Source organism: Stenotrophomonas maltophilia R551-3 (assembly GCF_000020665.1).
Taxonomy (GTDB): Bacteria; Pseudomonadota; Gammaproteobacteria; order Xanthomonadales; family Xanthomonadaceae; genus Stenotrophomonas; species Stenotrophomonas maltophilia_L.
Map to the genome: position 1 here is coordinate 4,515,001 of NC_011071.1, position 56,533 is coordinate 4,571,533.

Below are 56,533 nucleotides of genomic sequence, written 5' to 3' on the forward strand. Positions count from 1 at the left end.
CAGGTACCAGCTGTTGCCAAAGATGCCGGTGGTGATGCTGAGCGCGAAGGTGATGACCAGCGACAGGCCATCCGGCACATCCAGCAAGGTCTCCACCACGCTGATCAGCAGCAGCAGGCCAGCCCACATCGCCGCCAGGCGGTACATCTTGCGGTACATCATCCACACCAGGCCGAGCAGGAAGGCAGGCCAGTGCCAGGTGCCAGTGCCCGTGGCGATGCCTTGATCCAGCCGCCAGCGCTGGCGATAGATCGGGAAGTTGCCTCCCACCACGCTGGCGTACAGCGCCAATTCGCCCTCCAGCCCAGCCGCCGCTGCCGTATCCGGTGCAGTGGCCGGCGCACGATACGGATCGGAGGGATCGCCGACGCTCGGCGCGATGCCCTCAACGACAGGGGCCGCGTCGATATCCGGGGCCGGAACCACGTCGATGGGCGTTGAAACCTGATCCAGCTCGGCCAATGGACGCCACGACGGCATCCCTTCGCACCACAGCAGCGTGCGTGCCGTTACCGTCCCGTCCTGCTGCAGCTTGCGAAGGCCGGCCAGGTCGACCGGCCCACTGCTCTGCCTGCCATTGGCATACCACCACTGTGCTTCCTGCATGTTCTCCATCCTTCCTGCGTACATCATCAAACTGGAACTGCTGCCACCACCTATAGCGGGGCACTGGCCAGGGTCTGTGCCAACCGGTGGCGCTCCCCCGGTGCGAGGGTGATCTGCTCGGGGCCGGCATTGGCCACCTCCAGGCAGACATAATCGTGCCAGCCGTCGCCAACGTCCGCCATCTTCGCCGCCGCGTCCGCACCCGGGTTCCATGCCACCAGGGTCTGGCTGCCTTCGCTGCGGATCTCGATCCGCCGCTGCAGTACGGGATCACGCAGCACGTAATGGCCGCCGGCACCGGTATAGATGCGATCGCAGCGGCCGGGATCACGCGGATCACGCAATGACCACGGTCCCTGCTGCAGGCGCGCCTGCGCGTAATCCTCGTACTTGTCGAGATACTGCAGTCCATCGAGGCCATCCACCTCGACGCGACCGGCATCGCCAACGCGGAAATAGCTGTGCAGGGCCTGGGTGAAGGTCACCGGCGAAGCCCCGATGTTTTCGCTGGTCAACTGCTGATGCAGCTGGTGGCCGATGCGCACCTGCATCTGCAGGCGCAGGCCGAGGTCGACGCACGGAGGTGGCGCCAGTTGCAGCGTCACCTCACCGTCATCGCCCTGGAGGGCCTGCAGCAGCTCCCAGCGCGCGGTACGCACCAACCCGTGTGCGGGAACATCAGCGTCCTGGCCCTGGCGGCCGAACCACGGCCAGCACACCGGCACACCGCCACGGATCGGCGTGGGCAGTTCGGCGCGCGTGGGCGACAGCCACAACAGGTCGTGCTGCCCTTCCGGAATGAACGACAGCAGCTGTCCACCGAACACGCTGATGACCGCCGTGGCATTGGCGGTTCGCACCTGCCAGGCCTCCAGCCCGTGATACAGGCCGGTGCTGATGTCCAGATTCGACTGCATGCGATGACGCTCCTTGAAGACCGCGGCGATGATGTCGCGGTCAGCGTGCCGTCGGCAAGGCCTTCTGCCCAGCGGGTGCGATGGCGGCCGCCTCTTCCTGCAGCGCGCGCAGGATGCGTTGGCCGGCACGCCCATCGGCATTGGCCCAGCCGAGGCGCTGCTGCTCGGACTGGATCGCGCGACGGGTGGCGGTACCGATCATGCCGTCGGCACTGCCGATATCGTGGCCACGGGCCAGCAGCAGGGCCTGCAGTTGGCGGCGCTCACCACGACCGATGCCGGGGTCGTCGGTCGGCCAGGCGGTGGCCAGCCCGGAGCCGCCGCGCAGCTGGTCGGCCAGGGTGGCGATCGCCAGCGCATAGCTTTCAGCGGCGTTGTAGCTGTAGATCGCGTCATAGTTGCGGAACACCAGCAGCGCCGGACCCTTGATCCCTGCCGGCAGCAGCAGCGCGGCACGCGCGTCGGCCGGGAGGTTGGCCGGTGCCAGCGCGCTGCCATCCAGCGCAGTCACGCCCTGCGCGCGCCAGTCGGCCAGCGCGCGGCGTTGGGTACGGCCGGCCAGGCCGGCATTGAAGCCGGCCGGGATACGGACCTCCATGCCCCATGGCTCGCCACTGCGCCAGCCGGCACGCTTGAGGTAGTTGGCGGTGGACGCCAGTGCATCGGGAATGCTGCCGACCAGATCGCGGCGGCCATCGCCATCACCGTCCACGGCAATGCGTGCATAGGTGCTGGGCATGAACTGGGTATGGCCGAACGCGCCCGCCCAGGAACCAGTCAGCCCCTGCGCCTGCAGGTCACCCCGGTCGATCAGCTTGAGCAGGGCCAGCAGTTCGCCACGGAAGAAGGCCTGGCGACGGCCCGCACAGGACAGCGTGGCCAGGGACTGCAGCAGCGGGCGCTTGCCGAACACGCGGCCATAGTCGCTCTCCACGCCCCAGACCGCGACGATGGTGGTCGGATCGACGCCGTACTGTGCGGACACGCGATCGAGCAGGTCACGATGCTGCTGCAGCATCGCGCGACCATCATCGACCCGCTGACGATCGACCAGCGCGGCCAGGTAATCCCAGATCGGCGTGGTGAATTCCGGCTGCGCGTCGAGCAGGCCAAGCACGCTGGGGTCCGGGGTGAGGCCGGCGGTGATTTCGTTGAAGCGCTCGGCACTGATGCCCTGGCTGGCGGCCGTTGCCTGCAGGCCCGCCAGGCAACGGCTGAAGGCCGGATCGAGGCCGGCATCGGGCGCCGCCAGCTGTGCCGGCGTCGAGGCGAGGGCGGCGGCCAGGCCGAGCGTGATCAGAATGGGCATGGCGTCCTCCGTGTTGCCGGTGCAGGGCCATCTTAGGGCCAGCGGTGCAGCCGAACCTGAAGCGGCACCGGCGGGTGATCGGTCCTACAGGGCGCGCAGCAGGCGCAGGCCATAGGCCGGGGCGTCGGCATCCCAGCGCTGCACCACCTGCAGCCCGGCCTGCTGCAGCAGCTGTTCGAAGCTGTCATCGGTGTACTTGTGGCTGTACTCGACGCGGATCGGTTCGTCGGCGGCAAAGTGGAAGGTGCGGCCGTCCAGATGCACATCCTGCGCCCAGCGGCTGACCAGATCGGTCTCGATGCGCAGCCGCGCGGTGCTGTAGCAGGCGCGGTGGCGGAAGCCGTCGAGGTCGAAGTCGCTGCCGATCTCGCGGTTGAGCCGGGCCAGCAGGTTGAGAGTGAATGCGGCGGTGACACCCTGCGCATCGTTGTAGGCCGCTTCGATCAGCGCCGGGTCCTTGTGCAGGTCGATGCCGACCAGGGCCAGCCCGTCACGGCCCATGGTCTGGCGCATCGCGCGCAGCAGTGCGGCCGCGTCTTCGCCTTCAAAGTTGCCCAGCGTGGAACCGGGGAAGAACAACAGGCGACGCGCGGGCTCGCGCTCTGGCATGGGCACGGCGACAGGGCGGGTGAAGTCAGCACAGACCGGCAGCATCTCCACCTCCGGCAGCGCCGGGGCCAGATGGTCGATGCTGGATAGCAGTGCGGCCCGCGAGATTTCAATCGGCGTGTAGGCCACCGGGTCGTGCAGGGCGGCCAGCAGCAGCGCGGTCTTGCGGCCGCTGCCGCTGCCCAGTTCCACCACGTGCAGGCGCGGGCCGACGCTGCGGGCGATGTCCGGCAGCACCCGCTTCAGCAGCGCGAGCTCGGTGCGCGTGGGGTAGTACTCGGGGGTCTGGGTGATCTGCTCGAACAGGCGCGAGCCACGTGCGTCGTAGAAGTACTTGGACGGCAGCTGCCGCGGCGTACGTGAGAGCCCGGCCACCACGTCGGAGAGGATCTGCTGGCGGCCGGGAGTGAGATCGGTCAATGCCTGCAGCGCGTCATGCACGGTGCTCATGTGAGGTCCCTGGCCAGGCGCAGCCCGGAGAACTGCCAGCGCGCCGGCGGCATGAAGAAGTTTCGGTAGCTGGCGCGCACATGTCCGCGCGGCGTGGCGCAGCTGCCGCCGCGCAGCACCCACTGCCCGCACATGAACTTGCCGTTGTACTCACCCAGGTTGCCGGCGAACGGGCGGAAACCGGGATAAGCGCCGTAGGCCGATTGGGTCCATTCCCAGACATCGCCGAACAGCTGGCGCAGTCCACTGCCCTGCCCCGCCAACGGGTGCAGGTGGTCATCCTCGGCGAAGTGGCCGCTGACCGGTTGCGACGTCGCAGCCGCTTCCCATTCGAACTCGCTGGGCAGGCGTGCACCGGCCCAGCGGGCGCAGGCGTCAGCCTCGTAGTAGCTGAGATGGCAGACCGGCGCGTGCGGATCCAGCGCACGCCAACCGCCGAGGGTGTACTCGCGCTGCAGGTCGTCATCCCAGTACAGCGGGTGCTGCCAGCCCTCGGCTTCGCGCAGCGCCCAGCCTTCGCTGAGCCACCAGCGCGGCTCCCGGTAACCACCGGCCTCGATGAAGGCGTGGTACTCGGCATTGCTGACGGGACGCTCGGCCAGTGCGTGCGCGGGGAGCACCACGCGGTGCGCTGGCGATTCGTTGTCATAGGCGAACGCGGCCTGCTGCGGCCATGCCGCGGCGCCGACGGTGACGATGCGCTCGGGTGATTCGATCCAGCCCTGAGCGCTGGCGTTGCCTGCGACGGGTTGCAGGTCTTCGCGATATGGCGGCTGCAGCGGATTGCACCAGAACGCATGCTTGATGTCGGTGAGCAGCAGTTCCTGGTGCTGCTGCTCGTGCTGCAGGCCCAGCTGCAGATGCTGCAGTGCCTGTTCATCGAGATCGCCCGCCGCCAACCGCGATTGCACCTGCGCATCGACCTGCTTGCGGTAGTCGCGCACCTGCTGCAGCGAGGGCCGCGACAGCAACCCGCGCTGTGGCCGCGCATGCGCCGGGCCGATGCTCTTGTAGTAGCTGTTGAACAGGTAGTCCCAGGCCGGGTCATGCGCTGGCGCGGTGCCGAAACCCGCCAGCACGAAGCGTTCGAAGAACCAGGTGGTGTGGGCCAGGTGCCATTTGCTCGGGCTGGCGTCAGCCATGCTCTGCAGCATGGCGTCCTCGGCACTGAGCGGCGCGGCCAGCTGCAGGCTGCGCGTCCGTACATGGGCGAACTGGCGGGCGAGATCGTGCTGCGGGGCAGCGACGGCGGCGGGTACGCTGTCCATGTGGGCAGCATCGGCGCTGGACGGTGAGTGCGACGTCATGGTTCGGCGTCACTTCGTTCACATGGATGAGCCTGCCGCATTCAAGAAGCCGCCACGAACGCCGCTAACGGCAATGCTGCGGCCGCGTCGTCACCGCGCTGGAATTCCTGCTTGCCCCTGCATCCGCTCCGCCAGCCTGCGCATTACCTGTTCGTGCTGCCCGCCATGCTGGTTGCCGTGGTGCTGTGCACCGCATTGGATACCGCAGACGTGGCCAGCCCGGCGCAGCGCATCCTGCCCTGGCTGCTGGCCTGCCTCGGCGCGGGGCTGGCCCTGCTCTACCACCAGATACGTTCGCTCTGCCTGCTGCTGGTGGTGGCGGTCATGTTCGCGCTGCTGCACCAGGATGTCGGCGGCTACCTGCGCAGCGGCCATGTCGGCGCGCTGACACCGCTGCGCTTCCATGCCATCTCGGCGTGGCTGCCATTGCTGTTCACCGGCCTGTCGTTGTGGCCGGAGCGCGGGCGCCGACGCCAGGACCTGCTGCTGCGCGGCGTGGTATGCAGCGTGGCGCTGCTGATCTTCCTGCTGCTGGCCACGCAGCAGCCGCGCGGCATGCACGATCTGCTGTCGAACCGTCACTGGGCGTGGATCCCGGCCGACTGGAACGCGCTGGCGCAGCTACCGGCGCTGCTGTTCCTGCTGGCGACCGCCGCGCTGGGCTGGCAGGCCTGGCGGCACCCGCGCCCGTTGCACACGGCAATGCTGCTGGCGCTGCTGTGCCTGTGGTGGATGCTGCCACGGGTGTTCCTGCAGCCGGTGCTGCTGCCGGCGCTGAGCTGCGCCGCCCTGCTGCTGGTGCTGGGTGCGATGCTGCAGGAGTCCTTCCACATGGCCTTCCGCGATGAGCTGACCGGCCTGCCGGGGCGCCGCGCGTTCAACGAGACCCTGCAGCGGGCACGCGGCACCTACAGCATCGCGATGGTGGACGTGGACCACTTCAAGTCATTCAACGATACCCATGGCCACGACACCGGCGATGACGTGCTGCGACTGGTGGCCTCGCGGCTTGCGAAGGTCGGCGACGGTGGTCGGGCATTCCGCTATGGCGGCGAGGAATTCGCGGTGGTGTTCCTGGACCGTCCGGCGGCGGCCTGCGTCGATGCGGTCGAAGCCCTGCGGCAGAGTATCGAGGACACCCGCATGCAGCTGCGCGACCGCAGCACCCGCAGCCGCGACGACGAGGCCGGTCGACAGCAACGCGGACGCGGTGGCAGCGGCCAGGTCGTGCAGGTGACGGTGAGCATCGGCCTGGCCGACAGTCGTGTGGACCAGCGGCCGACGGCGGTGGTCAAGGCCGCCGACCAGGCGCTGTACGCGGCCAAGGACGGGGGCCGCAACCAGGTGCATGCGCAGGCCGGCCAGCGCGTGCTGGCCATGCGTGGCGGCTGAGGCTCAGACCGCGTCGAGGTAGTACCAGCGGCCTTCGATGCGCTGGAAGCGGCTGTGTTCGGTCATCTTCACCGCGCTGCCGCCGCCGATGCGGTAGCGCGCGGTGAAGCGGACGTCGGCGCTGTCGGCACCGGTAATGGTGTGCTCGTGCACGGTCAGGCCCAGCCAATGCGTGCGCTGGCCCGGCGCATCGTCCAGCGTCAGCTCGGCCGGACGCGTGTCCGGGTGCCAGGTCTGGCGCAGGTAGTCGGCCAAACCGCGCACGTAGGCGCTGTAACGCGAACGCATCAGGCGCTCGGCATCAGGCGCCGCGTCGCCAGCATGGAAACGGCCGCAGCAGGCGGCGTAGTCGGCGGGCAGGCCGCAGGGACAGGGATCGGCGGGTTTTCGGCTCATGCCGGCATTGTCGCCGGGTTGCACGGATTGATCCACGCGCGGCACGGGTCAGCTGATGCAGGACAGGCGTATGCTGTCGCGCCCCCCACCTTGATTGATCGCCGTGCTGGAACTGGTTCCCCCTGAGTTGTGGTGGCTGGTGGTGATCGCCTTCATCGCCGGCCTTGTGGATGCCGCCGTCGGTGGCGGTGGCCTGGTGCAGCTGCCCGGCCTGTTCACGGTGCTGCCGCAGCAGACGCCGGCGATGCTGTTCGGTACCAACAAGTTCAGCTCGATGTTCGGCACGGGTGCAGCGGCCTGGCGCTATGCACGCAATGTGCGCTTCCCGTGGAAGCCGGTGCTGTTCGCGGCTGGCACGGCCTTCATCTTCTCCTTCGCCGGGGCCACCGCGGTGAGCCTGCTGCCCAAGGATGCGGTGCGCCCGCTGGTACTGGTGCTGCTGATCGCGATGCTGGCTTACACGCTATGGAAGAAGGATTTCGGTGCACTGCACCGGCCGCAGGAGATCGGCCGCCGCGAGCTGGCCATCGCACTGGCCATTGGTGCGGCGATCGGCTTCTACGATGGCTTCTTCGGGCCAGGTACGGGCAGCTTCCTGATCTTCCTGTTCGTGCGCTTCTTCGGCCTGGATTTCCTGCGCGCATCGGCCGCGTCAAAGGTGGTGAACCTGGCGACCAATGTGGCGGCGATCTCGTTCTTCGTGCCGACCGGCAACATCCTGTGGCTGTTCGCGCTGCCGATGGCGGCGGCCAACATCATTGGATCGGTGGTGGGCACGCGGTTGGCGCTGAAGGGCGGTACGCCGTTCATCCGCAAGCTGTTCGTGGGGCTGGTGGTGGTGCTGATCGCGCGGATGGCGTGGGATACGTTGCGCGGAGCGTGAGTGCGGTTGCCGGCCAGCGGCCGGCACTACCGGGTCATGAACCCCGCCCATGGGTAGTGCCGGCCGCTGGCCGGCATTCCCATTCAATCGGCCGGGTCAGGCCTCCGCTTCTTCCGGTTCGTTGGCCTGCTGGCGGCTGCGCTCGGGCAGCTTCAGGCGCTTGCCTTCTTCGTCGTACTCGATCAGCAGCACACCGGAGTCGTGGCGGCCGCTGATTTCGACGAAGCAGGCGCCACCGATGAACGGTTCCAGCGTCATCACCGACTTCAGCGGGGTGGCGACCACCATCTGGAAGCCGAAGTTGTCGAAGATGTTCATCGCCAGTGCGGTGAACTCGTTGTCGGCTTTGTCGAAGGCTTCGTCGAGCACGACCGCGGCGTAACTGGGCAGCTGGCTGTCGGCGCCACCGAGCTGGTAGCGCAGGGCCGCGGCCAGGCAGGTGGTGGCCAGCTTCTGGCGCTGGCCGCCGGACTTGCCAGCGCCGCTGCGGTAGATCTCGACCTGCTGGCGCGTCTCCGCATCCAGCTCGACGCCGATGAACTCCACGTGCATGCGCACGTCCAGCACCAGCTCGCGCCAGCGCTTGTCTTCGCCTTCCTGTGAGCCCAGGCGGTTGACCAGCTGGCGCAGCACGGTGAACTGCGATTCGGCCAGCTCACGCTGCTCGGTCTGCTGCTGCGACAGCACCTCGCGCAGCTGCAGGTGGAACTCGCCGACTTCCGGCAGGCGGCGATCGTTCAGTTCGATGGTCAGCAGCGTGCCGCGGTTGAACGGCACCTGTTCCAGGCTCGCGTTCACTTCGTCCAGGCGCTGGCCGATCGACTTGCGGGCCTCGGCACTGTGACGCTGCAGCGCCAGCAGGTTGTTCTTGCTCTGGTTCTGCAGCAGGTCGAAGAAGCGCTCTTCGTGCTGCGGCAGGCCATCACGCTCCAGGCGTTCGAGGCGGGCCAGGAAGTCTTCGGCCGAGGCCACCGACACGGTGAAGTCGCCCGATTCCTCCGGCCACTGCTGGATGAAGCGGCGGAAGCAGCCGATCAGCTGGTTCTCGATGCGGTTGAGGTCCTGCTGCGAAGACGACAGCTGCTCGTTCAGTGCGTTGCTGACCTGGCGCATGTGCGCTTCCAGCGTTTCCAGGCTGAGCGGGCCCTGCTCCTGCAGGCGCTCGGCAAGTCCAGCCTCGTGCTCCTGGGCCAGGCTCGGCAGCACCAGTGCACGGCTCTGCTGGCGTGCACGGTCCAAGCGATCTCGTTCCTTGACCAGCTGGCCGCGCTCGACGCGGACGTCCTCATAGGTGCGGCGGGACTGCTCGATGTCGGCGCGCACGGCGTCGATCTGCTTGGCCAGCTTGGCCAGATCGGCATTGCCTTCGCGCAGGTCGCGCAGGGTGGCCTCGATGTCGCTCAGGCGCTGCTGCGGGGCGGCAATGTCGATCTCGTTCCAGCTGATGCTGACCAGTTCGTGGCAGGCCAGGCGACGTTCATTGTCGCGGTCACGCTGGCCGCGCAGCCGCGCGATATCGGTCTCGCAGCTGGCGATGCGCTTGGCCAGTTCCTGTGCTTCGCGCTCGAAGGCGCCCACCTTGTCGTGGTTGTTGAAGCCAAGGATCCAGCGACGGCGGTCACCCACCGCGCTGCGGTCGTCCTTCTCGAAGCGGTCGCCCGGATGCTTGACCTGGCCTTCGCGGGTGATGCCGCGGTCGACGTTGCGCAGCTGCTTGGCATCCACGCACTCGTAGTCGAAGCGCTTGCCGAGCTCACGCCGCAGCCAGCTTTCGAACACGTGGTCGCGCAGTTCCAGCTTGTGCAGCAGCGACTTCGCCGATGGCTCACGGGCGAACGCATCATCGTTGCGGCGCACGCGGTAATAGGTGAAGCGCATGCCCAGGTGGGTACGATTCACCCACTCGGCGACCTCGTTGTAGTGCTTGTCATCGACCAGCAGCGACAACGCGAAACCGCCCAGCACGCGCTCGATGGCACCCTGCCAGCCCTGCTCTTCCGAGCGGACCTGGATCAGCTCACCGACGAACGGCAGCGCCGCTTCGGCGATGCCGGTTTCCTCGGCCAGGCGTGCGCGCAGCTTCTGCATCGGCGCCGGAATGTTGGAGGGGGTGCGCTGCATCGCTTCGAGTTCGCTGCGCACTTCACCGAAGCGGCGCTCGTCGTCGCGCTTGCCGCCGAGGCGATCGCTGATCGCATCGTCCAGTGCCGCCGAGGCACGCTGGCGGTCCTGCAGTTCGTTCTGCGCGCGCTCGACCAGTTCGGCGAAGCCATGGGCGTCATCGGGCAGTTCGGCCTGCAGCTGCTGTGCCGCTTCCTGGGCCTGGTCACGCTTGGCCTTGCGGCGGTCGCGCTCGGCTTCGGCACGGCCCTGCTCACGTTCCAGTTCCTCGATGCGCTCACCGCCCTGCTGACGGCGCTGCAGCTCCAGTTCGGCCAGGCGCTCGGTGTGGTTGTCGAGCGCGGCACGGCGCTGGGCTTCTTCGCCGAGCAGGCCACGGTCACGCACGTCCATCTCGCGCAGGCGTGCTTCGATCAGTGCCTGGCGGCGGCTTTCGCGGAAGCTGTCGACGCCGAGCTTCAGCGCTTCATCGTCGCCACGCTGGCGGTGCATCTGCTTCAGGTCGCCGTAGTAGGCGCGTGCCGGCAGCAGGGTTTCCACCTGGCGGCGAGCGGTGACCACGGCCTGGTGCGCGCCATCGAGTTCGGCGAAGTCGCTGACCAGGCGCTCGGCGGCGTCGAAGGTCTTCGGCGTGTCGAGCATGAAGTCGCGCAGGAAGACATTGAGGTCGCCCAGGTTCTTCGCCGACTGCGTCTTGTGCAGCAGGCGCAGCGCCATCTCGTTGTCGATGCCGAGCAGGTCGCGGAAGCGCTCGGCGTAGCCGGAGAACGTGTCGAAGTGGTGCAGGTCGGCCAGCTTCTGCTTGAGCTTGCGCAGGTCCAGGTCGAAGCCGCCGAGATCCTTGGCGATGTCGAACGGACGCTCGGCGATCATGTAGTGCTTGCGCACGTCGCCGGCCGAGGTGCCGTTGCCGGAGATCCACAGCAGGCGCACCAGGCTGACCACGCGGCCGTCGCCGGCGCGGTATTCCAGCACCAGTGCGGTCCAGGTCGCGCCCTTGCGCAGGTACTGCGTAGCGATTTCGCCGGTACCGCTGTCCTGCTGGTCGGCCCACGCGCCACGCACATAGGACACCAGGTTGCGGTCGCGGCCACTGCGCTCGGCTTCACGCGCGGCAGCGTTGAAGTCGACGATGGCCGGCGGCGTCAGCAGCGCGGACATGGCATCGAGCAGGGTCGACTTGCCCGAGCCGGAACGGCCGACGAACAGGAAGCCGCGCTCGGCGATCGGCACTTCGGTCAGGCCGTTGAAGGTGCCCCAGTTGTGCACCTGCAGGCGGCGCATGCGGAACTGCTGCAGGCGCGGATCCGGCAGGCCTTCGTTGAACAGGGCGGGAGTGTGCTTGGAGATAGCCATGCGATGTTAGGGTCTCTCAGGCCTCGGCGGCCGGGGTTTCGCGCAGCTGGCGGTAGACCGCCGAAAGCTGGGACACGTCTTCGGCGGAGAACAGCAGCTTCAGCGCCGGCGAGACTTCGTGGCGGTCTTCCTGGCCGCTGAGGCGGGTCAGGATGTGGTTGTCCTTCATCTTCTGCACCGCCGAGGCGACGCGGCGGTTGAAGCCGGCGCGGTCGGTGGACAGGTTCTTTTCGTAGATGGCCAGCGCTTCGGCCATCTCGGCGTCGGCCACCACTGCGCGGTTGCCGCGCGCATCGGCCTCGGCCAGCTGCTGGCGCAGGTACAGCAGCAGCACCGAATCGATGAAGGTCAGCGGTGAGGTACGCAGCAGCACCGGCGCATCAACGTCTTCGGTATCGGCCTGGCGTGTGAAGGCCACACCGCTGTCACGGTCGAGCACCAGTTCCAGGAACAGGTCGGCCAGCGACGAACGGATGGCCGCCTCGCTGCGGATCAGCGCCGGCCACAGCTTGGCGTGGCGCAGCTGGTCGATGCTGGGGCCGATCAGCAGCTGGCACAGCGCGCGGCGCGCATCCAGCGGCAGGCGTCCGGTATCGCCCAGGTAGTACACGTCGTTGCCACGGCGGGGCTGTGCCACGGCCGCCACCGGCTCGGCTTCGTAGGCGTCTTCCGCCACGTCGGCCTGCGCTGCGTCGATGGGATCTTCATGCCAGCTCATGGCGTCTCTCCTGGGTGAACCAAACCAGCGGGATGCGGGCGCGACGGATCTGGCCGTCGCCACCACGCCATTCGGCAAGCTCCTGCTCGCCGGCGATCACGTTGCCGAAGCGCGTGCCCAGCGACAGATAGCCGATGACGCTGCCAAGACCCTGCGGCGCCTCGCGCTGCGACAGGGCCTGGGCGATGCTGAGCCGCGGCTGTGCATCGAGCAGGTCGTGCAGGTCGCGGCGCAGGGTGCGGAAGTCGATTTCGGATGAAGCGACCAGATCGCCGACGCTTTCCAGGCTGATCGCGGCGGCGTCGTTGTATTCGACGTTGCCATCGACCTGGGCACTGCGCGGATCATGCAGCTTCCACTGCGACCACGAACGCAGGCGGCTGGTGGTCAGCTGCAGGTCGCGGCCGATGCCACGCTGTGCGGGGAACTCGTCGCGCAGCGCCAGCGCTTCGGACTGCGCCTGTTTCAGCAACTGGTTGAGACGGCGCTGTTCCAGGTAGCCACGGCTCTGCACGAAGCCGCGCAGGCTGCGCGCGAAGTTCTGCAGCACGTCGTGCACCTGGCCGCCACGCTCAAGCATGGTGCTGGTGAAGCCACGCAGGAAGTTGCGTTCGTTGCGGTCCAGGCGGCGCGCAAAGCCACGCGCCAGCACCGCTTCCAGCGCAGCGTCGAGCTGGGCGCTCTGTTCGGCGTCGTTGAGCAGTCGCCAGAACGCCTGGAAGCTGCGGCCGGCATCGCTCTCGCCGATCACGTCCACGCCTTCGAACAGCTGCGACAGCACATCGCCGCGCTCACCCTCGTCGTCGATGATGCGTTCGCGGAAATCGCGGTTGAGCTGCTCGAAGTCGTCGCGTACGCGGCGGAAGTCCTCGGTCAGTTCGTCGGCCAGGCCGATGATCTGGCGCGCACGTTCCAGCGCGCGCTTGCCGTCCAGCGCGATCACGCGGCCGGCGCCGACGCGGGCGATCTCGGCGTCGATGCGGTCACGCTCGTCGCGCAGCGCGGACAGGCGTGCATCCGGATCGGATTCGGTCTGCGCGGCCAGCTGCGAGAGCTGTTCGATGACCAGCGCCAGGCGGCTTTCGGTGGCGGCCACGCGGGCCTGCTCGAGGCCGTCGGCGAAGCGGATTGCCTGCAGCGCCGCGGTCGACAGTTCGTACTGCTCCTGGTCGGCACCTTCGGGCAAACGGCGCTCCAACCAGCCCTGGGCCAGCCAGTGCGCGATGTAGGCCTGCGCGGTGCGCGGCAGGTCGCGCGACAGTTCATCGCCGTTGAGCTGGTCCAGCGCGCGTTGCAGGCGCTCACTGAGCACCGATGAGGGCAGCGTGCGCTCGCCATCCATCAGCAGGCCCTGCAGCAGGCCGATGATTTCCGGGGCATGGTCGGCGGCGAGCAGCTTCCACTGGGGCTGTTCGCGCAGATGGCGGTAACGGGAAATTCGTTCGCGGTGCTTCATGCAGCGAAAGTAATAGAGGGGACTGGCGAGGACGAGCCGCCACGCACGGCCGCCGCAAGGGCAGCCGTGGGCATGCCGGCCACGCAGGGCCGGCGCGGTGCAGGCAAGCGGCTCAGCGCTTGCCGCCCACTTCGATGAAACGCAGGAACTCGGCGCGGGTACGCGCGTCGTCGCGGAAGCTGCCCAGCATCTTGGAGGTAACCATGCTGACGCCGCGCTTGTGGATGCCGCGGGTGGTCATGCATTCGTGGGCGCCTTCGACGACCACGCCGACACCGATCGGCTGCAGCACATCCTGGATGCACTGGGCGATCTGCGCGGTCATCTTCTCCTGCACCTGGAAACGGCGGGCGTAGGCTTCGACGACGCGGGCCAGCTTGCTGATGCCCACCACCTTGCCGGCCGGCAGGTAGCCGACATGCACGCGGCCGATGATCGGCGCCATGTGGTGTTCGCAGTGGCTTTCGTACTCGATGTCGCGCAGGACGATCAGTTCGTCGTAGCCAGCCACTTCCTCGAAGGTCCGCTCCATGTAGGCGCGCGGGTCGTCGCGGTAACCGCTGAACCAGTCGCCATAGGCTTCGGCGACACGGCGGGGGGTATCCAGCAGGCCTTCACGGGACGGGTCCTCACCGGCCCAGCGCAGCAGGGTGCGCACGGCATCCTCGGCCTGGTCCTGGGTCACGTCGCCCTGCGGGGCGGCCTTTTCGTTGTTCTTGCTCATTGCGTACAGCGTCCCGAACGGGGGGCGAGCATCGTACCCGACCGGGGGGTGAGTCGTCCTGTTGGGACGGTTCATCGGGGGGTACTTCCGGCGCGTGCTTGCTATCGGTCTGGAGTGGGAGAGGGGGCTGCGCAGGACACGCCGTAAACCCGTCCCTGGGGGCTCGATGGCGCCATCCATGGCGCCAACGGTCCTGCGCAGCCCCCTCTCCCCCTCCCTGACGGTTTCCTGCGGGCGCGACGAGGCCACCCGAAAGCGGGGGCAAAAGCTGGGGGTCATGGCTTCGGGGGCACTGCGCGCCGCTGCCTTGGTAGGTGCGGACCGTTGGTCCGCACTGCTTCGGCTCCCGCCCTTGCCTTTAAAGAGCCAACCCACCGCGCCCGCCGGGTGATGGGAGGGCAGCGGGGGCCGGGCGGGGCAGGACCGTCCGCGGCATGGATGCCGCGGCCGAGCCTACAGGGACGTACTTGCGGCGTGTCCTGCACCGTCCGGCCCCCGCAGCCCCACCCGACACCAGGCAGGCGCAGCGCTTTCCTCAACACACCCGCCCATTCAGAAAAATCTATTGATAGGAATGAAATTAGTAGTATCCTATCTATCTCTTATGGACCGACCCCTCGACGAGCGCACCGTGCTGCAGATGCAGCTCAGCTCCGGCCTGCTTTACGCAGGGCGGCAGTGGCAGCGCCTGGCCGACAGCCGGCTCGGCAGCTACGGCATCTCCACCGCCTGCACCATGCCCCTGCTGATGATCGGCCGCTCCGGTGGCGGCATCCGCCAGGTGGCGCTGGCCCAGCAGCTGGGCATGGAGGGTCCTTCCCTGGTCCGCCTGCTGGACAAGCTGTGCGCCAGCGACCTGGTCCGCCGCGAGAGCGACGCCAGCGACCGCCGCGCCAACCTGCTGTGGCTGACCGACGCGGGACACGCGCTGGTCAGCGAGCTGGAAGACCAGTTGATCGGACTGCGCCAGGACGTGTTCGGCGAGCTTTCCATGGATGAACTGCACGCCGTGCTGAAGGCATGGCGCCTGCTGGCCGAGGCCGCCGACCGCATCACGTAAGACCGCTGCCCCCGAATACCGCCGCTGCCGTGCACACGCCAGCGGCTTTTACCCGTTGCTGCTGTTTCGTTGTTCCTCCCCTCCCCCACCTCGCCCCCGCCCCTACCGATGCCCGGTGAATTCAGTCTCCACGGAGTGTTCGTCCCGACCCTGCTCGGGTTGATGCTGCTGGCCTATCTGGTCAACAGCGGCCTGCACGCGCTGCTGCAGCGTGCCGGCGCCTATCGCCATGTATGGCACCCGGCGCTGTTCAACCTGGCCCTGTACGGGATCGTGCTTGGCCTGCTGTTCCACCTCCTGCGTTGGATGCAATCGTGAACAAGATCGTGAAGAAGACCCTGCCGGTGCTGCTCACCAGCGCAGCCGTGATCGTCGCCCTGCTGGTGCTGCGCCAGCTGTGGGTCTATTACATGGATGAGCCGTGGACCCGCGATGCCCATGTCGGCGCCGACGTGGTGCAGGTGGCGCCGGACGTGTCCGGGCTGGTGGAAACGGTGCAGGTGGCCGACAACCAGGCGGTGAAGAAGGGTGACCTGCTGTTCGTGGTCGACCGAGCCCGTTACCGCATCGCGCTGGAGCAGGCCAAGGCCAGCCTGGGCGAGCGCCAGGCCTCGGTGGCACAGCTGCGCCGCGAGATCGGCCGTGACCGCAGCCTGCAGGACCTGGTCGCCGCCGAGGACGCCGAAGTGCGCCGCGCCAAGCTGCAGGCCGCACAGGCTGCACTGGCCACCGCACAGGCCGCGGTCGACCTGGCCGAGCTCAACCTGAGCCGCACCGAGGTGCGCGCACCGGCCGATGGCCGGGTCAACGACCGCACCATGCGCGTGGGTGACTACGTGGTGGCCGGCAAGCCAGTGCTGGCGCTGCTGGATACCGGCTCGTTCCGCATCGATGGCTACTTCGAGGAAACCCGACTGCGTGGCGTCGCGCCGGGGCAGCGCGTGGACATCCGCCTGATGGGTGAATCGACCCCGCTGCGCGGCCATGTCGAGAGCATCGCCGCCGGCATCGAGGACCGCTACCGCAGCAATGGCAGCACCCTGCTGCCGAACGTGACCCCGGCCTTCGACTGGGTGCGCCTGGCCCAGCGCATCCCGGTGCGCATCGCCATCGACGAGGTGCCCAAGGGCGTCGAACTGATCGCCGGCCGCACCGCCACGGTGACCGTGGACACCGGCCGCCACCCGCACAACGACAAGGCCGGCACCGCGCCGACACAGGCGGGCCTGTGAACGCCGCCCTGCCCCGTCTCGGCCTGATCGTCGCGCTGGCCAGCCTGGCCGCGTGCAGGACCGTCGGCCCCGACTACGCATTGCCGGAAGGTTCGGCGTTCAAGCGTCCGCAGGCCAATGCCGCCTTCATCGATACGCAGAACCCGCAGATTGCCGCCAACCAGGCGCTGCCCGACCGCTGGTGGTCGCTGTACAACGACCCGGTGCTGGATCGCCTGATCACCCAGGCGCTGCGTGACAACGTGGAACTGAAGGCCGCCGATGCGCACCTGCGCCGTGCCGCGGCGGTGTACGAACAGGCACTGGATGCCGGTGGCTTCGAGTATGAAGCCGAAGCCGGTGCCAGCCGCGCGCAGCTGTCGGCCGAATCGTTCCTGCAGGAGCACGAGCTGCCGGTGATCAACCTGGCCGATGGCAAGTTCGCGGTCAGTTACCAGTTCGATCTGTTCGGCAAGCTCAAGCGCGGCGCCGAAGCGGCCCGTGCCGACGACCAGTCGGTCGCTGCGGCACGCGATCTGGCCCAGGTCAGCGTGGTCGCGCAGGTGGCCGACAGCTATCTGGAAATCTGCCACGCCAACCACGAACTGCACGTGGCCGAGCATTCCCTGCAGCTGCAGCAGCGCAGCCGCAGCGTTACCGAGCGCCTGATCGCGGCCGGCCGCGGCACGCCGCCGGAACTGGCCCGCGCCAATGCCCAGGTGGCGCTGCTGGAAGCTGCACTCCCGCCGCTGCAGGCGCAGCGCTCGGCCGCCGCCTATTCGCTGGCCGCCCTGCTTGGACAGACCCCGGGCCAGCTGCCGGCCGGTGTAATCGACTGTGCACATGCCCCCAGCCTGGCGCAGCCGCTGCCGGTCGGTGATGGCCGTGCACTGCTGCAGCGTCGCCCGGACGTGCGCCAGGCCGAGCGCAAGCTGGCCTCGGCCACCGCGCGGATTGGCGTGGCCACCGCCGAGCTGTATCCGGACATCCGCCTGGGGGCCTCGCTCGGTGCCGCTGGCCTGCTCGAGGACTTCGGCACGCCGATGACCCAGCAGTGGTCGATCGGCCCGCTGATCTCGTGGACGCTGCCGTCGTCCGGCACGCACGCACGCATCCACGCCGCCGAAGCCGGTGCCGATGCGGCCCTGGCCGAGTTCGACCACACCGTGCTGCAGGCGCTGCGCGAGACCCAGACCGCGCTGGACCGCTATGCGCAGGACCTGCGCCGCCTGCAGTCGCTGCGCATCGCGCAGGAGCAGGCCGCACTGGCCGCCGAGCAGAACCGCCGGCTGTACCAGGGCGGCCGCACGCCGTACCTGTCCAGCCTGGATGCCGACCGCAGCCTGGCCACCAGCGATGCCACCCTGGCGGCCGCCGAAGCGCAGGTCTCGCGCGACCAGATCCACCTCTTCCTGGTGCTGGGTGGCGGTTGGCAGGCCAGCGCCGCCGCGCCCAACGCCTCGACCGCAGCGAAGTAAGCCATGAACGCGCTGACCGACCGCCAGGCCTGGCTGTTCTCGATCAAGACCTACCTGGCCGCGGTGGCCGCGCTGTACATCGCCATGGCCGGCAACCTGTCGCGCCCGTACTGGGCGATGGGCACGGTGTACATCGTCAGCCAGCCGCTGCTGGGCCCGACCCGGGCCAAGGGCGTGTACCGCATCGTCGGCACCCTCGTGGCCGGCCTGGCCACCCTGCTGGTGTTGCCGGCGCTGGTGGAAACGCCGCTGGTGCTCAGCGCGGCGATGTCGATCTGGCTGGCCGGCTGCCTGTTCATGGCCCTGCTCAACCGCGGCCCGCGCGGCTACGCGTTCCTGCTGGCCGGCTACACGACGGCCTTCATCGGCTTCCCGGCCGTGACCTCGCCGGAAACCATCTTCGACACGGTGGTGGCACGCAGCGAGGAGATCATCCTCGGCACGGTGGTGGCGGTGCTGTTCGCATCGCTGCTGTTCCCGGCCTCGGTACGCCCGATGCTGCGCGCGCGCATCGGCAACTGGATGGAGGACGCCGCACAGTGGTGCCGGCAGATCCTTGAACGTGGCCGCGCGCATGCGCCGCGCAACCGGCTGGCCGCCGACCTGGTGCAGTTCGAGGCGCTGATCGAGTTCCTGCGCCGCGATGATCCACGCCATGCCGGTTCGGCGGTGTCGATGGAGCGCCTGCGCGAGCGCATGCTGCTGCTGTTGCCGGTGCTGTCCTCGATTGCCGATCGCCTGAGCGCGCTGCGCAGCGACGGCCAGGCCCTGCCCGAAGGGCTGCCGGCACTGGTCGACGATATCCACAACTGGCTGGACGGGCCCACCAACGCCAGCGAGTACGCCCGCCTGCGCGCGCGCATCAGCGCGCTGAAGCCGCAGGTGGACCGCGACCTGCAGCACCTGCAGCTGGCCAGCCTGCTGCTGCGCCTGGAGGAACTGGTGGACCTGTGGCAGGACTGCCGCACGTTGCAGCATGCAATCGACCACGGCACCGCGCCGCTGGACCGCGCGCACTACCGCATCCGCACCGAACGCGTGGCCGCCGACAAGCACGTCGACTACGGCATGGCGCTGTTTTCCGCGCTTAGTGCCGGCGTGGCGCTGATGAGCTACTGCGTGCTGTGGATCGCGCTGGGTTGGGAAGGTGGTGGCAACGGCGCGATGATGGCGGCGGTGACCGCCGCGTTCTTCGCCGCACAGGACGACCCGGCACCGAGCATGGTGTCGTTCCTGGTATGGGCGATGGTCGCGTCGGTGGTGGCCGGCGTGTACCTGTTCGGCGTGTTCCCGGCCGTGCACGACTTCGGCCTGCTGGCGCTGGTATTGGCGGTGGCGTTCCTGCCGCTGGGGCTGATGCTGCACCATCCGAAGAGCGCGCTGTTCGCACTGCCGCTGACGGTGAACCTGGCCGCGCTGCTGAGCCTGCAGAACACCTACAGCGCCAACATCCAGACCTTCCTCAACTCGTCGATCGCGATGTTCATCGGCATTGGCTTTGCCGTGGTGATGACCCGCCTGTTCCGTTCGGTGGGTGCCGAGTGGACCGCACGCCGCCTGGTGCGGCAGGGCTGGACCACGCTGGCCGAGGCCGCCGAAGGCCGTGGCCAGCAGGACCGCCAGCGCTTCGCCGCACGCATGCTCGACCTGCTGGGCCTGCTCGCACCGCGCCTGGCGGCGACGCCAGAGGGCAGCGACATCGCCTCGGTGGACATGCTCAACGAAGCGCGCATCGGCCTGAACATCCTGCAGCTGCGTCGCGCACGGCTGGAACTACCCGAGCGCAGCCGCGAAGCGGTCGAGCACATCCTGGAAGAGATCGCCGTGCATTACCGCCGTCAGATCGCCGCGCGCAAACCGATTGTGGCGGCCGAGGCGCTGCGGGAGCGGCTGGATACCTCGCTGGGCCGGGTCGGCAGCGTGGCTGCCTGCAAGGCCCGCGATGAAGCCCTGATGGGCCTGATCGGCCTGCGCTTCGCGCTGTTCCCGGAGGCCAAGGCATTGGCGCCGGGGCTGGCGGATGCCGGCGCGCCGTCCATGTAATGCGATCCGCCGGGCATGGCCCGGCGCTACCATCGTCATCCGGTAGCGCCGGGCCATGCCCGGCGTCCTTACGCCACGGCAACAGGACGGTTCAATGAGTTACGACATGATGGTGTTCGAGGCCAGTGCGGCCCCGCGCGAGGCTGCGGCTTTCATCGCCTGGTTCGAAAAGCAGACGCAGTGGAACGAGCGCCACGAGTACGACGACCCGGCGGTCAGCAGCCCGGCACTGCAGGCGTGGTTCGCGGAGATGGCACAGGAATTTCCGCCAATGAACGGGCCGCTGAGCAACGACGAGGACGACCGTGCCGAGGTGACCGAGTACAGCATCGGTAGTCAGGTGATCTACGGCGCGTTCGCCTATTCGGTGGCCGAACGTGCGCATGGCCGCGTGCAGGACCTGGCCGAGAAGCACGGCGTGGGCTTCTTCGACGTGAGTGCCGACGAAGCGGCGATCGTGTTCCCGGATGGCCTGGTGTTGATCGCGGAGTAACTGGGGTCGGAGCCCGTTCCCGTTGGGGACGGGATCCGACCCCGCGTCAGAACAGCTGGCCCTGCACGGTGGGCTGTTCGATGCGCGCCGGTGCTTCAGCCACCTCTTCCGCACCCAGCCGCCAGGCCAGACCACCCAATCGGCTGGCGTGGCGCTTCAATGCGGCCTGCAGCACATCGGCGCTGCCGGCCACATGCAGCACCTGGCGGGCGCGGGTCAGGCCGGTGTAGACCAGTTCGCGCGACAGCACGCGGCTGTCCTGGCGTGGGAGCTGCAACCACACTTCGTCGAACTCCGAACCCTGCGCCTTGTGCACGGTCATCGCGAAGGCGCTTTCATGCGCGGGCAGTGCGGCCGGGTGGAAGGCGCGCGGCTGGTCGACGCTGTCGCCGGGGAACCAGGCCACCATCGCGCCGCTGCCATCACGCAGGCAGATGCCGATATCGCCGTTGAACAGGCGATGCCGGTAGCTGTTCTCGGTGACCAGCAGCAGGCGACCCTGGAAGTAGCCGGGGGTGTTGCCGGCCAGCAGCTGTTCGATGCGGCTGTTGAGCCCGCGTGCGCCCTGCGGGCCTTCGCGCAAGGCGGTCAGCACACGCAGGCGCCCGGCCTGCTGCAGGGCAAGCACTGGATCAGCCGCGTCGGCCAGTGCTCGCCAGTGGCCCAGCAGGTGCTCGCGCTGGCCACGCAGCGGATCGGCCTCGCCTTCGTGGAAATGCACGCCGGCCAGTTCACCGCTGCGCAGCAGCTGCAATGCTGTGCTGCTGTCGCCCTCGCGCACGGCGTGGGCCAGCGGTGCCAGATCCAGCGCATCGCTCTGCCGGTAGCCGCGCTGCAGCTGCACGCGGCGCCCGGCGAAGGCGCGTGGTGCGGCCTGCGGCTGCAAGATGGCCGGCGCCAGAAGACCATGCAGTGCCTGCGCGTCATCAGCGCGGGTACCGATGCCATCACCGCTGGCACGCAGGATCGCGCTGAGCACGTCGCCGGCCTCGACCGAGGGCAACTGATCGGGATCGCCGAGCAGGATCAACCGGGTGCCGCTGGCGATCGCGTCGACCAGCTTGGCCATCATCGGCAGATCGATCATCGAGGCTTCGTCGACCACCACCACATCCACCGGCAGCGGATTGTCGGCATGGTGGCGGAAGCGCGGTGAATCGGGAATCACGCCGAGCAGGCGATGCAGGGTGGTGCCGGTACTGGGCAGCGCCGCGCACAACGCCGGGTCCAGTCCTTGTTCCTGCAGCCGTTGCACGGCGACGCGAAGGCTCTCGGCCATGCGCTCGGCGGCACGCCCGGTGGGCGCGGCCAGCGCCACCTCGGGCAGCGGCTGGCCGGCGTGCCGGGCCTGCGCGGCCAGCAGCAGCAACAGGCGCGCGATGGTGGTGGTCTTGCCGGTGCCGGGGCCGCCGGTGACCAGCGCCAGCGGATGGCGCAGGGTCACGCCGGCGGCGCGTGCCTGATGATCTTCGCCGCCCAGTGCCTGCGGGAACAGCTGCGCGAACAAAGGCGCCAACGCTGCCATGTCCGGCGCCGGCAGCGGATGCCGGCCGATGCGCTGCAGCCCAGCCGCCAGCTGACGCTCGTACTCGCGATAGCGGCGCAGGTAGAGCAGGCCGTTCTCCAACACCAGCGGCGCATCCTCGGCGATGGCGTCGGCCTGCTCCGGCGTCGCGACCCACGGCGATGCGCACAGCTGCTCCAGCCAGTCCTGCGCGGCAGGCCACTCGGGTACGCCTTCCAGCAACCGCTGCGGTTGCGCCGGATCGAACGCAGCATGGCCTTGCGATACCGCCAGCGACGCAAGCGCAGCCGCCAGCGCCACGCTCTCGGGCGTGTCGTCGCGCAGCCGCTGCAGGCTGGTCGCTAGTGCATGGTCGAGGGTGCGCAGCAGGCCCTTCTGGTGCAGTTCCTTCAGCAGGCTCATGCACTGGCTCCACGGGCACGCGCAGCCAGTTCGGCCTGGGCCTGTTCGCCACCGGCGAACAACGCATCCAGGGCATCCACCAGCGCCAACGGGAAGCGGTCCACATGCACACCGTTGCCGGCGGCATCCAGGCCGCGGCAGAACAGATAGCGGATGCCGCCCATGTCGCGCTCGTAGTCGTAGGCCGCACCCAGGCGGAAACGCAGCCAGCGATGTAGAGCCACCGTATAGATCAGCGCCTGCAGGTCGTACTCGCTGTGGCGCATGGCAATGGCCAGCAGGTCCGGGCTGTAGCCGGGCAGGCGGTTGGATTTGTAGTCGAGCACATACCAGCGCCCGTCGCGCACGTAGGTCAGGTCGATCATGCCGGTCATCAGCCCTTCCAGGCGGCGGCGCTGCCCGAAGCCGCGACGCGTGCTGGAAACCCCATGTGCATGCAGCACCTGCAACAGCGCCGGCACCGTGGTCGGTTCGATGGCGAAATGGAAGTCGATTTCCGCGCGGCGCTCGCCTTCACCCAGGCTGTGCAGCGCACCGCCCTCGGGCAGCGGCACGGTGAGCGTGTGGCCCACCAGCGGCACCAGCACCGCCACGCCATCGTCCAGGTCGGCATCGGCATAGCCTTCGTCGTGCAGCGCCTTGCGCAGTACCTCGGCCTGTCCCTCAGGGGCTTGCAGACCTGGCTGCCAATCACCCCATGCGGCGAAGTCGACGTTCTCCATCGCCTCGTGCAGCACATTGCCGAAGCGACTGCCCATGAAGCGCGGGTCGATCGGCGCGCTGTCTTCGGCGGCCACGGTGGGTTCGGGCAGCGCCGGTTCCAGCGGCAGTTCCGGGCCGGCCGGTTCGTCGGCCGCCGGTGCCGGCAACTCGGTGGCCGCCGCTTCGATATCGTTGCCAACACCCGCATCTGCGTGGGCCAGCTGGGTGAAGCTGTAGACCCACCAGTCGTGCGGCACGCGCCGGGTCAGAGCACGCACCGCCGGAAGGTCGCCTTCCACTTCGGCCGCCAGCTGCGGCAGCGCGGCCGGTGCCTCACTGTCATCGATGTGCACATCGGCGTGCGCGCGCAGCGCCTGCAGGTCACCCAGCAGCGGCGCCAGCCGCGTCTTGCCGAGCCCGGCCAGATCACCCACGGCGATCCACAGCGCATGCTCGGCACGGGTCAGTCCCACATACAGCAGGCGCGCATCCTCGGCCCGCTGCTCGCGCTCACGTTGGTTGCTGGCCGCTTCCCAGGCCTCGTCCTTGTCCAGTTTCCAATGCAGCTGGCGCTGGCCACCGACGTGCACCGTGCAGTGCGAGGCGGTGTTCGGTGCGCCGCCGTCGATGCCGACGAAGGGCAGGAACACCAGCGGATACTCCAGGCCCTTGCTCTTGTGCAGGGTGATGATCTGTACGCGCCGCGCATCCGATTCCAGGCGCAGCAGCTGCTGCTCGTCATCCTGATCGGCGCTGGCCATCTGCCCCTGCAGCCAATCCAGCAGGCCGTGCATGCCCAGCGCCTGCGCCGAGGCTTCCTGCAGCAGTTCGCCCAGCTGCAGGTAATTGGTCAGGCGGCGCTCGCCATCGATCAGCGCCAGCAGGCGTTCGCCCTGTGCGGCACAGACGTCGGCGATCACTGCGAACGGTCCGCCGCGCTGCCAGCGCTCACGCCAGTGCAGCAGTTGTGCCTGGAACTCGCGTTGCAGGTCGCCCTCGCGTTCCATCGCCGCTATCGCACTGGCCCGCTGGCCAAGCAGCACGGTGGCCAGCACCGCACGCAGGCGGCCTTCGTCGGCGGGTTGCAGCAGCGCCAGCAGCAGCGCGCGCAGATCACGTGCTTCGCTGGTGGCGAACAGGCTCTGCTTGCCGGCCGCCACGGCGGGAATGCCGACCGCTGCCAGCGCGCGCTGCACCAGCGTGGCCTCGCGATGCGAGCGCACCAGCACCGCGATATCACCGGGTTGAACCGGGCGTCCACGCAACACGGCATTGCCTGCACGCGCCTCGACCAGGATCTGGTGAATCGCAGCCACGCAGGCCTGGGTCGCGGCATCACGCGAGGCGTCCGCACTCATCGCCTTGTCACCGCCACTGCGCAGCACGCGCAGGGTGAGTGCCGTGGCGGCATGGCCATCACGCTGGTAGTCCTCGTCGATGCGCACGCCACCGGGGCGCACCGGCTCGAACTGGATGTCGCGTTCGAGGAAGGCGTCTTCGCCACCGTTGTCGTACAGCGCCTGCAGCGCGCGCAGCACCGCCGGGCGTGAGCGGAAGTTCTGGTCCAGCACCGGCGCCTGCTGCGCCACCTGCTTGGCCTTCAGGTAGGTGTGGATATCACCGCCGCGGAAGCCGTAGATCGCCTGCTTGGGGTCGCCGATCAGGAACAGCGCCGGCGCCAGGCCGAGTTCACGCACCTCCGGCGAATCGCCGAACACGGTGTGGAAGATGCCCCACTGGCGATCGTCGGTGTCCTGGAACTCATCGACCAGCGCGATGCGGTACTGCGCACGCAGTTGTTTCACCAGCGTCAACCGTTGCGGGCCTTCCAGTGCCAACGCCACGCCATCGATCAGGTCGTCGTAGGTCTGTACCCGGCGCGTGCGCTTCAGCGCCTGCAGGCGCTGCGTGGCTTCGGCGCGAAGCGCGTGCAGGAAATTCAATGCAGTGGCACGCAACCAGGCATCGCGTTCGGCCAGCAGCGCTACATAGCGCGCCAACGGTTCCTGCAATAGCGACGACGGCGTGCGGTCGAGGAATTTCTTGTTGGTCTTGTCGGCCAGCCCATCCGGCAGCAGCGCCGGCAGGCGCTCGCTGGCCAGCAGCTCGCGCGGGTCGCCGCGCTCAGCCCAGGCCAGCAGCTGTCGGCCCAGCGGGTGCAGCCAGCCCAGCTTGTAGGACACGCCGTTGATCCACTTGTTGTCGACGGCATCGCAGAGGTCGATGAAGAACTGCTCGCCATGTTCGCGCACGCTTGCGGACAGTGCCTCGGCCGCGCTCTGCAGCGCCGGGTGTGGATCAGCCAGCGTCACCGGCTGTGGCAACGGGTGCAGTGGCGGCGTGCCCAGCAGCGCGCGCAGATCGGCCGCCAGCGCGTCCGGGTTGGACCACAGCCAGGTCAGCGGCTCCAGCGTGGCCGGGTCATTGGCATGCACGCGCCACAGATCAGCGGCCAGCTCCTCCAGCAGTTCACGATCGCTGGCCAGCAGTTCCGGCGGATCAAAGGTGTGGCCGCTTTCCAGCGCATGCTCGCGCAGCACGCGGGTGCAGAAGCCGTGGATGGTGAAGATGGATGCCAGGTCGATTTCGTCGGCAGCCACCTGCAGGCGGCGCTTCAATGCAGAGGCGCTCTCGGAGCCGCCCTGCAGATGACGCTGCAGCACGTCGCGGGTCAATCTCGCGTCGGGTGCTTCACCCTCGGCCGGTTCCAGATCGACCAGGCGCGCGGCCAGCGCCAGGCGCTCACGGATGCGCTTGCGCAGTTCCTGGGTGGCCGCATCGGTGAAGGTCACCGCCAGGATCTGGCCGATGCGAAGGCCCTGCTCCACCACAAGGCGGGTGAACAACGTGGCCAGGGTGAAGGTCTTGCCGGTGCCTGCGCTGGCTTCGATGAGGCGGATGCCGTCCAGCGGCAGGGCCAGGTAGGGATCGCCCGCCATGCGCTGGGTTTCCTTGTCTGCGATGGCGGTGTTCATGCGTTGCCCTCCTGGCGTGCTTCGGTGCCGAGAGTGCGGCCTTCGCGCACCGCGCTGAAGACCACCTGGCTGTTGCGCAGCAGCTCGGCATAGCTGGCATCGGTGGCGAACGGGTCGGCACCGCGCAGCAGCAGCTGCCAGGCGTCGCTGCTGGATTCGCCCCAACTGCGGTCGCTGCCATGCCACTGCTTCCAGCCTTCGCTGCGCTGTTTTTCTGCCGGTGCGTTGTACAGCACCCAGCCGGTATACGGGGCAAAGCGCAGCGGCTCACGCAGGCCGCGCTGGCGCAATTGCAGCAGCGCACGCAGCGCGGCGCGTGCAGCGGGGGCGCTCAGTGCTGGCAGCACATGCGGGCCGGGACCGGCGTCACCGCCATCGTGGAACTGCACCAGCGGCAACGCATCGCCGGCGGCGTTGGCCAGCAGCCAGTCCAGGCCCTGGCGGATCACTGCATTGCCATTGAGCGTGCCGGCCCGCAGGCGCACCAGCCCTTCGGGATGCCGATCAGCCACGCGGCCGTGCAGGCGCACGCCGTCGATGTCCACTTCGTAGCGACGGCTTTCCAGCGGTTCGCCCTGCATCCAGCCCAGCAGCGCACTGGCATACGGGCGCGTCTTCAACTGCTCCACCTCGAACTGGCGCTCGCCCAATGGACCCGACGGCAGCAGTCCACGCGCGCGCAGTCGCGGATACAGCGGCTCGGAATCGCCGCTGAGCGTGGCGCGCACCACGGCCGCCTGCACGCTGCGCTTTTCCGGGCCGCGCGATGACAGCACCAGCGGTTCCAGGTCATCGACCTCCTCGACATCGTCGGCCAGGCGCAGGCCCAGCGACTGCGCGAGGAACTGCCCGGCCGGGTCGCACAGGAAACGGCGCAGGGTATCGAGCGCGACCTCGTCTTCCACTGCATCGTCGAGCGGCGGCGGCAACGGTGCGTCGAACCACGGCTGCAGGCCGCCGCGCTGGCCGGTGAGGCGGCCGGCAGCCGGATGCCACTGGCGGCGATAGCTGAAGCGACGCGGGTCGCCATCACCGAATGCGGCGGGCGAGAACGGCTGCAAGGCATGGCGCACGGTGAAGTCGCGGACCGCCGCAGGCGGATCGAGGTGATACGCAGCGGCGGCATCGATCAGTTCACTGACCAGCACCGACGGCTCGCGCACGCTGCCATCGCGCGGATCGGCGCCGAGATAGCTGAGATAGAACACCTCCTGCGCGGCGGCGAACAGCTGCAGGAACAGGAAACGGTCGTCCTCGCGGGTGGAGCGGTCGCCCGGTCGGCGGCGCGGCGTGTCCAGTTCGGCGGTGAGCTGGTTGAGACCGGCCGCCGGGTCACGGCGCGGGAAATCGCCATCATTGAGGCCCAGCACGCAGATCACCCGGAATGGCAGCAGGCGCATCGGCACCATGCGGCCGAAACTGATGCCACCGGTCAGCAGCGGTGCGCGCGTATCGGCCTCGGACAGTGCACCGGCAAAATGCGAACGCACCACCTCCGGCGGCACGCCGTCTTCGAAACCGGCCTTGGCGGCATCGTCGGCAAACTGGTTCAGCAGCTTGCGCAGGCGCTCCAGCGCGCGCTGGCTGTTGGGCGAACTCGGCGCGGTCGGCAGCAGCGCATCGAGCAGCGACAGCAGGCGCTGCCGCCACTGCGCCGGGGTCAGCAGCTCACCGAGGCGACGCTGATAGACCGCCAGCACGCGCAACAGGCGCAGCAGCCGGTCCAGCGCGTCCAGTGCACCACCTTCCAGTTCGATCCACGGCGCGACACCGGCCAGGTCGGCCTCGCTGCCGGTGGCGTGACCGAGCACCAGGCGGTCCAGTGCGAACTGCCAGGTGTAGGCGTCGTCGGCCGGCGCCTGGTGCTGGTGGCGGTGCTTCGCATCCAGGCCCCAGCGTGCACCGGCCTGCTGCAGCCAGCCGTGCAAGCGGTCGAAGTCCACCGCTTCCAGCCCGGCCGCTTCGGCCAGCGGTGCACTGGCCAGCAGGTCCAGCACTTCATTGAGCCCGAATCGCGATACCGGCAGGCCCAGCAGGTGCACGAACACATCGGCCAGCGGTTCACCGGCCAGCGGGCTGCTGTCGGCCAGCGCATAGGGGATGTGCTCCTCCTCGCCACCACGGCCGCCGAACACCGCTTCCAGGTACGGCACGTAGGGATCGATGTCCGGCGCCAGCACCGCGATCTCGCGCGCCTGCAGCGGCGGGTCGAAGCGCGGGTCCTGCAGCAGGCTGCGCAGCTGGTCGTGCAGCACCTGCAGTTCGCGCAGGCGGGTGTGGCAGGCGTGCACCTGCAGGCTGGGGTCGTCGCTGCGCAGGCCGTCGCGCAGCTCACCCGAGGGCAGCGCGCGGCGGTGGAACAGATCGCGTTGCAGGCGATGCAGCAGGCTGTCGGACAGGCCGCCTTCGTCCAGGGTCGGCCGGGTGTCCTCCTCCGGATCGGAATAGGCCGCAATCTCGCCGGCCGGGTGCACCACCTCGTAGCTGCCCAGCACCGCCATGAAGTCGCGGCCCGCCGCGCCCCAGGCTTCCAGCAGGCGGTTCTCGCCGGCCGCTTCACCGAAGGGATCAGGCGCGCCGCTGCGCAGCCGCTCGGCCAGGGTCTGCAGATCGCCCCAGTACGACTGCACCGGGGTGGGCATATAGAAGTGCAGCTCGCCGACCCGTGCCTGGGTGGCCATCACCCGCAGCACATCGGGCGAGATGTTGAGCGTCGCGAACGCGGACATGCGCAGCGGCAAGCCCTGCGGCAACGGCTTACCGGCGCCCTCGAAGCGGTCCAGGTATTCCTGGATGCGGCGCGCGCGATAGTCGTGGCCGTGGGTGATGGTGCGCCACAGGATCGCCTGCGGGTCGGCCGGATCGGCACCGGCGGCCCAGCGCAGCAGCCAGTCACGGCGCCAGGCCTGGTACTTCTCGAACACCGAGGCCAGCTCGCCGGCCAGCGCCCACGGCTTCAACGCGTCGCCACCGGCAAGATAGGACTGCAGCGCGCGCATCGGTGGCTGCGCCAGCAGTGCCGGGTCACGCAGTGCCTGGTACAGCTTCCAGTGCAGGCCGGCTGCATCCAGGTCGTCCTGCTCGCCGCTGATGTTGGCCTTCAGCGCGCGGGCCACGAATTCGCCCGGGGTGAGGAATTCGAGGTTGGCGGCAACGCCGAATTCCGCGGCCAGTGTCGCTTGCAGCCAGCGCCGCATCGCCACCTGCGGGATCAGCACCACCTCCGGCGCCAGCAGCGGCTGGCCAGGTACCGGCGCACGCACGTTGCGTGCCAGCAGCGCGGCCAGCACGTCCAGGGAGTTGGAATGGTAGAGGCGGAAATCGCTGCCCGGGTCACTCATCGTGCACAGTGTGCAGCACGGCACGCAGTATTCAATGATCCGGGCCATCGCCGGTACGGATTGTTCCGGGACCCCTGCCGATTGTCCCGGCCTGCGCGAGGCCTTGCCGTGCAACAATACTGGACCGTCCAGTCTGCTTATGTTCAGCAGACGGGCCCGATCCTTCGATGTCTAAAAAACGTTAATGGTGCCCATGTCGGCTTCCGCCTCCAGTCTGGTGCAGTTATCCAACGTCCGCATCGACCGGAGCGGGCGCACGATCCTGCGCGACGTGTCGCTGCAGGTGCCCAAGGGCAGCATCACGGCGGTGCTCGGTCCGTCGGGCAGTGGCAAGTCGACCCTGCTGGCGGCGCTGACCGGCGAACTGCGCCCGGTCGCCGGCGAGGTCACCCTGTTCGGCAAGCCGATTCCGCACGACAGCGGCGCGCTGCTGGAAATGCGCAAGAGCGTGGGCGTGCTGCTGCAGGGCAATGGCCTGCTGACCGACCTCACCGTGGCCGAGAACGTGGCGCTGCCGCTGCGCACCCACACCCGCCTGCCCACTGCGGTACTGCGCCGGCTGGTGCAGATGAAACTGCATGCGGTGGGCCTGCTGGCCGCCGCCGATGCCTGGCCGCGCGAGCTGTCAGGTGGCATGGCGCGCCGCGTGGCGCTGGCCCGTGCACTGGCGCTGGACCCGCCGCTGATGATCTACGACGAGCCGCTGACCGGGCTGGACCCGATCGCCTCGGGGGTGATCATGAGCCTGATCCAGCGCCTCAACCACAGCCTGGGCCTGACCAGCATCATCGTCAGCCACCACGTGCACGAGACCCTGCCGATCTGCGACCAGGTGATCGCGATCGCCAATGGCGGCATCGTGTTCCAGGGCACGCCCGAGGCACTGCAGTCCAGCCAGGACCCGCTGCTGCGGCAGTTCCTGCACGGCCAGCCCGATGGCCCCATCCCGTTCGATGCCGCGCCGCGCGCGAGGGTCGCCTGATGCCGTTCGTTCAAGCCACCCGCTCGCTGGGTCGTGCCGGCCTGTTCTCGCTGACCGTGCTGCGCGGTTCGCTGCCGACCCGTGATTTCCTGGCCGAGCTGACCCGCGAGATCTACAAGATCGGTGCGCGCTCGCTGCCGATCATCGCCGTCGGCGGTGCCTTCGTCGGCCTGGTACTGACCCTGCAGGGCTACCGCACGCTGACCACGTTCGGTGCGGCCGACGCACTATCGACCCTGCTTGGCCTGTCGCTGTACCGCGAACTGGCACCGGTGCTGACCGCGCTGCTGTTCATCGGCCGCGCCGGAAGCTCGATCGCCGCCGAACTGGGCCTGATGCGCGCCACCGACCAGATCAAGGCGCTGGAGCTGATGGCCATCGACCCGGTGGCCAAGGCCGTCGCGCCACGCTTCTGGGCGGCGGTGCTGACCGTGCCGCTGCTGACCGGCATCTTCTGCTCGCTGGCAATCAGCGCCAGCTACTTCGAAGCCGTGCACGTGCTCGGCCTGGACAATGGCGTGTTCTGGTCGGCGCTGCGTGGCAGCGTGGACTTCTGGGACGACTTCGGCGTGGCGATGCTGAAGTCGGCGATCTTCGGCGGCACTGCCGCGCTGGTGGCCGCCTATGTCGGCTTCCACGCCGAACCGACCATTGAAGGCACCTCGGTCGCCACCACCCGCGCGGTGGTCAACGCCTCGCTGCTGGTGCTGATGTTCAACTTCGTGCTGTCGGCAATGTTGTTCACCTAACCCCTCCATCGGCGGCGCGCATCGGCGCGCGGCCACCACGACTGATCAGGTACTCCACATGGCCATCCGCGGTCCCAGACTTGAATTCTCTGTCGGCGCTTTCCTGCTGCTGGCCCTGGCCTCGCTGATGGTGCTGGCCGTGGCCTCGACCAACCAGCGCTGGAGCTGGGGTGGCGAAGGCTATGAACTCAAGGCCCGTTTCTCCCAGGTCGGCCAGCTGCGCAAGCAGGCGCCGGTGAAGATCGGCGGCGTCACCGTTGGCCAAGTCGCCGCGATCGACCTGGACCCGGTGAAGTTCGAATCGATCGTGACCCTGCGCATGGACAGCAAGGTCAAGGATCTGCCGGCCGACACTTCCGCCGGCATCTTCACCAGTGGTTTGCTGGGCGAGAGCTATATCGGTCTTCAGCCCGGCGGCGATCCGGACGTGCTCAAGCCCGGTGAGGAGATCGTCTTCACCCAGCCGGCGGTGGACCTGATCCAGCTGGTCGGCAAATACATGTTCAGTGGCGGCGCCGGTGGCGGCGCTGCTCCGAAGCCCAACGATGGCGCGCAGGCGCCTGCAACGGAACCGCAACCATGAAGATGAAACTGATCCCGGCCCTGCTCGCCTCGTCGCTGCTGCTGGCCACCCCGTTCCTGGCCCAGGCGCAGGCCAGCGCTCCCGCCGCTGCCGCGACGCAGGGCCAGGCCGGCAAGGTGGTGATCGATGCCAGCAGCCGCATCCTGGCGACGCTGCAGCAGCGCAAGAGCGAGTTCACCAGCAACCCGGCCAGCCTGCGCAGCTACATCGACAGCGAGCTCAACCGCACCTTCGACCGCGACTATGCCGCGCGCCTGGTGCTGGGTACCCACGCACGCGGTGCCGCCGATGCGGACATCAAGCTGTTCGCCAATGCCATGGCCGACAACCTGATGCAGCGCTACGGTTCGACCCTGCTCAACATCCAGGGCAAGCCGAGCTTCCGCTTGAAGAGCGAGAGCCCGCTGCCGGGCAACCGTGGCGTGCGCGTGCTCACCGAGCTGGTGCGCGCCGGCAGCGAACCGACCCCGGTGGAGTACTGGATGCGCAATGAAGGCGGCCAGTGGAAGATCTTCGATGTGAACATCGAAGGCATCTCCTACGTGCAGACCTTCCGCAACCAGTTCGATGCTCCGCTGCGCCAGAAGGGCATCAAGCAGGTGGCCACCGAGCTGCAGAGCGGCAGCATGCAGGCCGGGCCCGCGGGCAATGGCAAGTAACGCGCTGGCGCTGCTGGAAGGCGACACCCTGCGCCTGCGCGGGGTGCTGGACCGTGCCGCGGTGATCGCGCTGTGGCCGCAACTGCAGGCACTGCCGGCGAAACTGGCACGGCTGGAGCTGGGCGAGGTCGAGCGCGTGGACAGCGCCGGCCTGGCCCTGCTGGCCGAGCTGGCCGCGCGTGCACGCACGAGCGGCCATCCGCTGGCGATCTCCGGCGCGCCGGCCGGCTACAACGAATTGAGCGCGGCCTACCGGCTGTCGCCCGACCTGGATTTCAACGCTACTTCTGCTGCGAGCTGACATGAACGTCGTACGCACTCTCCCCCTGATCGTCCTGGTCACCGCCCTCACCGCCTGCGCCGGCAAGCCCGCGCGCAGCGATGCACCGGTTGCCAGCACCGTGGTCCCGGCCAGCACCACCGCCGAGGCGCCAGCCGTCGATACTGCAACGGCCGAAGCCGGCTCGGCCGCGCCCGTTGCCAGCCCGCCGGCTGCGGCCAGTCTGCCTCCGGCCGCGGCCGCTTCCAGCGCCGACACCGACGCTGCGAAGACCGCAGCCGCCACCGCACCGGGCGGTGACGACGACTTCGACGCCCTCTACGGCGGTGCCGGCAACACCGGCAGTGCAGCGGCCTACGACCCGTGGGAACCGTTCAACCGCAAGGTGCACAAGTTCAACAACGCAGTCGACCGCGGCGTCGCCCGTCCGCTGGCCACCGCCTATACCCACGTGGTGCCGCGCTTTGCGCGTACCGGCGTCAGCAACTTCTTCAGCAACCTGCGTGCGCCGGTGACCATCACCAACCAGCTGCTGCAGGGCCGCGGTGGCGATGCCTGGGACAGCCTGGGCCGCTTCCTGATGAACAGCACGCTGGGTATCGGCGGCCTGTTCGATCCGGCCAGCAAGGCGATGGTGCCGCGTCGCAATGAGGACTTCGGGCAGACCCTGGGTGCCTGGGGCTGGCGTCGTTCGCGTTACGTGGAACTGCCGTTCTTCGGCCCGCGCACCGTGCGCGATGTGTTCGGCCTGGCCGGTGACATTCCGCTGTCGCCGATCCGCCGCATCGAAGAGGACAAGCTGCGCATCGGCCTGCAGGGCCTGCAGCTGGTCGATACCCGCGCCCAGCTGCTGGCGATCGACGACCTGCGCGACACCGCCGTGGACGAGTACTCGCTGGTCCGCGACGCGTGGATGCAGCGCCGCAACTACCAGATCGAGAACGATCTGCGCAGCAAGCGCGACCGTGGCCACGACGATGCCAATTCGCCGATCCCGGTCGATGCGATGCCGATGCCGCAGTGGACGCACTGAGTCCTTCCATCGGCGCATGAAAAACCCCGCCTCGGCGGGGTTTTTCTTTTGCGGCCCTGGATGGGGTCGGAGCCCTTTCCCATGGAAAGGGATCCGACCCCGACCGATCAGGCGGCCAGCGCGGCTTCGATCGCCTCGCGCACGCGCGCATCGTCAGCGGCCACGTCCGGGGCGAAACGGGCGATGACCTTGCCATCACGGCCGACCAGGAACTTCTCGAAGTTCCACAGCACCGCCGGTGCCGGATGGATCGGAATCTCCTTGCTGGCCAGGCGCTCGCGCAGCGGGCCTTCACCGATCGACTGCGGCTGGGCGGCGGTCAGCTGCTGGTACAGCGGGTGGGTGTCGTCACCGGCCACGCTGATCTTGGAGAACATGGGGAAGCTGACGTCGTAGGTGAGCTGGCAGAACTGCTGGATTTCCGCCTCGCTGCCCGGCTCCTGGCCGAGGAAGTTGTTGGCGGGGAAGCCCAGCACTTCCAGGCCCTGTGCGTGCTTTTCCGCATACAGCGCCTGCAGGCCTTCGTATTGCGGGGTCAGGCCGCACTTGGAGGCGACGTTGACCAGCAGCAGTACCTTGCCCTGGTAGTCGGCAAGCGAGGACGGCTGGCCGTCGATGGTGGTGAGGGAAATGTCCTGGATCGGGGTGCTCACGCGGGGCTCCGGCAACAGCGGGGAATGGCCCACCAGCATAGCGCCGCGCGATGCCGGTAGTGCCGGCCGCTGGCCGGCAATCATGCGACCGTTCGCAAGGGTTCATGAGGTTGCCGGCCAGCGGCCGGCACTACGATCAATCCACGCAGATCGTGCCCAGCGCCTTTCCATCCTCGATGCGCTGGCGGCAACCGAAGTTCTGGCTGGCGTCGCGCTGGCAGGTACCGGTGGCCGGACTGCCGGCGGCCACTTCGCCCGTGGCCAGGCACTGGCCGGTGCAGTCGCTCTTGCGGCTGCAGGCCTTGCCGGCATCAGCATGGGGAATCACGCATTGCTCGCGCTGCAGCCGGCCGAGCCGCTGCAGGGTGCCACCCGCTGCCTGGCAGTCGACGTCACGCGCTTCGCGGTACGCCTCGGCTGCTTCAGGGCTGGTGGCTGCGGCAGGTGTCGCCGCCGTATCGGCAGCCGGCGGTGCGCTGCTGCAGGCGGCAAGCAACGCGGTCAGGACGAGGCTGGTACAGAGGCACAGACGCATGGCGGTACCTGATCGAGACGGACAGGCCGCCAGCATACGCATCGACGATGCAGGCGGCGTGTCCGCGTGACTCAGGTCTCGTCGGTGTCGCCGTCGCTGCCTTCGTCCTCGCCCGCCGCATCACTCTCGGCCAGATCGCCCAGCAGCGACTGCGCCTGTTCGGATGCCAGCGACTCCACGCCACGCAGGCGCCGTTCGATCGTACGCGTCTTGCGGCTGGCCTCGCCGATGCTGCGACCAACCGTGGTGATCTGCTTCTCGGCCTTTTCCAGGATGCCGGCGAACTTGCCGAACTCGCTCTTCACCGCACCCAGCAGGCTCCACACCTCGCTGGAACGCTGCTCGATGGCCAGCGTGCGGAAGCCCATCTGCAGACTGTTGAGCAGGGCGGTGACCGTGGTTGGCCCGGCCACCACCACGCGGTGCTCGCGCTGAAGCAGATCAACCAGGCCCGGGCGCCGGATCACTTCGGCATACAGGCCTTCGGTGGGCAGGAACATCACCGCGAAGTCGGTGGTGTGCGGCGGCGCGATGTACTTGTCGCAGATCGACTTCGCCTGCACGCGTACCGCGCGCTCCAGCTGGATGCCTTGCAGGCGCACACCCTCGGCGTCGCCCTGCTCCTGCGCGTCCAGCAACCGCTCGTAGTCCTCACGCGGGAACTTGGAGTCGATCGGCAACCACACCGGCGTGTCGTCGCCGCTGCGACCTGGCAGGCGCACCGCGATATCAACCATCTCGCCGCTGTCCGGGCGCACCTTCACCGCACGTGCGTACTGCTCCTGGGTCAGCGTCTGCTCGAGAATGTTCTCCAGCTGCACTTCGCCCCAGCTGCCGCGGTTTTTGACGTTGGTCAGCACGCGCTTGAGGTCGCCGACGCCGGTGGCCAGCTGCTGCATCTCGCCGAGGCCGCGCTGCACCTGCTCCAGGCGTTCGGAGACCAGCTTGAAGGAATTGCCCAGGCGGGTTTCCAACGTCGACTGCAGCTTCTCGTCCACGGTGTGGCGCATCTGCTCCAGCTTCTGCGCATTGTCGTTCTGCAGCGCGCGCAGCTGTTCTTCCAGGGTCGTGCGCATTTCAGCGATGCGTTGCTCGTTGCGCTGGGTCAGTTCCTGCAGGCGCAGGCCCAGGCTTTCGGTCAGGCGCTGCTGCGACTGCGCACCTTCCTCGCGACCCTTGCGCGCATCGTCCACCAGGGTCTGGCGCAGCGCGCCGAGCTGGGTATCGGTGCGCCCGGTGAGTTCCTGCAGCTGCTGGCCGAAGGCATGGATGCGTGCCTCCTGCTGCTGGCCGAACACTTCCAGCTGCGCGCGCAGTTCCTGCAGGCGTTGGCCCATCAGCGCACCACTGCGCTGCTGGCTTTCAGCCGCTTCGGCACGCGCCTTGCGCGCGTCTTCGCCGAGCGCTTCGCGCAGCAGGTCCAGGCGCTGGTCGGTGCGGGTGGACAGATCGGTCAGCGCACGGGCGAAGCCATCGAGCTGTTCGCGCAGTTCACTGCGCCCGGAGCGCGCTTCCTCACGCACGGCCTGTTCCAGGCGGTCGTGCGGCGGGCGGCGCAGCAGGGCGACCAGCTGCAGGATGAGCACGGCCAATAGAAGGCCGCCAATAAGCAGATATTCGGTTTGCATGGGGCAAGTGTAGGCTGGCCGAGTCTCAACTGCTGCGTCAGGACCATGCTCACCCTGTACGGAAAGGCGACCTCGATCAACGTGCGCAAGGTGCTGTGGCTGGGCGCCGGGCTGGATCTCCCGCTCCACCACGAACCGGCGCCATCGCCGGCGCTGCTGGCCACGCTGAATCCGAACCTGCAGGTACCGGTGCTGCGCGATGGCGACTTCGTGCTTTGGGAATCCAACAGCATCTGCCGCTATCTGGCCGTGCGTAGCGGCCGCGACGACCTGCTGCCCGCCGCCCCCCAGGCCCGCGCCCGGGTGGAGCAATGGATGGACTGGCAGGCCAGCGACCTCAACAGTGCCTGGCGGCAGGTGTTCATGGCCCGTGTCCGCCAGCATCCGGATCATCCGGATGACGCCCGCGCCGAGGCCAGCCTGGTGCAGTGGAACCGGCTGATGGGCGTCCTTGATGCACAGCTGGCCACTACCGACGGCTACGTGGCGGGCAACACCTTCACTCTGGCCGACATCGTGCTCGGGCTGTCGACCCAACGCTGGCGCAGCACGCCGGGCAGCAAGCCGGTACTGGCACACGTAGATGCCTGGTTCGAGCGCCTGCGCGAACAACCCGGTTTCGCCGAGTACGTCGACAACGGTGTGGCCTGAGGCAGGGGTCAGATCCCTTCGGCGCGGAAACAACCTGCCTTACCAGCCTTCCAGCACGATCTTGCCCTTTGCGCGATGGCTCTCCAGCAGCGCATGCGCGCGCCGCAGGTTGCCCGCGTCGATGCGGCCGAAGTGCTCGCCCAGGGTGGTCTGCAGCACACCGCCATCGATCAGCTCGGCCACCCGGTTCAACAGATCGTGCTGGCGTTGCATGTCGGCGGTGCGGTACAGCGGCCGGGTGAACATCGATTCCCAGTGCAGGGACAGTGCCTTGCGCTTGAGTGCCATCACATCCAGCTGGCCCGGATCATCGATCAGCCCCAGCTGGCCCTGCGGCGCCAGCAGTTCCACGATCTGCGCGTAGTGCTGGCCGGTATGGGTCAGGCTGGCCACGTGCAGTACCTCGCTGATGCCAAGCCGTGCCAGGCCTTCGGCCAACGGCAGGCTGTGGTCGATCACATGATGCGCGCCCATCGCATAGACCCAATCCTGGGTATCCGGACGCGAGGCGGTGCCGATCACGGTCAGCTTGGTCAGCTTCCGCGCCAGCTGCACCAGGATCGAACCAACGCCACCGGCAGCACCGATCACCAACAGGGCCTGCCCTTCGCCACCGCCCTCGGGAATGCGCAGGCGGTCGAACAGCAGCTCCCAGGCGGTGATCGCAGTCAGTGGCAACGCGGCGGCGGCGGCATCACCCAGACTGGCCGGCTTGCGGCCGACGCTGCGTTCGTCCACCAGCTGGTACTCGGCATTGCTGCCCGGGCGGTCGATGACGCCGGCGTAGTAGACCGCGTCACCGGGCCGGAACAGGGTCACCTCGCTGCCCACCGCGTCGACGATGCCGACCGCGTCCCAGCCCAGCACGCGCGGGCCGTCGGTGGCCACGCCGCGGCGGACCTTGGTGTCGACCGGGTTCACCGCCACCGCGCGCACCGCCACCCGCAGGTCACGCGGGCCGGGCTGCGGCAGCTCCAGTTCGATGTCGATCAGGGCCTGGGCATCATCGATCGGCAGGCCGGCATGGGTATAGGCAATGGCGCGCATGGCAGCGGTCCAGTGGGGAAGGAGGCGACAGGTTGCGCCGCGCATGGCCCCGCAGAAAGGCGCAGAATCAGTCAGCACTTTCACTCTGGCAATGAAGATGATCCGCTTCGACGACCTGCAGCTGTTCGTCCGCACCGCCGCACTGGGCAGCTTCTCGCAGGCGGCACGCGAGGCCGATCTGCTGCCTGGCCAGGTTGCTGCGGCAGTGGCACGGCTGGAGCGCGAACTGGACCTGCGGCTGTTCGTGCGCACCACCCGCAGCCTGCGCCTGACCGGCGAGGGCGCCCTGTACCTGCCCTATGCACAGGAAGTGCTGGCTACCCTGCGTGAGGGCCAGGCGCGCGTGCAGGGCGAGGATGCCGAACTGCATGGCACCCTGCAGCTGTCGGCGCCGTCGGACTTCGGCCGCAACCTGCTGCTGCCGTGGCTGAGCGCCTTCCGCGCCGCGCACCCGCGGCTGCGCCTGCACCTGCGCCTGTCCGACGAAGTGGCCGACGTGTTCCGCGATCCGGTCGACGTGGCGATCCGCATCGGCCACTTCGACGACGCCAGCTACGTGGCGTTGCCCCTGCTGGAAGGCAACCGGCGCGTGCTGGCAGCCGCACCCGATTACCTGCAGCGGAACGGCATGCCCACGCGCCTGGAGGATCTGCGCGAGCACGATTGCCTGGTCTATCAACTCAATGGCCGCGCCTACGATCGCTGGTCGTTCGACGTGGATGGACGCCGCGTGGTGATGCCGGTGCGCGGCCCATTGGTCTGCGACGATGCCGACGTGGTGCGGCGCTGGGCGGTGGCCGGCGAAGGCATCACCTACAAATCCTGGCTGGACCTGCGCGAGGACGTGCTGGCCGGGCGCCTGCAGCTGCTGCTGGATGGTGTTGGCAGCAGCATTCCGCTGCAATTGGTGTGCCCGCACCGCAAGCAGTTCTCGCCGGCGGTACGGCAACTGCACGCGCAGCTGCGGCAGCACCTGCAACCGCTGCTGTCTGGCATGCCCAGTGGCCTCACCCGCCCCCTGTCGCCAACTGCGGCGCTGGCCGACAATGGCGGCCCCCCGTAACAAGAGGACGCCGCCATGCCGTGGATGGGCATCCAGGACCTGTGGACGTTTCTGGTCGCCGTGCTGGTGTTTCTCGCCCTGCCCGGCCCCGGCACCTTCACCCTGCTGACCGCCACCGGCCGTGGCGGCGTGCGTGGCGGCTACACCGCGCTGGCCGGCCTGCTGGTCGGTGACCAGATCCTGATGTGGCTTGCGCTGGCCGGCGTGGCCGCGCTGCTCAAGGCCAACCCACTGGTGTTCCACGCGGTGCAGTACCTCGGCGCGGCCTACCTGGTGTGGGTGGGCATCAGCCTGCTGCGCACGCCCAAGCATGAGGGCGGTGACGCCGGCCCGATCCGCATGCAGCCGGGTCGCTACTTCCAGCAGGCGATCCTGGTCAGCCTGCTCAACCCGAAGGCGATCCTTTTTTACATGGCCTTCCTGCCGTTGTTCATCGATCCGAAGGCGCACCAGGGCATTGCTACCTTTGCGGCGCTGGCCGGCATCATCCTGGTGGTCAGCATCGCCTACTGCTCGATGTTGATCGGGGTCGGCAATCTGGCCCGCCGCCGGCTGATCCAGCACCCGCGGATCAGCGATGCGCTGCGCCGCGTGGCCGGCCTGTTCCTGGTGGGGTTCGGCATCCGGCTGGGGCTGAACGGATGAAACCCTGGCCGACGGCGATGGGCGCCCTGCTGCTTCTGGCCAACACGACCGCCCCGGCGGCCACCGCGCAGGATCATCGCTGCCTGAGCGGCGGCCGCAATGACGGTATCCATCTGGAATGGCGTTGGCTGGATGACGGCCAGGCCGACGTTCGCTATGCCGGACAGCGCGAACGCCTGCTGCTGCGCCGGGTTTCGATGGAGACCACGGTGCTGGCCGAAGACCGTCCCTACCAGTTCGACAGCGTCTGGGAAGAGCACGTCGACGGCCGCCTCAACGGTCGCTACACGATCAGCACGCAGGGTGCGCTGGTGCTGGATCTGCGCTACGAACGCGCCCGCGATGGCCGTCGCACCTCCTTCCACGATGACATCGAGGCCTGGCAGGAAGACGGCTGCCACTGGCCCGGCAAGGCGGCCGAATGAACACCATGGACGACGACATCCTGCTGGAGCGCAGCTGGGAATATCGGGAGGAGATGCTGTACCGGCAGTTGTTCGGCGATACCGGGCCGGGGATCTACCCGATCGATATGGATCTGCTGCGCAACGTCTTCAAGCAGGAGCAGATCGACCCGCGCTGGCTGCATGTCGGCGTCAATGCCTGTCCTCCGCACGGTGATCGAAGGCACTGGATCTATGTCAGCTCCGGCCTGTCCAACCCCTGGGAAGGGCGGCACGAAGATGGCGATTCGGGGTTGGGCATCGAACTGATGCTTGAGACGCAGGAAGAAGCAACGTGGGCACTGACCACTTTGCGCTGGTTCACTGCGTACCACCTGCTGCTGTGCCACTCACGCATGCCCGGCAATCCCTTGGCGCCATGGGACCGGCTGAAGCTGGGAGGTCCGGTGGATCACGCAGGGAGCATGCTGCAGGCGGCCGTCTTCGTTCCGTCACTGCATTTTCCTGGCCCCCATCAATTGCCATCGGGACGATTCGACTTCCTGCAGCTGCTGCCATTGACCCTGGACGAGCACGCGTTCGGCCGCGCCCAGGGCTTCGAAGTGCTGGTGGCCCAGTTGAAAACCCAAGGTGCGGCGCCGGTGGTCGATCCGCAGCGGGTCAGCATCGATCTGGCCCCTGCTCTCACGCTTCAAGCGCCTCCGGGCCCACCTTGAGGGATCGAATCATTTCGAATCCTGCCAGCGTTTGTGCCGATTCCGGCAGCATGCTCGGAGTACAGCCGCGTCGGTGACGCATCTGACCCACGTATGACCCCCGTCAGTGGTAATGCTGCGCTGCGTTCGGTCACACTCGGGAACTTGTCGTTCTCAGTCACCCCTTCCGAGGCCTGCATGTCCCTGTTCCGGCGCAAGTCCCTAGATTCCGTCACCGTCCACGAAGCCGGCAGGCGCCTGGTCCCGACCCTCAGCTGGCCGCACCTGATCGCGCTGGGTATCGGCGCCATCGTCGGTACCGGCATCTACACGCTGATCGGCGTCGGCGCCAACCTGGCCGGCCCGGCGGTACTGATCTCCTTCGCCATCGCCGGCGCGGTGTGCGCCTGCGCGGCGCTGTCCTACGCCGAACTGTCGACGATGATGCCGGCTGCGGGCAGCGCCTACACCTACAGCTACAGCGCGCTGGGCGAAGTGTTCGCCTGGGTGGTGGGCTGGAGCCTGATCCTGGAGTACTCGCTGGTGGTGAGTACGGTGGCGGTCGGCTGGTCGGGTTACTTCGTCGGTTTCCTCGAATGGGTCCACACCCAGTTCGGCTGGAACGTGCAGCTGCCTGCCTGGCTGGCTGCCGGTCCGCACGTGGAAGGCGGCATGATCAACCTGCCGGCGATCGTCATCACCTGGCTGGTGGCACTGATGCTGATGGCCGGCACCAAGGAAAGCGCCACCCTCAACGCCATCCTGGTGGTGTTCAAGCTGATCGCGCTGGCCATCTTCGTGGCCGTGGCCCTTCCCGCCTTCGACAGCAACAACCTGCAGCCGTTCATGCCCTATGGCTTTGCCAAGTCGATGGGCCCTGACGGCGTCGAGCACGGCGTGATGGCGGCGGCGGCGATCATCTTCTTTGCCTTCTACGGCTTCGATGCGATCTCCACCGCAGCCGAGGAAACCAAGAACCCCAGCCGCGACCTGTCGATCGGCATCATCGGTTCGATGATCGGCTGCACCATCGTCTACGTGCTGGTGGCGCTGGCGGCCGTGGGTGCGATGAGCTACGCCGTGTTCGGCCACAGCGCCGAGCCGCTGGCGCTGATCATGCGCCAGCTCGGCCACCCGACCGCAGCAATGGTGATCGGTGTGATCGCGATCATCGCCCTGCCGACCGTGCTGTTGGCCTTCCTGTACGGCCAGAGCCGCATCTTCTTCGTGATGAGCCGCGATGGCCTGCTGCCGCGCGGCCTGTCCAAGGTCAACGCACGCACCGGCACGCCGGTAGCGACCACGCTGTTCACCGCCGTGGTGGTGTCGGCGCTGGCCGGCGTGGCGCGCCTGGACGAGATCGCCGCACTGGCCAACGCCGGCACCCTGGCCGCGTTCACTGCGGTAGGTATCTGCCTGGTGGTGCTGCGCCTGCGCGAACCGAACCGTGAGCGCAGCTTCCGCACGCCGTTGGCCTTCGTAGTCGGTCCGCTGGCCGCGCTGGGCTGCATCTACCTGTTCATCAGCCTGCCACACCGCACCCAGCTGTACTTCCTGCTGTGGAACGTGGCCGGCCTGGTGCTGTACTTCCTGTACAGCCGCCGCCACGCGTTGATCGCGAAATAACCGGTTCACCGGTAGTGCCGGCCGCTGGCCGGCAACTCGGATCCTGTTGATACGGGCAATGCCGGCCAGCGGCCGGCACTACCGCAGGGCGGTCAACCGCCCTGCTTTGCAGCGTAATCCTGCGCCTGGCGCATCACCCGCAGCAGGTTGCCGCCCCAGATGCCGGCAATCTGCTTCTCGGTATAGCCCTTGCGCAGCAGCCACGCGGTGATCTTCGGCAGCTGGCTGACATCGGGCAGGTCACTCAGGCCACCGCCGCCGTCCCAGTCCAGGCCGATGCCCACGTGCTCGGGACCGACCACCTTGAGGATGTGCTCGAAGTGGGCGAAGAAATCGTCCAGGCTGGCATGCCGCACCGGATGCTCGTGGTCCAGCGCCTGCTCGGCCTTCAACAGCGCAACGCCCTGTTCGATGCCCATGCCTTCCCAGCCGCCGAGCTGCTTGCTCAGCGCTTCTTCGGCCTGCTTGCGCTCGGGCGTCTTTGCCGTGTCGATCAGGTAGCCGCCATAGGCATTCACCTGGATCACGCCGCCGGCCTTGGCCAGCGAGCGCAACCGCGCATCATCAAGGTTGCGTGGATGGTTGTAGACCGCCTTGGCCGAACTGTGCGACAGCACGAACGGCACCGGCATCATCGCCAGCAGGTCGTCGAACACTGCATCGGACGCATGCGACTGGTCGATCACGATGCCCAGCTTCACTGCCTGCCGTACCAGATCCTTGCCGGCCGGGCTCAGGCCCTTCCACTCCGCGCCTTTGGGGTCGGTGGCCGAATCGGCGAACTCGTTGTTGGCAAAGTGCACGGTGCTGAGCAGGCGCAGGCCGGCGCGATGGTAGAAGGACAGCAGGCTGGGATCGGCCACCAGCGGGCTGGCATTTTCCATGCTGATGTAGACCACGCGCTTGCCCGCGGCCTTGATCCGCGCCGCATCATCGGCGGTCAGCGCCAGCGCGAAGCGATCGGGATTGGCCGCCAGCATCTCGCGGATCTGCAGCAGCCGCTGCAGGCCGTGGTCACGCTCGGCCAAGTGCGCGGCGGCACTGCGATCGCCCTGGTCGGTGTAGATCGCCCAGAAGCCACCATCCAGCGCACCTTCGACCATGCGCGGGTAGTCCACCTGCGAAAGCGCGTTGCGGTCGTGGCGCTGCTCGATGTCAAAGCCGCTGCGACCGAAGTTGGCCGGTGTATCCAGGTGGCTGTCGAGAGTGACCAGGCGCTGCTGCAGTGCCTTGGCACGGGCCAGCTCCTGCGCGCTGAACTCAATGGCGTTGGCGGACAGCGGCGCGCAAAGCGCCAGGGCAAGCACTACGGACAAGCGACGCAACGAAGGCATGGGCATCCACCGATGTTGGGAGACGCCGACCATAGCGCCGTGAGGGTGACCCGGGGTAGTGCCGGACGACAGCGCGCGTGCTCCATTACACTCGGTGGCAGCCGCTAACGGCACTGGCAGCCTCGCGCTGCATTGCTCCTGGAACGGAACCTTGATGTCGCATCCTGTCCCTCCACCACTTCCCAGCGAACACCCGGTACCCGCCGGGCCCAACGTCGAACAACTCAAGCGCGATGTGCTGCCGGTCCTGTTCGCCGGGCGCATCGACATCGGTCGCTATGGCCCGGCCGAACTGGCCAGCGCCAGTGCGGAGCCCGCATGGCAGGACGGTAGTGCCAACGCGTTGGCCAAGGCGCTGGCCGAACTGGTCAACCGCCTTTCCGAGCATGACCCCAATGCACTGCTGGAACGCGCTGGCTGGTGGGACCGGTTCACCGGTGCCGACATCGAGCAGCGCCTGCGTCGACGCATCGCGCTGGGGGGAAACGGTGACGTGCTGGCCGAGATCGAGCGCCAGGCGATCGCGGTGCGCGGCAGCGTCGATCGGTTGAACGCACAGCTGGAGCTGCATGACGTGCAGGGCGCCCACTTGCAGATCTACATCGATGCGGGCGTGCAGTTCCTGCAGGAACTGCCTCCGGGCAGTGGTGCCAGTGACGATCCGATGGTGCTGGATCGACCGGTGGAACGCCTGCAGCGCCGCATCGCCAACCTGACCGCGCTGCTGGCCAGCCATTCGATGAGCCGGATCCAGGTGCAGCTGGCGCGCAACCACGCCATCGAACTGCTGGACCGCTACAGCGAGACGGTGCAGATCCTGCTGCCGATCTGGCGCCAGACCATCCTCGCCCTGCACAACAACGACAACGCCAGCCCGCAGATGGTCGCCCGCGCCTCGCAGGCACAGGACCAGTTGAAACAGGCCCTGCAGCAGCTGCTGCGCACTTCCGGAGAACCGGCATGATCACGTCCCGGCCCGACCCACTGAGGGTACCGGCGGAACTGCAGCCGCGGGTCGAAGCCGTTCCCGGACTGCGCGCGCTGTATCGCCGGGGTTCGTTCGCACGCACCCTGGGTCTGGCGTGTCTGGCGGTGCTGCCGGCCACTGCGCTGCTGTCCATGATATTCCTGCAGGGGCTGACTGGCAGTCCGCCCTCGGCACACGTGCCGGCCGGCTACGGTACTGATCCCGGCACGTCTGCCATGCTGCTGCTTGCCAGCCTGATCCTCTTTGGCGGGTTGCTGTTCTGGATGGGATTCGGCCTGCGCAGGGTGCTGCTCAACCGCGGCGTACGCCACTTCACCTTCTCGTTCGTGATTGGTGGCTCGTTGCTGGTCGGCTTGCTGTTCGGCAACGGAATCGTCAGTCCCGACTTCAGCCGGGCTGACGCCGGCGATGGCACGAAGCTCGACAGCAGCCAGCTCGGCAAGCTCATCGACAGCCCGGGTTTCACGACGCTCAGCCCGCAATGGCAGGGCTACCTGCAGGCGCAGCGCTCGCTGGCAAGACCCAGCATCCCCTTGAACGATATCGGCCAGGCCATCGCCCGCGGCGAGGACATCGGTATCACGGTGCCTGATGTCATCCGTGCGCGCTTTGAAGCCAAAGCCAAGGTCCCCTATTCGGTGCGCAGCCAAGCGTGGCTGCGTGACCATTGGCTGCGCATGGGCGCGCTGCACTTCATCGGCACAGCGATCGCCTGGTCACTGCTGCTGCTGGTCATCGCTGGCATCGGCCTGACCACCTTGGGCTATCACGTGCGCGGCCGGGCCCGGGTGATCAACGGCCTGCTGCAGCAGTTGCAGGCGCCGCCCCCGCAGGCCGGCGCACAACCCTGAGGTGTTACCGGCCGGCGACCGGCAACACACCTGCCATGGATCAGTCCACCACGCGGCAGAACACGGCCTTCAGGTAACGCGATTCCTGCACGTGGGCCATGAACGGATGATCCGGACCGGCGCCGGCCACCTTCAGGATCTGGATCGTGCGGCCGGAGAAATAGGCCGCGCGGCGCAACATGTCGAGGAACTGGTCCTCGGCCACCAGGCCGGTGCAGGAGAACGTGGCGAACAGGCCACCGGGCTTGACCACGCCCAGCGCCAGCTTGTTCATGTCCAGGTACTTCTTCAGCGCGGTGATCACCTGGTCGCGGTCGCGGGTCATCTTCGCCGGGTCCAGGATCACCACGTCGTACTGTTCGCCGCGGTTGGCGGCATCGCGCAGCCACGGGAAGATGTCGGACTGGATGAACTTCGGGCGCACGTTGTTCAGGCGCGAATTGCCCTTGGCGATCTGGATGACATCTTCATCGATGTCGATGCCGACCACGTCCGAGGCGCCACGCGCCGCTGCATACACGGCGAAACCGCCGGTGTTGCAGCACAGGTCCAGCACGCTCTTGCCTTCCACCTGCTGGCTCAGCCACTCGCGGTTCTCGCGCTGGTCGGCAAAGAAGCCGGTCTTGTGCGCACCGGCCGGGTCGGCGCGGAACTTGATGCCGTACTCGGTGATCACCGACGCTTCGGTGGTGGTGTTGCCATGGAAGTCGAAGCTCTCCTGCTTCTGCACGTGCTCATCGGCGAAGCTGTGGAAACGGCAACCCGGGAACTGCTCGCGCAGCGCTTCGTAGATCCATTCGCGGTGGCGGAACATGCCGGCGGCGAAGAACTCGACCACCACCAGATCGTTGTATCGGTCCACCACCAGGCCGGACAGGCCATCGCCTTCGCTGTGCACCACGCGCCAGGCGTCGGACACCGCATCGAGCTTCAGCACCTCACGGCGCAGCGACACGGCCTGGGCGATCTTGCGCGAGAACCAGCCGGCATCCACCGGCACGTTCTGATCGGTTTCGAGGATGCGCACGGCGATGCGCGAGTGCCCGTTGTAGAACCCGCGGCCGATGAACTCCCCGTCCACGCCGACCACGTCGACGATGGAACCGGGCTTGGGCCGGACGGTCGGCTTCTCGACCAGTTTCTGGAAGATCCACGGGTGGCTGGAACGCCACGCATTCTTGAGGCGGACAATCGGAAGGGGGGTATTCATCCACCTATTGTAAACCGGGCGCCGGGGTCAGATCCCCGCAGGGGCTCTGACCCCGGCCGGCATGCCAACCAAGGTTGGCATCTACCAGAGCGGGGACCCCGGCCACCGGGCATTTGACGGCAGCCCGGCCAGGCCGCAGAATCGGCGCCAGAAGGGGAGTAGCTCCCAGACGTTGTCGCCGTCATTTCGAGCCCGCAGGCTCCGGTGCAACGGCAGTTCCAGCCGACTGGAACTGCGAGCGAGACCTTCGCCGTACTGGCGAAGCTCTGTCCCTGGATCCCCCTCCCGATCCTCCGTTGCAGATCCTCGCCGTCCGGCCTGGCATTCATTTTTCCAACGGACATTCCCAATGCAGACGATCGGTAACGTGTGGTTGTGGGGCGGCTTCGGAGCAGTGGTGATCATCGCCCTGCTGGTCGACCTCGTGTTGATGCGCCATGGTGGACCGCACAAGGTCACCTTCAAGGAGGCCCTCTGGTGGTCCATCGGCTGGGTCGCGCTGGCCCTGCTGTTCAACGCCGGCCTCTGGTACTACCTCAATGAGACCGCCGGCCAGGTCGTGGCCAACAAGGTCGGGCTCGAGTTCCTGACCGGTTACCTGGTCGAGAAGGCGCTGGCGGTCGACAACATCTTTGTCTTCCTGATGATCATGAGCTACTTCGCGGTGCCGGAGGAGCAGCGCCAGAAGGTGCTGATCATCGGCATCCTGGGCGCGATCGTGCTGCGTACGGTCATGATCTTCGCCGGCAGCGTGCTGATCACCCAGTTCCATTGGCTGCTCTACGTGTTCGGTGCCTTCCTGCTGTTCACTGGCTGGAAGATGTGGTTCGCCGCCGGCCAGGAACCGGACCTGGAGGCCAACCCCGCCCTGCGCTGGATGCGCAAGCACCTGCGCCTGCTGCCGGATTACGCCGGCAACGCGATGAGCGTGAAGCGCGACGGCGTGCGTTGGTTCACCCCGCTGTTCGCGGTGCTGATCCTGATCGCGGTGACCGACGTGATCTTCGCCGTGGACAGCATCCCGGCGATCTTCGCCATCACCACCGACCCGTTCATCGTGCTCACCTCCAACGTGTTCGCGGTGCTGGGCCTGCGTGCGATGTTCTTCCTGCTGGCCGGCATGGCCGACCGCTTCCACCTGCTGCCGTACGGTCTGGCACTGGTGCTGGGCTTCATCGGCATCAAGATGATGATCATCGACCTGTTCAAGATCCCGACCCCGGTGTCGCTGGGCGTGGTGGCGGTGATCATCGCCGCGACCGTGGTGCTGAGCCTGAAGTACCCGCCGAAGGAAGGCTCCGGCCACGCCTGATCACGGCCGGCCGGCGGGATTGTCCCGCCGGCCGCACCCCACTCTCCCGCCGCGGTGGCCTTGGTTTCGCGCCAGTCACCGCCATTGCTGAGGTATGAACAGCAACGCGCCCCTGCCCGCTGGCGACGCGCCAGCCCCCCGCAATGACCGCATGCGTATCCTGCGGGCGTTCAACGTCAGCCTGGCCGCGGTGCTGGTACTGATCGCCGTGTTCGCGCTGCAGGGCACGTTCGACTGGCGGCCATGGGCGGTTGCGCCACTGGAAGCGAAGGGCCTGCTTGGCCTGATCGGCGGCCCGCTGCTGCATGCCTCGGTCGAGCACATCGCCGCCAACAGCATCGCCATCCTGATCCTCGGCACCCTGGCCGGCAGCGTCTATCCCAAGGCCACCCTGCGCGCACTGCCGCTGTTGTGGCTGGGCTCGGGGATCGGCGCGTGGATGCTCGGCAATCCGGGCAGCGTGCACCTGGGTGCCAGCGGCGTGACCCATGGCCTGATGTTCCTGCTGGCCAGCCTCGGCCTGCTGCGCCGCGACCGTGCGGCAATCGCCACTGGACTGATCGGCATGCTGTTCTATGGCGGCATGCTGATGACCATCCTGCCGCACGCCGATGGCGTCTCCTGGCAGTCGCACATGGGCGGCGCCTTCGCTGGCATCATCGCTGCGCTGCTGTTCCGCAACGCCGATCCGCTGCAGCCCCGCCAGCGCTACAGCTGGGAAGACGAAGAGGACACGGTCGAGCCGCTGGCCGACGACGAGCTGGAACTGCCGTCGCCGCAACGCGTGCCGGTGCTGTGGCAGCCGCGAGAGGGCCAGGACTACGTGGTGATCCCGTTCCGCCGGCCGGACGAGCCGCGCGGTTGATCTGGTGGACCCGCCGGGCATGGCCCGGCGCTACCGTTTGTGGATCTCTCGGGTAGCGCCGGGCCATGCCCGGCGTCATTGACGGGTCAGTCCGTCGCGTTGCCCGCCGCGCCCATCCCATCCACCGCCTGCCGGCCCAGTGCCGGGTCGTCGGTGAAGAAGGCATCGATGCCGGTGGCCAGATAGGCGCGCATCTCGGCAACCGACCCCTCTGCATTGCGCGCCTTGTCGGCGCCCTTGCGCAGGTTGCTGGCCTGAAAATGGTTCTCCGGGCGGAAGGTATACGGAATCACCATCAGGCCCACTGCATGTGCGTCCTGTACCAGCGTGGTCGGTGTCCCCAGTGCGCCCTTGGCGTCCAGCGGAATGATCGAGCGCAGCTCCGGGCCGATGCTGTCGGCGTAGCTGGCGATGTCCTTCAGTCCAGCCGGCGTCATCATCTGCGCGTAGGTCAGCTTGCCACCGGCCTTGGCGACGTCGGCCGGCTGGGTATCGCCCTTCCACAGCAGCTGCAGCAGGCGGATGTTGCTGCCGCGCGGGATCTTGCCGCGCAGGTAGCGCAGGTTGGCGGTCTCGAACGACTGGATGGTGACCGGGCCAACGTTGGTATAGGCATTGCCGCGCAGGGCGGCCAGCAGCTTGTCTTCCATCGGCAGGCCGACCGACTGGAAGTAGGTCGGGTGCTTGATTTCCGGCACCAGGCCGATGCCGCAGTTGGCACGACCGGCCTGCTGCACCAGGAAGGCCAGGATCTCGTCTAGGCTGGCGATGCGGAACTGGCCGTCGTAAGCGGTGCTGCGCAGTTCCGGCAGGCGCTCGCGCGCGTAGAGTGTCTTCAGCTCGGCCAGGGTGAAGTCTTCGGTGAACCAGCCCTCGACCTTCTGCCCGTCGATGACCTTGCTGGTCCGGCGGCTGGCAAATTCCGGATGCGAGGCGACATCGGTGGTGCCGCTGATCTCGTTCTCGTGGCGGGCCACCATCACCCCGTCCTTGGTCATCACCAGGTCCGGTTCGATGTAGTCGGCGCCGTCGGCGATGGCCTGCGCATAGGCGGCCAGGGTGTGCTCGGGCAGCAGCGCGCTTGCGCCGCGATGGCCATAGACCGACACCTTGTGCGCGGCCGGGGTGGAGGATTCAGCACTCATGGCCACCGATGGTGCCACGGCCAGCGACAACAGCAACGCACAACCCCACGACTTCACTGCGACTTCCCCAAGCGGTATGTGATGGGCGTCAGTATGCGGCGGGAATGTGACAGGTTGGGGGAAGCGGGCGTGGCGGCCAGGCTTCACGGCTGGCCGCGTTTCGCATCCATCCAATTCTTCAATCTTTCTGATTGAATCGCCAAGATCATCCGCCATAGCCTCGATTCACCAACACCGATGTTGGCGGAGGAGTGTTCATGCAGAAGTCGATATATGTGCCGATTCTGAAATGGCGACAAGGTGAGTACCTCGCGGTAGGTCGCACAAGCGAGACCATCAAGGACTGGATGTATCCCCTGTTCGAGATTCCCGTCGAGCAGTGGGATTTCGAAAACGAGATGCCCGCCAAGTCCCTCGACGATCATCTGAAGAACGTTGGCAAGCGCCTGGCGACCAACTGGAAGAAACGCCCTTGCCTGTTCGATTCGCCGTATCTTGGCGGAGACGACACCGTAGCAAACGGTGACCATCACCTCACACACATATTCGACCTTGCCCGATCGGCCGGCTGCCAGGTCATTCCGGTCACAGGCATCGGTAGGCATCTGCAGTATCAGCAGGCGGTTGCCAGCATCGTCGCCCAGGATGGCCGGGGCTGCGGCCTGCGTCTGCTGCCCGACGACGTTGAGGGAGATCCTGCTGCAAGGATCGACGGTTTGTTGCGCCTGCTCAGCGTGACCCCCGACCAGGTCGACCTCGTACTGGATAGCAGCAGCGATGTCGCAGCGGCCCCTGCGCTGCAGGCGGGTCTCTGGCAGACATGGATCGCGGCAGTGCCGCACGCTGGCCAATGGAGGTCGTTCACCGTGGCCGGCGGCAGTTTCCCATCCAGCCTGAGCCCTTCAGCGAACTATCGGCCCCATGGTGATGTTCCCCGCCGGGAATGGCGCGCGTACACCCGGCTGGTCGCCGCTGGGCAACAGCCTTGGTTCGGTGACTACGGATGTGCGTCGCCGCAGACCGAGATGATGGACCCGCGGCTCTTTGATCCAAACGCCAAGATCAAGTACACGATCGATGATCATTGGAGGGTGGTCGTTGGAACCCAGGTCAAGCGCAACGGCCGCGACCAGTATCGCGACCTGTGCAGGCATCTGGTCACCGACGTCCCGGTGGTCTTCATGGGACGCGGTTATAGCACGGGTGATGCCTACATCGAGGATTGCGCCACCAGCGCGGCCAGTACCGGCGGCAGCTCGACCTGGCCGACGGTGGCCACCAGCCATCACCTGACTAAAGTTGTTCGCGACCTCGCCAGGCTGTACGGCGCTTCAACTGTTCCCTGACCTGCGCGCGGATTTCCGCAAGACTGTAGAGCTCCGACAGACGTTCGCATAGCGCTGCGCGGTTACCGCGCAGCGCTGCTTTTTCAAGCGTCCGCCCGCCGATCAGAGCAGAAAGTTCATCGCGCCAGAGGAGTGCAGCGACAGCCGTCGCGCTCACCGATGGATTGAGCCTTGCAGGCCGCAGCAGTTCCAGTCTCACTGCGTTACGCACTCCACGTGATGCCAGCCTGACCCCCCACCAGGCAGGCAGCGTTTCCAGCGCGTGATCCAGGTGGCGCTGGCCCACGACGATTGTCGCCTTATCGAGAACATCGGAGTAGAACTGCTGCTGCAGTGGCAGTCTCCGCAGCGTGTCGACATCACTCTTGATCTCGTAGCCGTGAAGGTGGCCATTGATGACACAGACATCGACCCGGCAGGCCCCGCGGGCAAGCCCCAATTCCTCCACCACGAGGGTGTTCGGATTGGCGACATGCTCAGCAATGACCTTGCCCAGCAGAGCTGATCGCACGTCACTGTCGGTTATCGGGTTCATGGCGGGATGGTATCAAGGAGGTGTCGCGCCCCGGGTTGAAACCACGTGGCATCGATTGTGGTGATGTCGAGGGTCAGAGCCCCTTTGGGGATCTGACCCTGTGGACTACTTCCCAATGCAGAAACTGGAGAAGATCCTTCCCAGCAGGTCATCGGCACTCATCTGCCCGGTGATCTCGCCCAGCGCGTCGTGGGCCAGCCGCAGTTCTTCGGCGGCCAGCTCCAGGTGTTCGTGGGCCAGCTCGCCATCGGCGCGCTGCGCGTGTTCCTGCGCACGCTCGATTGCATCCACATGCCGCGTGCGCGCGGAGAACTCGCCGTCCACCTGCTCGCCCGCCCCGGCCGAGGCAATCGAACGCAGGCGCGCGTGCAGATCTTCGAGTCCGGCGCCGGTGGCGGCGGAAACGAACACGCGATCCGGATCGTCCAGTGCCGGCAGCGCCGTCAGCAGGTCTGACTTGTTGTGGATGTAGACCTTGTGCGGAACCGCCGCCACGGCATCGCCCAGCGCCGCTTCACCCGCAGCCGGATCGCGCGCATCCAGCACGATCAACGCCAGGTCGGTGCGCTCGATCTCCACATGGGCGCGGCGCATGCCTTCGCGTTCGATGGCATCGCCGCCGTCGCGCAGGCCGGCGGTATCGACCAGGGTCAGTTCCAGGCCATCCAGGCGGATGGTCTCGCGCAGGGTGTCGCGGGTGGTGCCGGCAATGTCGGTGACGATGGCGCGCTCGCTGCCGGCCAGGGCATTGAGCAATGAACTCTTGCCCGCATTGGGCGGCCCGATCAGCACTGCATGCAGGCCATCGCGCAGGCGACGGCCGCGTTCGGCATCGCGGCGCAGCAGGGCCAGGTCACTGCGCGCCTGCTTCAGCCCACGCCGTACCTGCGCCCCACCAAGCGTATCCAGCGGTTCGTCGGCGAAGTCGATGGCCGCTTCCACGTGGATGCGCAGCAGCACCAACTGCTCGACCACCGCGTCGATGCGGCGGGAGAACACGCCGTCCAGCGAACGGCGTGCAGCGCGTGCGGCGCGGTTGTCACCCGCGGCGATCAGGTCGGCGATGGCCTCAGCCTGGGCCAGGTCGAGCTTGCCGTTGAGGAACGCGCGTTCGCTGAACTCACCCGGGCGCGCCTGACGCGCACCGAGCGCGATGCAGCGCGCGACCAGTTGCTGCAGCAGCACCGGGCTGCCATGGCCCTGCAGTTCCACCACTTCTTCGCCGGTGAAGCTGTTCGGCGCCGGGAACCACAGCACGATGCCATCATCAATGACCTCGCCGTCGGCATCGCGCAGGCGTGCGTAATGCGCATGGCGCGGGCGCAGCGCAGGCGCACCCAATGCGTTGGCGATGGCCGCAGCGCGCGGACCGGACAGGCGCAGCAGACCGACGCCACCCGCGCCGGGTGCGCTGGCGATGGCCACGATGGTGTCGGTGCGGATCGCGTCATTCATGGCTCAGAGTTTCTCCAGCTGCGCGCGCGCCTGTGCTGCGCCGCTGCCCTGCGGCTGCAGCGCAAGGTAGGTGGTGTAAGCCTGTTTGGCCTTGGCCTTGTCGCCCGCGTTGAAGTAGGCATCGCCAAGATTCAGATAGGCCACCGCACGCGACGGGTCGATCTTCAGCGTGTTCTCCAGCCAGCGCGCAGCTTCGGCATAGCGTTGCTGGCGGTAGTAGACAAAGCCCAGGTTGTTGGCGGCCTGGGCGAAGTCCGGGCGCAGCTTCAACGCTTCGGTGAACTGCGCGACGGCTTCGTCGTACTGCTTCTCGCGGTACAGCTGCAGGCCACGGTCGTTGGCCTGCTGCGCGCGCTGGCGGTCCGAGGCCGGGCCGGCAGTGGGCACCACCAGCTTGGCCTTGCCGCCCTGCAGGTCGGCCACGGTCACTGGTGCCTGAGCACCCTTGGCTTCGCTGGCGGCATCCACCTTGTTGTTCAGCGCGATCGCATCGGCAGTCAGCTGGCGCGTGTCGGCATTGAGGAATTCCTGGCTGTCCGGCACCTGGAACACGAACTCGCCGCCCTGCGAACCGGGCAGGCTGCCGAAGGCCGGTGTCTGGTGTGAAACCGCGGACACCGCCGGCGCCACGTAGGCGGCCAGTTCGGTGCCGGTGATCAAGCCATCGCCATTGAGGTCCCCCTTGCCGGCCAGCGCCTGCAGCAGCACCCAGGTGAACACCGAATGGCCGTTCGGGCCGGCATCGGCCACCTGCTGGTCGGCACCGCCGGCGGTCAGCATCTGCCGCGCGCTGCGGCGTGCGTTCTCGCGCAGGAACGACGACGAAGACGGGCCACCGCGGGTCAGGCCCAGGCCGCTGTAGCAGGCATCCATCACGAACATCACATGCTTGGCCTGCATGCTCTCGGCGATGTTCTGGATGTCGGTCATCGCGATGGCGTCGGTGGCAAATTCCTTCGGATCCGAATCGACCGGGATGATGTAGCCGAGATCGCGCCCGGAGGCGAGCTGGCGGGTCGCGCCATGGCCGGCGAAGAACACGAACACGCGGTCGTTCTTGCCGGTGCGGTCATCGGCCAGGCGGTCGTGGAAGGCGGCCAGGATGTTGTTGCGGGTGGCCTGCTCGTTCTTCAGCACGATCACCTGCGAGGACGGGAAGCCGAACCGCCCGGTCAGGGTATCGGCCACCGCCTGTGCGTCATGGCTGGCGTACTCCAGCTTCGGCCACTTGGCGTAGGTGTCGATGCCGACCACGATCGCCCACGACTTCTCGTAGCCGGTGGTGACGGTGGCGGCACGGGCCTCGCCCTTGCGCGCGCGGGCGACAGTGAATTCACGGCCATTCCAGCCGGCGAACTGGTAGCCGTCGGCAATCAGCCGGTCGAGAATCTGCGGCAGCGCCTTCACCGCCCGGTCGTGGATGTCGTGGAACAGGATGATGCCGCGCTGTTCCTTGTTCACCTGGTCGAGCACGCGCTGCACGATCGACTCCGGCACCGGGTCGGCCCAGTCCATCGAGTCGATGTTCCACATGATCGACTTCAGTCCGGCCTCGTTGAGCAGCTGCAGGCCTTCGGCATTGCGCGCGCCGTACGGGAAGCGGAACAACGGCGCGCGCTTGCTGTCGACATCCTTCAGCAGCGTATCGGTGTCGAGCACCTGCTGGCGCAGCGCATCGCCGGTGGTGCGCGACAGCTGGGCGTGGGTCAGGCTGTGGTTGCCGACCGCATAGCCTTCTTCCATCAGGTTGCGGCTGATCTTCGCCATCGGCCCGAGGCTGACTTTGCCATCACTCTCGACCTTGCCGAGGTTGCGGCCGACTTCGAAGAACACGCCCGGTACGTCGTAGCGCTTGAGGATCGCCACCACTTCATCGGTGTAGGCCTTGTGCGGGCCATCGTCGAAGGTCAGCACCACGGTCTTGGCGGGCAGGTCGCGGCCGAAGATCTCGCGGTCGCTGTCCTTCATCGACATCGGGTACGGCTCGATCACCCCGTAGTCGCGCAGGATCGCTTCGCGGCTGTAATCCTTGTGCAGGTGGGCGATGTAGTCGTCCCACTTCTCGCGCTTCAGCTCGATGGCGCGGGTGCGCTCGAAGCGGCTGAAGATGCGGGTCAGTTCCTGGTTGTAGTTGCGTTCGATCTCGTCGAGCGCCTCCAGGTCCTCGCCGATGCGCTGGTGCAGCTTCACCGCCGGCAGCGACGAATCGGTACCGACCCGCTCGTGCAGATCACGCAGTACTTCGCGGAAGGCCAGGCGATCGGCATCGAACAGTTCCGGTGCGGATTCGATGTAATCCAGCACCGTGCCGAGGGTGGCGAAGCGCTGCGGGCTGGAACCGCGCAGCAGGGTGTCGAACTGCGCGGCGATGACCGTGCGTTGTTCCAGGCCATCGTGGAACAGCTGCTGGCCCACACGCGTGGAGGTGCCGCGGTCGGCGGCCGACTGCTGTTCTTCGTCGGCCAGCAGCACGATGATCCGGCGGTAGCCATCCAGCTGCTTCTGCAGCGCAGCCAGCAACGGCGCGGCGGCAGGATCGGCGGCGGCCGCGGCCTGTGCGCTGGGCTGGGTCACGCCGGTTACCGGTGCCTTCGCGTCCTTGTCGCCACAGCCGGCAACGACCAGGGTCAACAACAGCGAGGGCAGGAACAGGCGGAACGACGACGCACGCGGCATGGCGGACTCGATGGATGGAGGAACGGTGTGCCGGCGATTCTAACGCCGGATGCGAAAAGCCCGCCTTGCGGCGGGCTTTTGCTGGTCGGTCAGGCCAGGAGCAGTCGAC

General features: G+C 67.6%; 48 protein-coding genes (1 of these 48 cut by a window edge). 25 read left to right on the top strand and 23 right to left on the bottom strand.

The features are described from left to right. From SMAL_RS20330 to egtB, 5 genes are all read right to left on the bottom strand, one after another. A protein-coding gene (locus SMAL_RS20330; RefSeq protein WP_012512527.1) for a DUF2628 domain-containing protein crosses the window boundary here: on the bottom strand, nt 1–606 show its 5' portion. The gene continues 168 nt to the left of window position 1, outside the view; only the first 606 of its 774 coding nucleotides appear in the window; it begins with the start codon at nt 604–606; its stop codon lies beyond the left edge, outside the window. 50 nt (nt 607–656) lie between these two features. Continuing rightward, on the bottom strand, nt 657–1,523 hold the full coding sequence (locus SMAL_RS20335; RefSeq protein WP_012512528.1) for a D-hexose-6-phosphate mutarotase: 867 nt from the start codon (nt 1,521–1,523) through the stop codon (nt 657–659). Between the two features lie 40 nt (nt 1,524–1,563). Then, nucleotides 1,564–2,832, bottom strand: a complete 1,269-nt coding sequence (locus SMAL_RS20340; protein ID WP_012512529.1) for a lytic murein transglycosylase — start codon at nt 2,830–2,832, stop codon at nt 1,564–1,566. 84 nt (nt 2,833–2,916) lie between these two features. Beyond that, nucleotides 2,917–3,891, bottom strand: coding sequence for an L-histidine N(alpha)-methyltransferase (gene egtD / locus SMAL_RS20345; protein WP_012512530.1), 975 nt, complete (start codon nt 3,889–3,891; stop codon nt 2,917–2,919). After that, nucleotides 3,888–5,159, bottom strand: coding sequence for an ergothioneine biosynthesis protein EgtB (egtB, locus tag SMAL_RS20350; RefSeq protein WP_012512531.1), 1,272 nt, complete (start codon nt 5,157–5,159; stop codon nt 3,888–3,890). The genes egtD and egtB overlap by 4 nt, the downstream gene beginning before the upstream one ends. 150 nt (nt 5,160–5,309) lie before the next feature. Between egtB and SMAL_RS20355 the strand changes: the two genes are divergently transcribed. Next, nucleotides 5,310–6,590, top strand: coding sequence for a GGDEF domain-containing protein (locus tag SMAL_RS20355; RefSeq protein WP_004141399.1), 1,281 nt, complete (start codon nt 5,310–5,312; stop codon nt 6,588–6,590). A 3-nt stretch (nt 6,591–6,593) separates the two neighbouring features. Here SMAL_RS20355 and SMAL_RS20360 read toward each other — a convergent pair whose 3' ends face one another. Further along, entirely contained in the window at nt 6,594–6,986 is a 393-nt protein-coding gene (locus SMAL_RS20360; RefSeq protein ID WP_004141396.1) for a YchJ family protein, read from the bottom strand. Between the two features lie 103 nt (nt 6,987–7,089). Here SMAL_RS20360 and SMAL_RS20365 point away from each other — a divergent pair, with 103 nt between their 5' ends. After that, nucleotides 7,090–7,869: a sulfite exporter TauE/SafE family protein gene (locus SMAL_RS20365; RefSeq protein WP_012512533.1), complete on the top strand. Its 780-nt coding sequence runs from the start codon at nt 7,090–7,092 to the stop codon at nt 7,867–7,869. A 96-nt stretch (nt 7,870–7,965) separates the two neighbouring features. On the opposite strand, the gene SMAL_RS20370 is transcribed toward SMAL_RS20365, so the two are convergent. The 4 genes from SMAL_RS20370 to folE form a co-directional block, all read right to left on the bottom strand. Continuing rightward, the gene (locus SMAL_RS20370; protein WP_012512534.1) at nt 7,966–11,346 is read right to left on the bottom strand and encodes an ATP-binding protein; all 3,381 of its coding nucleotides are present in this window, start codon (nt 11,344–11,346) and stop codon (nt 7,966–7,968) included. 16 nt (nt 11,347–11,362) lie between these two features. Further along, nucleotides 11,363–12,064, bottom strand: a complete 702-nt coding sequence (locus SMAL_RS20375) for a DUF4194 domain-containing protein (RefSeq protein ID WP_005411692.1) — start codon at nt 12,062–12,064, stop codon at nt 11,363–11,365. Beyond that, entirely contained in the window at nt 12,051–13,520 is a 1,470-nt protein-coding gene (locus tag SMAL_RS20380; protein WP_012512535.1) for a DUF3375 domain-containing protein, read from the bottom strand. The genes SMAL_RS20375 and SMAL_RS20380 overlap by 14 nt, the downstream gene beginning before the upstream one ends. Nucleotides 13,521–13,632: 112 nt before the next feature. After that, the gene (folE, locus tag SMAL_RS20385; RefSeq protein ID WP_004141296.1) at nt 13,633–14,244 is read right to left on the bottom strand and encodes a GTP cyclohydrolase I FolE; all 612 of its coding nucleotides are present in this window, start codon (nt 14,242–14,244) and stop codon (nt 13,633–13,635) included. A gap of 604 nt (nt 14,245–14,848) precedes the next feature. Here folE and SMAL_RS20390 point away from each other — a divergent pair. The 6 genes from SMAL_RS20390 (at nt 14,849) to SMAL_RS20415 (ending at nt 20,529) form a co-directional block, all read left to right on the top strand. Further along, entirely contained in the window at nt 14,849–15,304 is a 456-nt protein-coding gene (locus SMAL_RS20390; protein WP_012481667.1) for a MarR family winged helix-turn-helix transcriptional regulator, read from the top strand. Nucleotides 15,305–15,412: 108 nt separating this feature from the next. Beyond that, nucleotides 15,413–15,622, top strand: a complete 210-nt coding sequence (locus SMAL_RS20395; protein WP_010487502.1) for a DUF1656 domain-containing protein — start codon at nt 15,413–15,415, stop codon at nt 15,620–15,622. Then, a complete protein-coding gene (locus SMAL_RS20400; RefSeq protein WP_012512536.1) occupies nt 15,619–16,536 on the top strand; it encodes an efflux RND transporter periplasmic adaptor subunit in 918 nt (305 codons plus the stop codon). The genes SMAL_RS20395 and SMAL_RS20400 overlap by 4 nt, the downstream gene beginning before the upstream one ends. Beyond that, nucleotides 16,533–17,993, top strand: coding sequence for an efflux transporter outer membrane subunit (locus SMAL_RS20405; protein ID WP_012512537.1), 1,461 nt, complete (start codon nt 16,533–16,535; stop codon nt 17,991–17,993). The genes SMAL_RS20400 and SMAL_RS20405 overlap by 4 nt, the downstream gene beginning before the upstream one ends. Nucleotides 17,994–17,996: 3 nt before the next feature. Continuing rightward, nucleotides 17,997–20,036: an FUSC family protein gene (locus SMAL_RS20410; protein WP_012512538.1), complete on the top strand. Its 2,040-nt coding sequence runs from the start codon at nt 17,997–17,999 to the stop codon at nt 20,034–20,036. A 94-nt stretch (nt 20,037–20,130) separates the two neighbouring features. After that, the gene (locus SMAL_RS20415) at nt 20,131–20,529 is read left to right on the top strand and encodes a hypothetical protein (RefSeq protein WP_012512539.1); all 399 of its coding nucleotides are present in this window, start codon (nt 20,131–20,133) and stop codon (nt 20,527–20,529) included. Nucleotides 20,530–20,575: 46 nt separating this feature from the next. On the opposite strand, the gene recD is transcribed toward SMAL_RS20415, so the two are convergent. From recD to recC, 3 genes are read right to left on the bottom strand one after another with little or no spacing between them, the layout of a single operon-like run. Next, nucleotides 20,576–22,456 carry an exodeoxyribonuclease V subunit alpha gene (gene recD, locus SMAL_RS20420; protein ID WP_012512540.1) on the bottom strand — a complete coding sequence of 627 codons (1,881 nt, stop codon included), beginning with the start codon at nt 22,454–22,456 and terminating at the stop codon, nt 20,576–20,578. Then, on the bottom strand, nt 22,453–26,133 hold the full coding sequence (gene recB, locus SMAL_RS20425; RefSeq protein ID WP_012512541.1) for an exodeoxyribonuclease V subunit beta: 3,681 nt from the start codon (nt 26,131–26,133) through the stop codon (nt 22,453–22,455). Before recB ends, recD begins: the two co-directional genes overlap by 4 nt. Next, on the bottom strand, nt 26,130–29,474 hold the full coding sequence (recC, locus tag SMAL_RS20430; protein ID WP_012512542.1) for an exodeoxyribonuclease V subunit gamma: 3,345 nt from the start codon (nt 29,472–29,474) through the stop codon (nt 26,130–26,132). The genes recB and recC overlap by 4 nt, the downstream gene beginning before the upstream one ends. 193 nt (nt 29,475–29,667) lie before the next feature. Here recC and SMAL_RS20435 point away from each other — a divergent pair, with 193 nt between their 5' ends. The 6 genes from SMAL_RS20435 to SMAL_RS20460 are packed head-to-tail and all read left to right on the top strand — an operon-like array spanning nt 29,668 to nt 33,760. Beyond that, a complete protein-coding gene (locus SMAL_RS20435; RefSeq protein WP_041864700.1) occupies nt 29,668–30,456 on the top strand; it encodes an ABC transporter ATP-binding protein in 789 nt (262 codons plus the stop codon). After that, the gene (locus tag SMAL_RS20440) at nt 30,456–31,205 is read left to right on the top strand and encodes an MlaE family lipid ABC transporter permease subunit (protein ID WP_006404088.1); all 750 of its coding nucleotides are present in this window, start codon (nt 30,456–30,458) and stop codon (nt 31,203–31,205) included. Before SMAL_RS20435 ends, SMAL_RS20440 begins: the two co-directional genes overlap by 1 nt. A gap of 58 nt (nt 31,206–31,263) precedes the next feature. Further along, a complete protein-coding gene (mlaD, locus tag SMAL_RS20445) occupies nt 31,264–31,788 on the top strand; it encodes an outer membrane lipid asymmetry maintenance protein MlaD (RefSeq protein ID WP_006404090.1) in 525 nt (174 codons plus the stop codon). Continuing rightward, on the top strand, nt 31,785–32,447 hold the full coding sequence (locus SMAL_RS20450; RefSeq protein ID WP_006404092.1) for an MlaC/ttg2D family ABC transporter substrate-binding protein: 663 nt from the start codon (nt 31,785–31,787) through the stop codon (nt 32,445–32,447). The genes mlaD and SMAL_RS20450 overlap by 4 nt, the downstream gene beginning before the upstream one ends. Beyond that, complete coding sequence (locus SMAL_RS20455) at nt 32,437–32,748, top strand: STAS domain-containing protein (RefSeq protein ID WP_012512544.1); 312 nt, start codon at nt 32,437–32,439, stop codon at nt 32,746–32,748. The genes SMAL_RS20450 and SMAL_RS20455 overlap by 11 nt, the downstream gene beginning before the upstream one ends. A 1-nt stretch (nt 32,749) precedes the next feature. Continuing rightward, nucleotides 32,750–33,760 carry an MlaA family lipoprotein gene (locus SMAL_RS20460; protein WP_012512545.1) on the top strand — a complete coding sequence of 337 codons (1,011 nt, stop codon included), beginning with the start codon at nt 32,750–32,752 and terminating at the stop codon, nt 33,758–33,760. A gap of 107 nt (nt 33,761–33,867) precedes the next feature. Here SMAL_RS20460 and SMAL_RS20465 read toward each other — a convergent pair whose 3' ends face one another. The 3 genes from SMAL_RS20465 to SMAL_RS20475 all read right to left on the bottom strand — a co-directional run bounded on the left by SMAL_RS20465 (nt 33,868) and on the right by SMAL_RS20475 (nt 36,576). Further along, a complete protein-coding gene (locus SMAL_RS20465) occupies nt 33,868–34,413 on the bottom strand; it encodes a glutathione peroxidase (protein WP_012512546.1) in 546 nt (181 codons plus the stop codon). Nucleotides 34,414–34,549: 136 nt separating this feature from the next. Further along, a complete protein-coding gene (locus SMAL_RS20470; protein ID WP_012512547.1) occupies nt 34,550–34,948 on the bottom strand; it encodes a hypothetical protein in 399 nt (132 codons plus the stop codon). A 71-nt stretch (nt 34,949–35,019) separates the two neighbouring features. Then, nucleotides 35,020–36,576, bottom strand: a complete 1,557-nt coding sequence (locus tag SMAL_RS20475) for a DNA recombination protein RmuC (protein WP_012512548.1) — start codon at nt 36,574–36,576, stop codon at nt 35,020–35,022. A gap of 45 nt (nt 36,577–36,621) precedes the next feature. On the opposite strand from SMAL_RS20475, the gene SMAL_RS20480 reads away from it, so the two are divergent. After that, the gene (locus SMAL_RS20480) at nt 36,622–37,227 is read left to right on the top strand and encodes a glutathione S-transferase family protein (RefSeq protein ID WP_012512549.1); all 606 of its coding nucleotides are present in this window, start codon (nt 36,622–36,624) and stop codon (nt 37,225–37,227) included. Between the two features lie 39 nt (nt 37,228–37,266). On the opposite strand, the gene SMAL_RS20485 is transcribed toward SMAL_RS20480, so the two are convergent. After that, nucleotides 37,267–38,274, bottom strand: coding sequence for a zinc-binding alcohol dehydrogenase family protein (locus SMAL_RS20485; protein ID WP_012512550.1), 1,008 nt, complete (start codon nt 38,272–38,274; stop codon nt 37,267–37,269). 91 nt (nt 38,275–38,365) lie between these two features. Here SMAL_RS20485 and SMAL_RS20490 point away from each other — a divergent pair, with 91 nt between their 5' ends. From SMAL_RS20490 to SMAL_RS20510, 5 genes are all read left to right on the top strand, one after another. Beyond that, a complete protein-coding gene (locus SMAL_RS20490; protein WP_041864606.1) occupies nt 38,366–39,337 on the top strand; it encodes a LysR family transcriptional regulator in 972 nt (323 codons plus the stop codon). A 15-nt stretch (nt 39,338–39,352) separates the two neighbouring features. After that, nucleotides 39,353–39,982, top strand: a complete 630-nt coding sequence (leuE, locus tag SMAL_RS20495) for a leucine efflux protein LeuE (protein WP_005411716.1) — start codon at nt 39,353–39,355, stop codon at nt 39,980–39,982. After that, nucleotides 39,979–40,407, top strand: coding sequence for a hypothetical protein (locus SMAL_RS20500; protein ID WP_006404287.1), 429 nt, complete (start codon nt 39,979–39,981; stop codon nt 40,405–40,407). The genes leuE and SMAL_RS20500 overlap by 4 nt, the downstream gene beginning before the upstream one ends. Next, on the top strand, nt 40,404–41,102 hold the full coding sequence (locus SMAL_RS20505) for a suppressor of fused domain protein (RefSeq protein ID WP_006404291.1): 699 nt from the start codon (nt 40,404–40,406) through the stop codon (nt 41,100–41,102). Before SMAL_RS20500 ends, SMAL_RS20505 begins: the two co-directional genes overlap by 4 nt. Nucleotides 41,103–41,279: 177 nt before the next feature. Beyond that, entirely contained in the window at nt 41,280–42,707 is a 1,428-nt protein-coding gene (locus tag SMAL_RS20510) for an amino acid permease (RefSeq protein WP_006404294.1), read from the top strand. Nucleotides 42,708–42,799: 92 nt separating this feature from the next. On the opposite strand, the gene SMAL_RS20515 is transcribed toward SMAL_RS20510, so the two are convergent. Continuing rightward, a complete protein-coding gene (locus SMAL_RS20515; protein WP_012512552.1) occupies nt 42,800–44,041 on the bottom strand; it encodes a dipeptidase in 1,242 nt (413 codons plus the stop codon). Nucleotides 44,042–44,195: 154 nt separating this feature from the next. On the opposite strand from SMAL_RS20515, the gene SMAL_RS20520 reads away from it, so the two are divergent. Both SMAL_RS20520 and SMAL_RS20525 read left to right on the top strand, forming a co-directional pair. Continuing rightward, nucleotides 44,196–45,005: a hypothetical protein gene (locus tag SMAL_RS20520; protein ID WP_012512553.1), complete on the top strand. Its 810-nt coding sequence runs from the start codon at nt 44,196–44,198 to the stop codon at nt 45,003–45,005. Continuing rightward, nucleotides 45,002–45,880 (top strand): hypothetical protein, encoded by an 879-nt coding sequence (locus SMAL_RS20525; RefSeq protein WP_012512554.1) that lies wholly within the window; start codon nt 45,002–45,004, stop codon nt 45,878–45,880. Before SMAL_RS20520 ends, SMAL_RS20525 begins: the two co-directional genes overlap by 4 nt. Before the next feature lie 40 nt (nt 45,881–45,920). On the opposite strand, the gene SMAL_RS20530 is transcribed toward SMAL_RS20525, so the two are convergent. Then, nucleotides 45,921–47,090, bottom strand: a complete 1,170-nt coding sequence (locus tag SMAL_RS20530; protein ID WP_012512555.1) for a class I SAM-dependent rRNA methyltransferase — start codon at nt 47,088–47,090, stop codon at nt 45,921–45,923. A 349-nt stretch (nt 47,091–47,439) separates the two neighbouring features. On the opposite strand from SMAL_RS20530, the gene SMAL_RS20535 reads away from it, so the two are divergent. After that, the gene (locus tag SMAL_RS20535) at nt 47,440–48,402 is read left to right on the top strand and encodes a TerC family protein (protein WP_012512556.1); all 963 of its coding nucleotides are present in this window, start codon (nt 47,440–47,442) and stop codon (nt 48,400–48,402) included. 94 nt (nt 48,403–48,496) lie between these two features. Continuing rightward, the gene (locus SMAL_RS20540) at nt 48,497–49,267 is read left to right on the top strand and encodes a rhomboid family intramembrane serine protease (RefSeq protein ID WP_012512557.1); all 771 of its coding nucleotides are present in this window, start codon (nt 48,497–48,499) and stop codon (nt 49,265–49,267) included. Between the two features lie 86 nt (nt 49,268–49,353). On the opposite strand, the gene SMAL_RS20545 is transcribed toward SMAL_RS20540, so the two are convergent. Beyond that, nucleotides 49,354–50,469 (bottom strand): glycerophosphodiester phosphodiesterase, encoded by a 1,116-nt coding sequence (locus SMAL_RS20545; RefSeq protein ID WP_012512558.1) that lies wholly within the window; start codon nt 50,467–50,469, stop codon nt 49,354–49,356. A 200-nt stretch (nt 50,470–50,669) separates the two neighbouring features. Here SMAL_RS20545 and SMAL_RS20550 point away from each other — a divergent pair, with 200 nt between their 5' ends. After that, nucleotides 50,670–51,758, top strand: a complete 1,089-nt coding sequence (locus SMAL_RS20550) for a beta family protein (protein ID WP_012512559.1) — start codon at nt 50,670–50,672, stop codon at nt 51,756–51,758. Here SMAL_RS20550 and SMAL_RS20955 read toward each other — a convergent pair. The 3 genes from SMAL_RS20955 to SMAL_RS20565 all read right to left on the bottom strand — a co-directional run bounded on the left by SMAL_RS20955 (nt 51,706) and on the right by SMAL_RS20565 (nt 56,424). Beyond that, complete coding sequence (locus SMAL_RS20955) at nt 51,706–52,293, bottom strand: sce7726 family protein (protein WP_012512560.1); 588 nt, start codon at nt 52,291–52,293, stop codon at nt 51,706–51,708. The genes SMAL_RS20550 and SMAL_RS20955 overlap by 53 nt on opposite strands. 105 nt (nt 52,294–52,398) lie before the next feature. Continuing rightward, on the bottom strand, nt 52,399–53,748 hold the full coding sequence (gene mnmE / locus SMAL_RS20560; RefSeq protein WP_012512561.1) for a tRNA uridine-5-carboxymethylaminomethyl(34) synthesis GTPase MnmE: 1,350 nt from the start codon (nt 53,746–53,748) through the stop codon (nt 52,399–52,401). Between the two features lie 3 nt (nt 53,749–53,751). Next, nucleotides 53,752–56,424 carry a polysaccharide deacetylase family protein gene (locus SMAL_RS20565; protein WP_012512562.1) on the bottom strand — a complete coding sequence of 891 codons (2,673 nt, stop codon included), beginning with the start codon at nt 56,422–56,424 and terminating at the stop codon, nt 53,752–53,754. Nucleotides 56,425–56,533 lie beyond the last annotated feature (109 nt).

What these genes read in the sequence shown, in the direction of transcription:
- SMAL_RS20335 (WP_012512528.1), bottom strand. Translation starts at nt 1,523, where the DNA reads ATGCAGTCGAATCTGGACATCAGCACCGGCCTGTATCACGGGCTGGAG.
- SMAL_RS20340 (WP_012512529.1), bottom strand. Translation starts at nt 2,832, where the DNA reads ATGCCCATTCTGATCACGCTCGGCCTGGCCGCCGCCCTCGCCTCGACG.
- egtD (WP_012512530.1), bottom strand. Translation starts at nt 3,891, where the DNA reads ATGAGCACCGTGCATGACGCGCTGCAGGCATTGACCGATCTCACTCCC.
- egtB (WP_012512531.1), bottom strand. Translation starts at nt 5,159, where the DNA reads ATGGACAGCGTACCCGCCGCCGTCGCTGCCCCGCAGCACGATCTCGCC.
- SMAL_RS20360 (WP_004141396.1), bottom strand. Translation starts at nt 6,986, where the DNA reads ATGAGCCGAAAACCCGCCGATCCCTGTCCCTGCGGCCTGCCCGCCGAC.
- SMAL_RS20370 (WP_012512534.1), bottom strand. Translation starts at nt 11,346, where the DNA reads ATGGCTATCTCCAAGCACACTCCCGCCCTGTTCAACGAAGGCCTGCCG.
- SMAL_RS20375 (WP_005411692.1), bottom strand. Translation starts at nt 12,064, where the DNA reads ATGAGCTGGCATGAAGATCCCATCGACGCAGCGCAGGCCGACGTGGCG.
- SMAL_RS20380 (WP_012512535.1), bottom strand. Translation starts at nt 13,520, where the DNA reads ATGAAGCACCGCGAACGAATTTCCCGTTACCGCCATCTGCGCGAACAG.
- folE (WP_004141296.1), bottom strand. Translation starts at nt 14,244, where the DNA reads ATGAGCAAGAACAACGAAAAGGCCGCCCCGCAGGGCGACGTGACCCAG.
- SMAL_RS20390 (WP_012481667.1), top strand. Translation starts at nt 14,849, where the DNA reads ATGGACCGACCCCTCGACGAGCGCACCGTGCTGCAGATGCAGCTCAGC.
- SMAL_RS20395 (WP_010487502.1), top strand. Translation starts at nt 15,413, where the DNA reads ATGCCCGGTGAATTCAGTCTCCACGGAGTGTTCGTCCCGACCCTGCTC.
- SMAL_RS20410 (WP_012512538.1), top strand. Translation starts at nt 17,997, where the DNA reads ATGAACGCGCTGACCGACCGCCAGGCCTGGCTGTTCTCGATCAAGACC.
- SMAL_RS20415 (WP_012512539.1), top strand. Translation starts at nt 20,131, where the DNA reads ATGAGTTACGACATGATGGTGTTCGAGGCCAGTGCGGCCCCGCGCGAG.
- recD (WP_012512540.1), bottom strand. Translation starts at nt 22,456, where the DNA reads ATGAGCCTGCTGAAGGAACTGCACCAGAAGGGCCTGCTGCGCACCCTC.
- recB (WP_012512541.1), bottom strand. Translation starts at nt 26,133, where the DNA reads ATGAACACCGCCATCGCAGACAAGGAAACCCAGCGCATGGCGGGCGAT.
- recC (WP_012512542.1), bottom strand. Translation starts at nt 29,474, where the DNA reads ATGAGTGACCCGGGCAGCGATTTCCGCCTCTACCATTCCAACTCCCTG.
- SMAL_RS20435 (WP_041864700.1), top strand. Translation starts at nt 29,668, where the DNA reads ATGTCGGCTTCCGCCTCCAGTCTGGTGCAGTTATCCAACGTCCGCATC.
- SMAL_RS20440 (WP_006404088.1), top strand. Translation starts at nt 30,456, where the DNA reads ATGCCGTTCGTTCAAGCCACCCGCTCGCTGGGTCGTGCCGGCCTGTTC.
- mlaD (WP_006404090.1), top strand. Translation starts at nt 31,264, where the DNA reads ATGGCCATCCGCGGTCCCAGACTTGAATTCTCTGTCGGCGCTTTCCTG.
- SMAL_RS20450 (WP_006404092.1), top strand. Translation starts at nt 31,785, where the DNA reads ATGAAGATGAAACTGATCCCGGCCCTGCTCGCCTCGTCGCTGCTGCTG.
- SMAL_RS20455 (WP_012512544.1), top strand. Translation starts at nt 32,437, where the DNA reads ATGGCAAGTAACGCGCTGGCGCTGCTGGAAGGCGACACCCTGCGCCTG.
- SMAL_RS20460 (WP_012512545.1), top strand. Translation starts at nt 32,750, where the DNA reads ATGAACGTCGTACGCACTCTCCCCCTGATCGTCCTGGTCACCGCCCTC.
- SMAL_RS20470 (WP_012512547.1), bottom strand. Translation starts at nt 34,948, where the DNA reads ATGCGTCTGTGCCTCTGTACCAGCCTCGTCCTGACCGCGTTGCTTGCC.
- SMAL_RS20475 (WP_012512548.1), bottom strand. Translation starts at nt 36,576, where the DNA reads ATGCAAACCGAATATCTGCTTATTGGCGGCCTTCTATTGGCCGTGCTC.
- SMAL_RS20480 (WP_012512549.1), top strand. Translation starts at nt 36,622, where the DNA reads ATGCTCACCCTGTACGGAAAGGCGACCTCGATCAACGTGCGCAAGGTG.
- SMAL_RS20485 (WP_012512550.1), bottom strand. Translation starts at nt 38,274, where the DNA reads ATGCGCGCCATTGCCTATACCCATGCCGGCCTGCCGATCGATGATGCC.
- SMAL_RS20490 (WP_041864606.1), top strand. Translation starts at nt 38,366, where the DNA reads ATGAAGATGATCCGCTTCGACGACCTGCAGCTGTTCGTCCGCACCGCC.
- leuE (WP_005411716.1), top strand. Translation starts at nt 39,353, where the DNA reads ATGCCGTGGATGGGCATCCAGGACCTGTGGACGTTTCTGGTCGCCGTG.
- SMAL_RS20500 (WP_006404287.1), top strand. Translation starts at nt 39,979, where the DNA reads ATGAAACCCTGGCCGACGGCGATGGGCGCCCTGCTGCTTCTGGCCAAC.
- SMAL_RS20505 (WP_006404291.1), top strand. Translation starts at nt 40,404, where the DNA reads ATGAACACCATGGACGACGACATCCTGCTGGAGCGCAGCTGGGAATAT.
- SMAL_RS20510 (WP_006404294.1), top strand. Translation starts at nt 41,280, where the DNA reads ATGTCCCTGTTCCGGCGCAAGTCCCTAGATTCCGTCACCGTCCACGAA.
- SMAL_RS20515 (WP_012512552.1), bottom strand. Translation starts at nt 44,041, where the DNA reads ATGCCTTCGTTGCGTCGCTTGTCCGTAGTGCTTGCCCTGGCGCTTTGC.
- SMAL_RS20520 (WP_012512553.1), top strand. Translation starts at nt 44,196, where the DNA reads ATGTCGCATCCTGTCCCTCCACCACTTCCCAGCGAACACCCGGTACCC.
- SMAL_RS20525 (WP_012512554.1), top strand. Translation starts at nt 45,002, where the DNA reads ATGATCACGTCCCGGCCCGACCCACTGAGGGTACCGGCGGAACTGCAG.
- SMAL_RS20530 (WP_012512555.1), bottom strand. Translation starts at nt 47,090, where the DNA reads ATGAATACCCCCCTTCCGATTGTCCGCCTCAAGAATGCGTGGCGTTCC.
- SMAL_RS20535 (WP_012512556.1), top strand. Translation starts at nt 47,440, where the DNA reads ATGCAGACGATCGGTAACGTGTGGTTGTGGGGCGGCTTCGGAGCAGTG.
- SMAL_RS20540 (WP_012512557.1), top strand. Translation starts at nt 48,497, where the DNA reads ATGAACAGCAACGCGCCCCTGCCCGCTGGCGACGCGCCAGCCCCCCGC.
- SMAL_RS20550 (WP_012512559.1), top strand. Translation starts at nt 50,670, where the DNA reads ATGCAGAAGTCGATATATGTGCCGATTCTGAAATGGCGACAAGGTGAG.
- SMAL_RS20955 (WP_012512560.1), bottom strand. Translation starts at nt 52,293, where the DNA reads ATGAACCCGATAACCGACAGTGACGTGCGATCAGCTCTGCTGGGCAAG.
- mnmE (WP_012512561.1), bottom strand. Translation starts at nt 53,748, where the DNA reads ATGAATGACGCGATCCGCACCGACACCATCGTGGCCATCGCCAGCGCA.
- SMAL_RS20565 (WP_012512562.1), bottom strand. Translation starts at nt 56,424, where the DNA reads ATGCCGCGTGCGTCGTCGTTCCGCCTGTTCCTGCCCTCGCTGTTGTTG.